This window comes from Nostoc sp. (assembly GCF_036917395.1).
In the GTDB taxonomy this organism is placed as follows: domain Bacteria; phylum Cyanobacteriota; class Cyanobacteriia; order Cyanobacteriales; family Nostocaceae; genus Nostoc.
In genome coordinates, this window is sequence record NZ_JBALDI010000056.1 from 1 (window position 1) to 57,671 (window position 57,671).

Below are 57,671 nucleotides of genomic sequence, written 5' to 3' on the forward strand. Positions count from 1 at the left end.
GATTCGGCGATCGCATTTGTTGATTCGGCGTTCACATTTGTTGATTCGGCGATCGCATTTGTTGATTCGGCGTTCACATTTGTTGATTCGGCGATGCCTGCGGCGGGCTACGCCAACGCATTTGTTGATTGCACCTGAGTCGGAGAGGGACAGGTTTTGCGTAGTAAAACTTTTTAGACGCATTATTTTTGATTGTGGCACTCTCCACTCGAAATAAATATTTTGCTTTTGGGCATAAATAAATTTACTTGCTCTGAAACTCTTTTTGCACCTTGTATATTAAGTAAGTTGGTACAATAAAACCAAACTGTGTGAAGAAAAGTAAACAAGGCTCAAACTCTTTTTCTCCCTGCCCCCGTTCGGCTGCGCTCACGGCAAGCCTGCTCCCCTGTCTCTTCAGTCACGGATAAAATAAAGAAGTAACATAGCTCCTCACACAAGTAGCAATGACTTCAACCCTACGGAAATTTCCTCGTCTTAATACCCCAACGCTGCATCAGTTGCCCAATGGTTTGACAATCATAGCGGAGCAAATGCCAGTTGAAGCTGTAAACCTCAACGTATGGATTAAAGTTGGTTCAGCAGTAGAATCTGATGCCATTAACGGTATGGCTCACTTTTTAGAGCATATGATTTTTAAGGGAACAGAACGACTGGCTAGCGGCGAGTTTGAACGGCGAATTGAAGAACGGGGTGCTGTTACCAATGCCGCTACTAGCCAAGACTATACTCATTACTATATAACCACTGCGCCCAAAGATTTTGCCGAGCTGGCTCCACTACAAATAGATGTAGTATCAAATGCTAGTATTCCTGATGATGCTTTTGAACGGGAGCGATTAGTAGTTTTAGAAGAAATTAGGCGTTCAGAGGATAATCCCCAACGACGGACATTTCGACGGGTGATGGAGACAGCGTATACTGAGCTACCTTATCGCCGGGCAGTATTGGGGCCGGAATCGGTGATTGCCGAACTTAAACCCCAACAGATGCGGGATTTTCATACTAATTGGTATCAACCCCAGTCAATTACTGCTGTAGCTGTGGGTAATTTGCCTGTGGAAGAATTAATTGCAACCGTTGCTGAAGGATTTACAAAAGTCACTAAAACTCAGTACTCCCCACTCCCCACTCCCCACTCCCTACTCAGCACTGAGTTACCATTTACAGAAATTGTCCGTCGAGAATTTGTAGATGATAGTCTCCAGCAAGCAAGGCTAGTGATGGTTTGGCGGGTTCCAGGAATGACTCAGTTAGATCGCACCTATGGACTGGATGTTTTAGCAGGAATTTTGGGACACGGACGGACATCAAGACTGGTGAGGGATTTACGAGAAGAACGGGGATTGGTTTCTTCAATTTCTGTGAGCAATATGAGCAATCAGCTGCAAGGGACATTTTATATTTCAGCTAAATGTGCAGTGGAAAATTTAGCAGAAGTAGAGGATGCGATCGCTCAACACATTCGCAAAGTTCAAACCGAGTTAGTCACAGAATCAGAAATTGCCCGTGTGCGGCGGCGAGTAGCGAACAGATTTATATTTGGCAATGAAACACCAAGCGATCGCTCTGGGTTGTATGGTTACTATCAGTCCTTGCTGGGAGATTTAGAACCCGCCTTTAACTACCCAGATTATATTCAGAGCCAAGATGCAACTGACTTGATGCAAGCAGCCAAAGAGTATCTTTCCCCAAATGCTTATGGTGTAGTTGTCGTCAAGCCGTAAATTAGAAAATAGGGCATTGGGCATTGGGCATTAATCAATAATTCTTCTTCCCCTGCCTCCCCTGCCTCCCCTGCCTCCCCTGCTCCCCCTGCTCCCCCTGCTCCCTCTATCCCCACTCCCCACTCCCCACTCCCTACTCCCCAATTTAATCATGTGGACTCAAATCGATGCTCAAATTAGCCAGGTGACTGGCGAAAAATTTCAGAGTCAGCAACGGCGATCGGTTGGTGGCGGGTGCATCAACCAAGGTTATGCTATCTCCAATGGTGAGATAACCTACTTCCTTAAGATTAACCAACCATCCGAAGTTGCGATGTTTGAGGCTGAGGCATTGGGTTTAAAGGAAATGCTAGCAACAGCTAGTATTCGCGTCCCAAAACCTCTAAGCTGGGGTGTAGCTGGGAATTCTAGTTACATCTTGCTGGAATGGTTAGAACTTGGTAGCGGTAACAGCAATTCGTGGGAAGAGATGGGGCGCAAGTTAGCGGCGATGCATCAAGCTAGCAGTAGTGAAGGTTTTGGTTGGAAAATAAACAATACCATTGGTTCAACGCCCCAAATCAATACTTGGACATCAGACTGGGCAGAATTTTATATTAAACATCGCCTGGGTTATCAATTTCAGTTGGCAAAGCAACGGGGAGGAAATTTCCCTCAACAAGAAAAATTACTAGCAGCTATCCCGGAACTATTGACGCACCAGGTGCAACCTTCTTTAGTACACGGCGATTTATGGGGCGGAAATGCTGGGTGTACAGCTTCAGGAGAACCCGTGATTTTTGATCCAGCAACTTATTTTGGCGATCGCGAAGTTGATATTGCCATGACAGAATTATTTGGTGGATTCCCCGCAGCGTTTTACAAAGGTTACAACGAAGTCTTTCCTTTAGATGCAGGCTATCAGCAGAGAAAAACGCTCTATAACCTGTATCACATTTTGAATCACTTCAATTTATTTGGGGGCGGTTATGGTTCCCAGGCGAACCGGATGATTGACCAGATTTTGCGCTAAGTACAGCATTTCATTAATTCGTAGCAAATTAAATTTAGCAATGCCCTGCAATGCCAATGTGTCGGGATGCATTGTTAATGCATCGGCTTGCATTGTTAATGTGTCGGAATGCATTGTTAATGCGTTGGAATGCATTGTTAATGTGTCGGAATGCATTGTTAATGCGTTGGAATGCATTGTTAATGCATCTCAATACAATGCCAATGCATTCCCTTAGAATGTTAATGCGTTCCCCTGCACTAAAAACGCTACGCTTTTACGCAAAACTGTAGTAAGTACTGAGTTGCAGAAACACAGGAACACCCGATTGCTTGATTTATATGATGTCCGCCAAATTAGCCATAAGAAAAGAACCCCACCCCCAACCCCTAAGAGCAGCCTCTTAGGTTAGCTCAAGCGTAGCTTTGGCTCTTTGGGCTTGGGGGTATTATGGTTAATTGCCCGGACATCATATCACTGCTGCAAATCATCACCTCCCTCACTCTGGAAGAACGCCTTAATAGGTAACAAAAAACAAGAGGATGGTTATTGCTTCGAGACTGATGCTACCTTAAAGCCACAAATTGATTCACCATCACCGCCAATGCCAAGATACCCAAAATCGTCATTAATCCCGCAGGCATAAACTTGCGTGTTTTAGCCAGTCGAAATCCAAAGACGACTACTAAAACAGCAGTAATTAACCCTGCTAAAATCAAACCCCAGGTTTGTCCTTGGAATTGAAAGTAAGCAGCAAGTATTAGTAATAAACCGCTAATGCTACCGCTTAGGAGTGAAACCTTACTTTTAGCCTGAATGTAGCCAATAATGCCACCAACAATCGCTAATATGCCGTAAGCAAGAGCAGCAATCATACTTAAATTCATTGTTAAAACCTATGTAGACTTTGACTTTACTGCCAGGGTCAGCAGACAATTTACCATAGTTATTTAGCTATACCACACAGTTTATTGATGGACAATCAAGCAATGCCAATCACAAATACTTCTTCATATACAAAGGTTCAATATCTTCAGCGCCAAGCAGCCTCACTTTTACTCTACCAGTCTGTTCTGCAAGGCGAAGTGGGGATGGCATTTCTGGAACTGTTGCAAGCTATACGTTACACTGACGCCGATGCACGCGGTTGCCTTCAAGCCTACGGCAGTTACTTCTACGCTTTGGCTGCTAGAAATCAAAACTGGGAAGACTATTTAATCACTCAACTTCTTTTCTCTAAGAATCCTTTTACAAGGCTGGCTGAAGTGCGAGAATTTGAAGATTTGCCCCCAGCTTTAGTAGCAGCAGTTGAGCATGATTTACAAATATTGCAAAGTCTCTATAAATGTAGCAGCGCTTCTTTGAGTGAGTGGATACAAGGCGTAGCTCATATGCCGATTTCACCAGTAGTGTGGTATAAAGAGCAAGAATTGGTAGGAGTAGAGACATTCGTTACATATCTACAAGAGTTAGATAATTGGGGTGATGCTGTAGAAGAGTTAGCAGCTTATTATCGGCAATGTGGCTCTGGTTTATTTGCAGAATATCGCGCTTTACGCTGGCAAGCTGGGCAGTTTATCGGTATTCGGTATTCTGACCCAGTTAAGCTGAGTGCCCTTGTAGGTTACGAGTCTCAAAGAGATGCTTTGCTAAAAAATACAGAGTTTTTATTATCAGGAGAGATGGCACTGCATGTATTACTTTACGGTAGTCGAGGTTCTGGCAAATCTTCTTTGGTGAAATCTTTGTTGAATGAATATAGTAATCGCAGCCTTCGCTTGTTGGAAGTAGCAAAATCTGATTTAAAAGACTTACCAGAAATTGTGGAACATTTACGGGGAGTGTCACAAAAATTTATCATCTTTGTCGATGACCTTTCATTTGAAGAAGATGATGATGCCTTTAAAGCCCTCAAGGTAGTTTTAGAAGGTAATTTAACCGCACGGCCTAAAAATGTAGTTGTGTATGCTACTTCCAACCGCCGTCACCTGATTCGGGAGTTTCATGTGGATAGACCTGCACCCAAGGATAACGAGGAAATCCATGCCTGGGATACGATGCAGGAGAAACTTTCGTTTAGCGATCGCTTTGGTTTAACCTTGACCTTTGAACCAGCCAATCAGAAAACTTATTTAAAGATTGTACAACATCTAGCCGCACAAGCTGAAATTAATATTACTCAAGAAGATTTGGAATTTCAAGCATTACAGTGGGCAACTCGCCATAATGGTCGTTCTGGACGGACAGCACGGCAGTTTGTAGATTTTTTAAAAGCAGATTTAAGACTATTTAATGTAAATAAGGATACATCCAACACTTCTGATTAAAATTAGTTCATTAATGATTGCACTTTTTTGTTACTTACAGAACAATGTTATGTACCAGTAACTAAAACTAGAGATTTCAGAACGACTATGATACCAAATTTGGGAAAAATGTCTTGTTTCAGCAAACAGAACAACAGATTGAAACTCTTTTTTAGTAAGTATTATTCTCTGTGTATTCTAATTACGAATTATGTTAGTGCAGCGGAAAGCCTTCTCTTCTCCCTACAGCCCTTCTCAAGACAAAAGACGCTGTTCACGGGGCATCCTACGGCAGGCGCTAGCCTCTGCCTTTGAGAGAAGGGGAGACGCTGTTCGCGTTCGCTCGTTAGCGAGTCTGTAAGCGTCATTACGAATTATAAATTAGTATGAGAGTTACTTATTCTGATAATTTAACTACGCTAAAAACCAGCAATATGCAATCAGTAATGATCAGCAATCGATTTATCTTAGGGATAGTTGCCTTTAGTGTGAGTTTTGGCCTTAGCCTCGTCCCAAACTGGGATTTTAATAAAGCTCTTCTCACAGGTGTAATTACTGCCGTTATTATCTATGCAGCAGCATTATTTGTAGATAAGCGACGCCGAAATTATGAAATGTTTGTTTTAGGTTCTCTCCGCAAGCGAATTAAAGAAATGGAGGGATTGAAGGCTCGTGTTGTTAGAGAAATTAATCAAATCGAAGGACATCATAATTTATTATATGCTGAGTCACAACATCTGCAAAATCAAGTCACAGAAAGCCGTAACCAAAGGGATAGTATACATCGAGAATTAAGAACATTTGCCGGGCATAAAAAGCAGTTAGAAACTGAAATCAATAACCTGCAAACTGAAATTAATAACTTGCATACAAATCAAGCAGAATTGAACAATGCTTTTTCTATTCTCACAGCAGAGAAGCGCCGTCTAGAGTCAAATTGTAATGGCTCTCGTACTGAAATTACTCAGTTGCAAAGTCAAATTTGCGAACTCAAACAGGAGAAACAAGAAGTTGAAAGTAATTTAACTCTTTTAGGCAGACTCAAACCCCAATTAGAAGAAAAACTATACGAAATGCGAATTGCAATTCAAGAGCTAGAAGTTGAGACAAGCCAAAAAAATCAATTCCTGGTAGCAACAAAAACCGAAACAGAAAATATCCAAGCTATCCTGAATTATTCACAAACCCAACTAGTAGAAAAAAAAGCTGAATTACAGGAATTGCAAGGGCAGGTTTCATTATTACAAGAAGAACGAGACTCATTACAAAATCAAGTATGGGAATTACTCCAACAAATAGAAACATTCAATCAAGAACCTTTGTCTGATAATTCCCAAGATGATCCTGAATTGTTTCCTTTTTCTGAAATAATGGAAAATACAGCAATCACAGATACTTCAGAAATTGAGACATCAGAGAATATATCTGAAGAATGGACTAATTTTTTAGAAAATCTCCCACGCTCTGAACTAGAAGTATTAAAAGCTATAGTCGAACAAGATAATCCCAAGGCTGCTATTAAAAAAATTGCCGAAGCAAACATCACTATGCCGAATCTATTAATCGATTCTATAAATGAACGAGCAAATGATATTATTGGTGAATTAATTATTAATTCAGATTTGGAAATTCCAGAAGTTTACCCTGAGTATATGATGTATGTCAAAAAAATGATTGCAATGTATGAAGACTTTATGGCTAGACATGCTTCGTCCAATTAAATTATTAATTATTGCTGTCGTCAGATTAGTAGTAACGTGAATATGTGCCTTACCTACTTACTGCGTGCTTCTGCGTTTAGAATAAAGTGATGTGTAATATATGGCAAAGCTCAAAATCTCGAAAAAAATCTCCACTGCTTTAATCAATTCCCTTGGTGCGGGGGTAGTACCAAGAATAGGAGTTGAACATATAGCAGTAGGTCGAGAAAAAGAACTAAAAAGCCTATTACAAAATCTCGATGATATTGCAGAAGGTGTAGCAGCATTTCGCTTCATAATTGGTAACTACGGTTCTGGGAAAAGTTTTTTATTGCAACTAATTCGCAACCGTGCTATAGAGCAAGGTTTTGTAGTAGCTGATGGTGATTTATCCTCTGAACGTCGATTAGCAGGAAGCAACCATGAAGGTGTAGCCACCTATCGAGAATTAATGAGCCACCTAGCTACAAAAACTCGTCCTGATGGTGGTGCTTTAGTCTCAATTTTAGAAGGATGGATTAATAAAATTCAACAAGAAGTGGTTAAAGAAAGTGGAATGCGTCCGAATGACGATGGCTTTGATGACCAAGTTGAATCGAAAATTAGGGAAGTAGTTCAGTATATTGAAGACTTAGTTCATGGATTTGATTTTGGTAGCGTTATAATCGCTTATTGGCGTGGCTACCGATTGGATGATGATAATTTAAAAAATGCGGCGATGCGCTGGTTACGTGGAGAATTTACTACTAAAGTTGAAGCAAAAGCAGCTTTAGGAGTGCGCGTCATTATTGATGATGATAGTTGGTATGACTACATCAAACTATTTGCTAAATTTGTAGCTGAGATTGGCTATAAAGGACTGTTAATTATACTTGATGAAGCTGTACATTTATATCAAATATCTAATACAGTCACGCGGGAAAAGAACTATAATAGACTTTTAGCAATGTTTAACGATACCATGCAATGTAAAGCAGAACATCTTGGTATTGTTGTTGGTGGAACAACTAAATTTTTAGAAGATCCCAAACGGGGACTTTTTGCAGACCAAGCTTGGCAAAGACGCACAAAGGAAAGCCGTTTTGTTGCACAATCTGGCGTTCAGGAGTATTTGGGGCCAGTAATTCGATTGAACCCGTTGAGTGAAGTAGAAATTTTGACGCTTTTGCAGCGTTTAACTGAGATTCATGCACTCAATTTTGGATATGAACAGACTTTGACAAATCGTGAGTTGAAGGAGTTTGTGCAAGAAATTATTAATCGCTTGGGTGCAGAAGCATTACTCACACCAGGGGAAATTGTGCGAGATTTTATGAGTGTGCTAAATATTCTTCACCAAAATCCAGGAATTGCGTTTGCTGAATTAATTCATGGTTCTAAATTTAAACCTACTGCTATGGGTAAGGATGCAGATGTGGATGAAGATGGCGCGGCAGAATTTAGTTTGTGATTATTGCTAGCAAAAGCGTCTCCGACAAAAGAAGCAACTGACGCGACACAAAGAGAAGAAAGAGAAGGAAAAGTTTTCTTAATCTAAGCGTATTGTTTCAAATACTAATGAGTAAACCTCTGACAAAAGTCGAAATTTATCATCAAATTCATCTGTTTTGAGGATTAATTAAAATAGCTTTTGGTTGATTAGTATTAAATAGAGAAGCAGACAACAGAATAATCGGTTTGTTTGTTTGGTTTTCTCCATAATGAACCATTCCGGCAGATTCAACTAAAGAATCTCCTACTGTAAGCTGTATAGTTTTCCCTTTTTGAAGAATCAATTCTGTGCCGTTAACTTTCGTTACTTTAGCTTTTCCTTCCACAACAGTATAAGTTAAACTTCCCGCCTCTACTCGTTCAATCTGCATTCCCGGATGAGTATGAGTAGGGAGTTTTGCTCTTGGTGCGATGGTATAGCGTACAAGCTCAAGAATCTGCTTTTGATCTTGAGTAGGATAACCACTCGCTAAAACTTCACGGGTAACAGATTTAGTATAAGTATTGGGTGAGGAGATTTCTTGGCTCTTAACAACTACACTGCCAAAAGCTAAGATAGCTAATGGGAGAATCAGAGACAGTTTTCTCATATTAAAAGTTTTTTATTTGGGCAATACCTTTAATTAAATCATTTTGTGTTTAGTTTGCCTAATAAGCATAAGTAGCTTAACTCACTTTAAAAGACGAGCGAAAATTATTCACCTGCAATCTCTGGAAACAACCTACTTAAGTCCAATAATGCATCTTCAAATCCAGGAATCGCCACTAACTGGTTAGATAAAAAAATCTGCTTGCTAAGATAGCTAAACTTACTTTGAGCATTCTGATATGGCTGGCTATGACGCTCAAGTTGACGAGCCGGCAAATTCACAATCCAATAATCAGAAATTCCGGCTTCTGCATATAAAGACAGCTTGGTTGTTTGGTCATAATCTATGGTTTTATCCGAAATTTCAATTACTAACAAAATATCTTCGGAATAGGGATGATGAGCGAGATAATCTTCATCTCTTCCTCGTGCAATGACAACATCCGGTTCAGGCTCACTCTGATTAGGAAGGGTGATAGGATCTTGTCCACGGATGACTGCTTGATCACCTAAAAGCCGATCCAATTGACGGCACAGGATAGAACTACAAACTGTATGAGGTGTTCCCTTTGCTGTCATTTGAATCAGTTCTCCTCGAATTAACTCAATATGATTGGCCTCTGTCAGAAATCCGAGTTCAATCAATTGATGGTATTCAGCGATCGTAAATCGCTTTGGTATCACAGCATTCATGAGACATTCTTCCTATGGCACTGATTCCAATTTTACTTGTAGATTAAAGTTATTGCGATCGCAATAACTTAAGCTATCGTTACCACAACTGAAGCATTCATCAGTAATCTTAAAGCTGTGGTTATGAATGTTGAAGCTGTCGTTACCACAACTGAAGCATTCATCAGTAATCTTAAAGCTGTGGTTATGAATGCTAAAGCTGTCATTATATATACTTCAACGTTCATAAGTAACCTTAAAGCTGTCGTTACCACAGCTTAAGTTGTGGTTATGAAGATAAATTTTTGCAACAAGTCTATTGTAAAGGAGTAGCGATCGCCTCAAATTGCTGCCAACAAAGGTACAATGCCCGCGGTACGTGAAAACATCCTTTCCATTTGCCACCTTTAAGGTTCAACAATACTTCTCCACGCCGATTGAGATAGCCAAACCACTCACCGTATTCTGAATCAGCAAAGTGTGACCAGGCGTAATCGTGCATTTTTTGATACCATTCCCAACACACCTCACGCCCAGTCAGGCGATAGCCCATCGCTAATGCAACCAAAGACTCTAGGTGAACCCACCACAGCTTTTGATCCCATTCCAATTGTTGTGGGGGATGACCGTCTGCATCCATAAAGTAATACAATCCGCCATACTCACTATCCCAAGCAAAATCCAGGATATTTAGCACCACATCAACGGCTTGGTTAATAGTTTTGGTATCGTTTTTGCGACGGGCGATGTCCATGATGAACCACATAGCTTCGATACCGTGACCTGGGTTAATCAGCCGTCCCTCAAAACAATCTATGTGGGAACCGTCAGGGGTAACGTTTTCGTACATTAGTCCCTGTTCTTGGTCGAGAAAATCGGTCATCACTTCGCGGACTGTCTCAGCTAAGACATTATCTAGTGTTTCCTTTGGCAGCAACCATTCCATTTCTAAAGTCAGGTTGGCTAAAATCATCGGTACAGCCAATGATTTCATGGGGCGTGTGCCAGGATAGGTTTTATTATATTTGCCCTTCGGGTTGTCCTTGCGGCGTAATACGTTGTTATAAGCCTGCATTGCCACATCCTTTGCCCATTCTTCCCCCCCAGCGAGTGCATATTGACTAAATGCCATCGCTGCAAAGCAATCAGAAAAGATATTGTAAGGCTGAACCAGTGGTTTTCCTTCACGGGTGAGGGAAAAATACCAGTTACCATCACTATCTCTGCCATGTTTGGCGAGAAAATTAGCGCCATTGCTGGCGATTTTCAGCCAGTTTTCGCGTTTTTCTAGCTGGTTGCAAAGCATGGAAAAAGTCCACACTTGGCGGTTTTGTAGCCAGATGAATTTGTCTGGATCATAAATTTTGCCGTAGCGATCGAGGCAGGTAAAATAGCCGCCTTGCTGCCAATCAAGGGAGTGTTTTTCCCAAAATGGAAGGACATCGTTGAGGAGGGCGTTTTTGTAAAGTTCAGCGATTGCTTGAAAGTCATGCTCCATAAATTTCCTCCCCTTTTGTGCTAAAGCTAACAGCTTAACAGTTATCACATTTTGGCTCGAATATGGAGCGTAGGCGTAGCCCGTCGTAGACATCGCGTCACTCTCTGACAAGATTTCGTCAGCAGCAGTTATACTGCTATGTTGTATCTTGCATCATTCTCAATAACCGTAGGGGAGCCAGTGCGGTGAGGCAGCCCCCGTCTTGGCGGTTCCCGTCGATAGCGCAGCGTAAAGCCTGCGGCATGGCAACTCTTAGAGACGCTACGCGTAGCTTGCTTCCCCGCAGGGGTACGCTTAGAGCGAGTCAGACGCTCGAAGGGTCTTGAGTAGAGCAGCTGACGTTGGGCATTATAGCGTCCACTTGACAAGTTTTTTAGATATGAGGTAGTTATGAGTCAAATTAAACGAGTTGCGATCGTTGGAGGAAACCACGGTAATGAGTTAACAGGAATACATCTAGTCAAAAGGTTTCAGCAATATCCTAATTTAATCAACAGAGCAAGTTTTGAAACTCTGGCATTACTTGGCAATCTCAAAGCTATTGAAAAAGGCAAACGATACATTGACAAGGATTTAAATCGTTGCTTCACCAATCAAGGTTTACAAAATCAGCAACTTTCAAGTTATGAAGATACGCGGGCAAAAGCAATCCAACAGATACTGCAACCGCAAAATCAGCCCTTTGTAGATGTAATTGTTGATTTGCACAGCACAACTGCCAACATGGGGCTAAGTCTGATTTTTTGTGATCTGCATCCTTTATTACTTCGGTTAGGCGCTTATTTAAGTTTTATCAATCCGATGGTAAAGGTTTTTGTTAATCAACAATCTAGAGAAGCTGGTTTTCTCCGTTCTTTGTGCGAATTAGGTTTTGTTATAGAAGTTGGTGCTGTGGCTCAGAATATTTTAAATGCAGAATTATTTAAACAAACAGAACAGCTTATTTATGCAATTTTAGACTATTTTGAAAGGTGCAACCAAGGTAATATTCCGCAAAGAAACAGTACGCTTACACTCTATCAATACATTGAGACTATCGATTATCCTAGAAGCGATGCCTACGGCGGGGAAATTCAAGCCATGATTCACCCCCAGCTTCAGTTTAGAGATTATGAACCTCTGAATCCAGGCGATCCAATGTTTCTGACTTTTGAAGGAAAAGATATTTTTTATGAGGGAGAGTCTACTGTTTATCCTATTTTTATTAATGAAGCAGCTTACTACGAGAAAGGAATTGCGATGTATTTAACTCAAAAACAACAAGAGATAGTTTAAGAAGCGTTGCATAATAGAAAAAGCCTGTAGTTTAATTTATTCCCCCTTTGAACTAAAATTGCAAATCAGCCAAGGTAGTAAAATCAAGCAATGCATCGCTCAATTCTTCGAGAACAGGTAAAGGTAAACCAGAAATTGAGGAGCGCATTTCCTGAGATAATTCTTCAAGCCGCTTAGTCAATAATGTTTCTTAATCCAACATTTCTAGGTCAATTCCTAAAGCGTTGAGTTGTTCAATAGGGAGCGATCGCAATTTCTCTACAATTCTCTCCCGCTTTTGTCGCTCAATTACAGCCCGTTCCTCACCCGTTAGCAGTAAATTTCCTTGTGCATCCCACCACCGCAGCCAAGGTAACTCTGCATTTTGATACAAACCCTGCCAGATTCCCAACTCTACCCCCATAGGAGCAATTGGGTAATGTCCTCGTTGATTGGGTTTCATCAGTTGATAAGTATTATCGATTAGGTGGTAAACTTCCACCTGCGCTTTTGCTACTTCATAAATCCCATAATAAGGCACTCGAATTGCTTGCTCATAAACCCAAAATTTACCAACATTTCCACCTTCGCCTTGAGATGGCGGTGTGTTATCTCGTTCTTCCGAACCATCTCCAGAGAGAAATTCCAACACAATCAAGGGTGCAACATACTCCTTCCACAGCACATAAGAACGCCGCATTTTACCGTTAAGGGTCGGTGGTACATTGGGTACATAAAACCAGTCTGGTGCCTCAGCGCCCTTCTCAGGAGGATCTGTCAATCGCCAGTAGATGCCAGAATCTTGTCCAATACAATATTGACTATTAGGATGAAGTTCCTCTAAGACAAGTGTAATTGAGTCAGTGAGTAAGATACTTTGGGGATGCTCTTGCCAGTTTTTCACGAATGTACCATCTGAGTCTGGTAACTGGGTGTGATCAGGTAAAGTTAATGCCGATAGGGAAGTCATAGGCTTTAACCAAGATTATATTTGTATTATATTTATTAGGATAATAAATATAATAAGCTTTGTTGTCCTAGAGTACTTGAGACTTAGGAATTTTACACTTATTAAATTTGCAATTAAGTACGTTTTTTACAAATAGAGATACTCCCAAAAACATTGCCTCTTAATTGTTAAGTTGTTCTTTCGTTACTTTGCCTTTGGTGTCAGCTTACTATTATTTGATAAGTTATCAAGCGTGCATCAAGGTCAACAACTATTGTTCCTCCCCGATTTTCCTCTACCTGTCGCCAGACATCATAGCCCATCATAATCGCCTTTTCCCAATCACCCGGCGAACATTGAGAAACTTCTAAATGGGATGTCATATTTTTGATAGTCTTCAATAGTTGGTAATCTAATGTTGAAACGCCTTCTAAGAAACCGTGATTTTTGGCATAGCTAAATACAAGTGCTGATATACCTTCCTCAATAGCTACTGCACGACCGCCGTCTTCAATTTCGTCAATACTATAATTACTTTTACGCTTACATTTAAGAATACTACGAGTGACGACCGACCAACCTAAAACTGCGGCGTAGGAAAAATGGAAAACATCATGAAAACGGTAGCCATCGCTTGTATATGAATTATCGGTTAGGTCATTTCCAATTTGTTGTTTGTTGATAAATGCCTTCATTTTGATTGAGTTATCTTTGCTTACCTCCGTAATTTCTACTTCAAACTTTCGTGGTAAAGTTTCATGTTCAGGGAAGTCATTATCAAATATGTAGGTTGTAGCTTTATCATCTATCTGTGCTGAATCTCTCCATCCCCAACGATCATGGCACTTTTTTAGATTATCTTCTGCAATTTCTTCAAAATTAAGGTTAAATTTGCTTGCCAAGTTGGAAATATACCAAAGCATATCTCCCAATTCTTCTGCGATACCTTCTTTAAATAGTTTGTGTGCATCACCGTCACGTAAATATTTTTTATACTCAGTCATCAATGAGCCAACTTCACCAACTAAACCTAATAGCGGTATGATTAGTTCAGTATCCTCGACAGCAGGAATTTGGTCTGTATTGAGTGCTTGCGTTTGATACTCATAAAAATTCATAATGAAACTGCTCCTATTTCAAATCTGTTGATTAAAGCGATTTTTTCGGGTTAAAATACAAATATGATAAGACTTAAAAAGTATTGCCATTAAAGTTTTGAATTCAGCTATATTTGTAGGGAATAGTTAGGAAAAATAATTAGTTTTGTAGTATTTTCAACTTTAAGATATAGCGGATGATTTGGGTATCCCTTCTTTGTTAGCTTAAGGCAGTGAAGAGTTTTTTTACCAGAAATTAGACTTAGCACTTCTTTGTCACGGTCACAGTTATTTTTGGGGTACTTACTTGCTCCCCATGCCAAAATAATTAAGTCAGCGCGTTCTGTTGCTGATTTAATATAAAAGTTATTTTCTAAACCCACAGGATCATCTACTTGATAAAGTTCACGGGGTTTTGGAGTAATATAAGCAAATAGATTCACCACTTCAAGAGAACCACAACCCCAAAAGTTAGCAAAGTTAATACATTTAGTGAGTGTCCTATCATCTTTGTCAGCATCGGCAGTACTTGGGTTAAGCATCACAAAAGTAACTTGCGGCAAATTCTCAACCCATTTACGCCCTAGCAAATATCGATACTTTTCAGTGCTATCAATCTTGGCATATCCTTTCATTTCGATATGTTTCACTCTAAATTGCTGTTTATTTATGAATAATAGAATGCATCAAAACAGACATAACTGTTGAGATTGTTCTGTATTTACGTTTTGCAAAGCTTTTGATTTTTTCTTCTGAGTCTCTTGCTCATATTTTTTATGTGGTTTTGATATATTATTCGGAATTTCAGATGTTGTATTTACCAGGAAATCTAATTGTAAAGACAATTGCTGATAATTACTATTATTGATTTGTTGAAAATTAGGAATATCTAATCGTGCTAATTTCTGTACTAAATTTTCTTGGATTTTATCGTTAATATGCCATTTAGGCGGATAAAAGTAATCAATTGGTTGAGGTGTTGAAGTAAATTTAGACTTTATCTTTTTACGATTACTTTTCAAATCAGGAAATGCTGCTCGGCAGTATTTATCAGTTTCACAAAAAAGATTTTGACAGTCTATTGCCTGTAGCGGACGACCCCAGAGTGATTGAAAATTTAACCCTAACCGTTGAAACTCTCTCTCTTGATTTTCAGTCATCCAATGAATGATATCAGTAGATGTTTTACTATGTGTATCAATAAAACACTTGTCGATACCACGTTCGGCTCCAGGACCTGGTATAGTAAAACTGTTTTCGTCAAAGTTGATAATTTCACTATAGTTAATATCTGTCGCTAATTGGTAAGCCATAAACTTACCTAGCAATGGATATTCTTGAATTATATGAAAAACGGCTTCAAAATTTTTGGCTTTGACTATGCGATTAACTACCCTATCTTGGACAACCATTTTATCAATTAATGCCAAATGATTTTGGTGTTTTTTATCATAACCAAACTCTTTGCTGGCACAAGACATATATGCACTGGTATAAATGACATATCCAAGATGCATAGCTTCTTGTAATATGTCTGAATATGCATTTGAGTCGAAATTAGACAGTGTAATATAGTCTCCTATTTTGTTTTCTAAATATTTCCAGGTTTCTATTTTATTAAAAATTTTAAATAAGAGAATCCTTAAAATTACCTCTTCTTCGTTATTGCTCCTATTTTCATCGTAAATTACGTTTTTTATCAGATATTGCGAAACGCGATCGCTTGCTCGATATGCATTACAAAATTTATAAGTATTAATAATCGGGTCACTTGTCCAGGGTGGTGGTACGTTGTTAATTTTATTGAAAAATACTTCCTGGCGCATAGCAGCAAATCGCCAATAGGTATCAAAAATTTCTTGTCTTACTTGCATACACAGTTCTCCTGGTTTGTCGTCATCAGTTTTAAACCCTCCTTAATTATGAGGTACTAATCCGAGTTGATTGTCGGTTAAGCTCAAAACTCCGATTGTGATATATCTTGAGAATCGACTAGGTAAAAGGAATTCCAGCAGAAATAATTTTATTCACACAATCCAGGGTAGGCAATTTTGCCCACCCCATACAGATTTTACACAGTTGTCTGAAACTTATTTAAACTACGCACGTTATCGCAACTTATCCAATACACTGAGATCCTCTAAAGTCAAAGTATCACCAGATGCTAAATTCCACACCAACTGCCCATAATACCCGATCGCATTATTGGCAAAGCAAGCATCCTGAAAGCTAATCGTCAGCAAGTCTTCTTAACTTTTAGCACTGAATAATATGATTTTCATGAAACATTAGGCTGATCACCAGTTTTTATCTCTCGCAAGATTCGTTCGACTTGGTTAACTTTTTCAACTCTATTCTGTGCTTTAAAAATATTTAAAGCTTTTTGTAGAGAAGATAGTGCCTCATCTTTTTTATTCGTTTGCCACAATGCCAGTGCAAAATTAGTCAACCCCTCGCCATAATTAGGATTAATTTCTAGAGCTTTTTTATATTCAGTAATGGCTTCTTCCCAGCGACTTTCGCTAGCATAAACAATACCGATCGCATTGTAGGCTAGAGCATATTTTGGTTGGATGCGAATGGCTTCTCTATATGAGCTAATTGCTTCTTCTGATTTCTTTTGCCGAAAAAGCACATTTCCCAGTTGAAAGCGTCCAAAGGCATCGTCTGGGAATTTTTTAATTAACTTGCGTAAATTTTCCTCTGCACCTGTTAAGTCTCCCTGATTAAATGAAGCATTGGCTTGTTGCATCATCTGCGATCGCTCTGATGATCCTTCTGATGATCCTGTACCTGGAGCCTGTGCTAGTTTTTGTGGTTGTCTCTGTGCATACTGTTCAGGGGAATGCAAAGAAACTTTTGCCGGAACGGCTAACACTAATGGTGATATCCCTATTACAGTGATGATACTCAGCGTCATGCCGCTAAGAGGTTGAACAAGTACTGATTTGTGTTGCTTTTTCAGTTTCATTGTCCTCAATGCCTTAATAATGTCCTGATTATCATCATAAATTGAGGTGCGTTAGTAAATGCCTAACGCACCAACAAGCGTGTCAAATTAAACGGGCAGGTTATTCAGCCCATGAGCAACAACAGAGCTAAAACTCCCAACTAATGGAACCGATGATTGTAAAGGGTGCACCTGTTTTAACCCTTGCTCTTGTTCCATTGCTGTCAACGAAATATTCCGTATCAAATAGATTACGGATATTGATAGCAGCCTTTAAAGCATCTCTACGGTAGTAAATCGCCGCATCGGTACGTAAGTAATCGGGGATTTCAAATTCGTTTGCTAAATCTCCCGCCCGCGTATCCACATAAAACAGCCCCAGACCAAATCCCAAACCTTTTAAATCGCCATTTTGGAGTTCATAGGTTGTCCAAAGGCTTGCTTGATTCTTTGGCACATCCTCTAATCTATTGCCAACAGTAGAAGGGTCAGAGTTATCCTCAGTGACTTCTGCATTGGTATGAGCATAGGAAGCGATCGCCTTCCACCCTGGTAAAATCTCACCTGTGATATCCAACTCAATCCCCTGACTTCTTACCTCTCCTATCTGAATGAAGTAATTAGGGTCATCGTTATTGGGATCGTCTGTTGTAATATTTGTCTTGGTGATTTGATAGACTGCCAACGTTGTCGAAAGTCTGTTTTCTAGAAAGTCAGCTTTAATGCCCGCTTCATATTGGGTTCCTTTAGTTGGCTCGAACTGGCTACCATCACCGTTCAATCCTGAGTTAGGGTTAAAAGATTGACTGTAACTGGTGTAGAGAGAAACAGATTTGCTGGGCTGATACACCAACCCGATTCGGGGGCTGAACGCATTATCATTCTGTTCTGGTTGGTCTATGCCATTGTTTTGTGAAATCCAATCAAAACGCCCGCCAATCAGTAACTTCAGGTTATCTTGAAAGCTAATCTGATCCTGAAGGTAGAACCCATAAGATTGAATAATCCCAAAGCCAGTAGAAGTCTCAAGAGTAGTAATTGGAATATTGTAGTTTGGGTTGAAGACATCTAGAGCAGGCACAGAGAGATAAGTAGGATTAAAAATTGTCACATTGCGGTTGCCATCAAAGCCTAATACTAGTTGGTGTAGAATCGAGCCTGTGTTAAACTTACCAACCAAGTCGATCTGTCCAAAATAGTTGTCTACCACGTAGTTACGTCTGGCAGCATATTGCTCTAAGAAACGATCATCCACTAGATCCGTTCCTACCGTATACTCCTCGATAGCGTTAAAAGCAGTTATAGAAAAATTATTACGCAGCTGCCAGTTATCGCTAAATTTGTGGTTTAGCGTATAGCCATATTTTTGAGTGGTATAATGTTGACCATCAAGAGGATAACTTAAGTAACGACTTCGAGGCAGCTTGATGGTATTATCGCTGAAAAGAGTATTGAAACTCTCAGGAATACCATTGAATTTAGTAGATTCATAATATAGATTTAGGTCTGTCCTATTTCCCAATTTCCAAGTGATTGAGGGTGCGATCGTAGTCAAATGTGAGGTGACAAAATCTTGAAACCCGTTTGAACTTTCATAGCTGGCGTTTAAGCGATAGAGCAGGGTTTTCTCGTCATTCAATGGCCCTGAAAAATCAATACTGGACTCATATAAGTCACGGTTTCCTGCCTGAAATTCAAGATTGTAATAGGGTTCACGAAGGGGTTGTTTAGTGATAACGTTGATGATTCCACCGGGTTCTACTGCTCCAAACAAAACCGAGGCAGGCCCTTTCAAAACTTCCACTTGCTCAATCGTTGCACTTGGTGTCAGAGTGCCAGCATCTCGATAGCCATTTCGGAAATTTCCTCTTTGTTCAAATCCTCTGATAATATAGGTTCCTGATGGTGTGTTAAAATTGGTATCTGCACTGACAACACCACTGACCGTTTCCACTGCCTCGGTCACAGTTTTCACATTGCGATCTTCTAGCACCTGTCGCGGTATGACCTGAATCGATTGGGGAATATCGCGTAAAGGGGTGTCTGTCCTTGTTGCAGTCGTAGCATTCTGCACGCGATACCCATCTTGCTCACCCGTCACCACCAACTCAATCGGCTGATCACCCTCAGATGAAGGTTTCTCTGTTTGGGTTTCACTCGTTGGTGGCGTCTGAGGTGACTGCTGCGGTGGTGTGGAGGATGCTGCACTTGCCACAGAAAAGATAAGACCCTCGTCTGGACTGTCATACAACTTGACTTGTGGTAAGGCTATCTCACCCGTCACTGTGACTCGGATGGTATTGGCATCAAAGTTTGTTACCGTTATTTCAGTAACACCTGCTATTGGTTTTTCAGAACGGAATGTGAATGCATCGCCACTGGGTAAACGTAATTGTGCGTTGGGAACATCAACAATAAAGCTATTGCCAGCACTGCGGTTTACTAGTTGCAATTGTTGATCTTTGGCTGTCTGTAAAATCACCTCCACACCTTTGTCACTAGGATTTGCCTTGACTGCAATAACTTCAATGACTGCATTTGCTGGCGGCGTGTTGGGTGTTGGCGACTGAACTAGATCCTGTACACTTCTTGACGGAAACTGGATCTCACTGAGTTGAGGAATTTCTTTTTTTGGTTTAACTTCTGGTTGTTTTGCACCAAATGCAGAAGTTGTCAGGACAACAAAAACTGTACCTATGAACCACAGATGTTTTAGCACTATTATCGGTTTCATCTTCATCCTCACACCTAATGATGCTGCTTGCTTTGTACGGAGTTACAGGTAGTTAGATTCCCGACTTCTTGCACGCACCCAAAGGGTAGAAGTCGGGAATCTTGCAACCCACTTTCCACAGCAAAGACTTAAAGCAATTGAAAATCCATATCAACAAAGATTACAGCAAGTGATAGGTGAAAAACGATCGCATCTGTGCCGAAGCGGATTATTTTCTAGCTCAATCCGGATTTTTTTGGCAAATCTTTGGGACACACTCCAAAATGTCTCTTAAATACTGCTGTAAATCGACTAGGGCTAGCATAGCCAACCAAACTAGCAATCTCCTGCACTTTCATCTGTCCACTGATGAGTAAGTTTTTGGCTTGCTCCATGCGGTATGCTTGCAAATACCCAAACACGGTTGTGTTAAATACTTGCCGAAAGCCGATTTTCAGCTTGTAGTCATTTAAACCCACCATTTTCGCCAGTTCCAGCAACAAAGGTGGGTTGTTCAAATCGCTGATCAGAATCTCCTTGGCTTGGTAAATACGGTCGATGTCATCCTTTTTTAAGAGACAATATTGCCTACGTTCGCGATCGCCTGCGTTGACTTCATTTAACCGCAAAGCCATCAGTTCCAAACATTTGCCCTCCAAATAAATTAGTCTCATCATTCCTCGGTAGGGGCAATTGAACATTTGCTCAAAAATCAGGCGCATTGCTGGTGTTGTTCGCTTCTGATGCCAAAGGTGAGGTATATTTTCGCTATCTGCTTCGGTATATTGCCGTAAAGGGAGGGGCGACGCTTCTAAAAATTCACAACCAAATTGTTGGAAAAATTTCTGTGATATATGCACATCAATTTTAAGTATTTGCTGATGCGATCGCCAAAGAAACTCTTTACTTTCTGGCTGATCAATCTGTGTACAGATGAAATTTTGCCCAGAACAAACCTCTTCTGTCTGATTATTTCCTGTCAGCATAAAGCTTAACTCAAAATCCGGCTCTGGGTGTCCTTCGTAACCACCTGCTTCAACTAATAAGTTCTCATGCAACTTGTAGGAATCAATTAATAGTGATAATCCAGAAGCGAACTCGAACCGTTGGCGATATCCTTGACTTTGCTGCTTCGGGTCTTCCAAGATAAGTTTGCATTCAGTAGTCTGAGGACAAAAATTTGGAGGTTTTCTTGTTGAAGGTAATGTGGAATCAGCTTCTCGGTCAGATAAAAAAAGTGTCATTAAATATTAGTTTCTATTGAAGAGTATAATATTTTATTAAACAATATTTTCAATAGGTTATTAAATAAAGGGTGGGATTTTAAAACCCCCTTTTTAAGGGGGTTGGGGGATCTTTTATGCCTAAATCCTAATAAGGATCGTCAGTTATTTTTCAACCATCTTTAATAAACGCTTGCTTGACTAAATTGTGAATACTATCTCTTGGTGGTATTAATTAATCAAAAGTAAGTTGATACTAGTACAGCACGGCGTAAATAAACCACCCATTCCAAATCAACAAAACCCTTATGGTGTATTCATTTTTAATTTTTAATTCCGCCTTGCGGTACTAGGATGTGTTTGATAGCCATGCATAACGTTCCATATTTCGAGTGTTATAGAAAGGCATCTCCAATATAGGAAATGCCAATCCCTTCGGCTTGGTGCAGTCGCTCATGGGGGAAACCCCCTACAGCCCTTCCCTAACGGGACGCCTTGCGGCGAACGGGCATCCTACGGCAGGCGCTAGCCTCTCCCAATGTTGCTTCACCAAAATCTAAAATTGCTACGTACCTTGCCGTAATTTATCCAATACGCTTTTATCTTCCAATGTCGAAATATCCCCAGATACCTCTTCACCCGCAGCTAGATTCCGCAGCAATCGGCGCATAATCTTACCCGATCGCGTTTTGGGCAAAGCATCGGTAAAGCGAATTTCTCCCGGACGAGCGATCGCACCAATTTGTTTGACAACGTGCTGTTTGAGTTCTTTACTCAGTTCCTCACTTCCCTGATAACTGCCTTCTAGAGTCACAAAAGCAACTATTTCTTCACCCTTAAGTTCATCTGGTTTACCCACTATTGCCGCTTCTGTAACCGCTGGATGAGAAACCAAAGCTGATTCTACTTCCATTGTACCGAGCCGATGTCCTGACACATTCAGTACATCATCCACACGACCAGTTATCCAAAAGTAACCATCCTGATCGCGTCTGGCGCCATCACCAGCAAAGTAAGTATAGTTACCATCTTTGGGCGGGATGTGTTCCCAGTAGGTGCGGCGGAAGCGTTCTGGATCGCCGTAGACTGTCCGCATCATTCCTGGCCAAGGATGCCGCACTGCCAAATAACCGCTTTCGTTATTGGGTACGGTGTTTCCATCCAAATCTACGATATCTGCGATAATTCCTGGGAAGGGAAGAGTTGCTGAACCCGGTTTAGTGGGAATTGCCCCTGGTAGCGGTGTAATCATGATTCCGCCTGTTTCCGTTTGCCACCAGGTATCAACAATTGGACAACGTTCACCACCAATTACTTTGTGATACCACATCCAAGGCTCCGGGTTAATTGGTTCGCCGACGGTTCCTAGCAAACGCAACGAAGACAAATTTCGCGCATTAGGATGTTGTTCTCCCATCTTAATAAATGCTCGAATTGCCGTAGGTGCAGTATAAAAAATATTAACGCCATATTTTTCAATCACATCCCATGTACAACCAGGATTAGAAGCACGGGGCGCACCTTCATACATCAGGCTCGTTGCACCGTTGGAAAGAGGACCGTAGACAATGTAGCTGTGTCCAGTAATCCAACCTACATCGGCAGTACACCAGTATACATCTGTATCTTGCAGGTCGAATATCCACTTGGTGGTCATGTGGGTATACAAATTATAACCAGCAGTTGTATGCACTATGCCCTTCGGTTTGCCGGTGCTGCCTGAAGTGTAGAGGACAAACAGCATATCTTCGCTGTCCATTGGTTCGGCGGGACAATCTGCTGATACTCCTTTTTGCAAATCATGCCACCAATGATCGCGTCCGCCCAACTGCATATAAGTTTCTTGTCCAGTGCGCTTGACAACCAGGACATTTTCTACACTAGGAACAGCACCATCAGCTAAGGCTTTATCTACCTGTTCCTTGAGAGGAACGATCGCATCTTTGCGCCAACCACCATCAGCCGTAATTACCAGTTTAGCTTTAATATCAATTAAGCGATCGCGCAAAGCTTCGGCACTAAAACCACCAAATACCACACTATGGGGTGCGCCAATTCTGGCACAAGCTAACATGGCGATCGCAGCTTCGGGAATCATCGGCATATAAATACCAACGCGATCGCCTTTTTGTACACCCAGTTGCTTCAATACATTAGCGAACTGGCAAACTTCTCGGTGCAGTTGGGCATAGGTGAGGGTACGCGAATCTCCTGGTTCTCCTTCCCAAATCAATGCTGCTTTATTCTTACGCCAAGTAGTGAGATGTCTGTCAAGGCAGTTGTAAGAAATATTAATCTTACCGCCAACGAACCATTTAGCAAAAGGTGGTTGCCAGTCTAATACTGTATCCCATTTTTGGAACCATTCTAATTCTGTTGTAGCCAAATCTGCCCAAAATTGCTGCGGATCGGCTTTGGCTTTTGCATAGAGACGCTGATAATCATCTAGGCTTTTGATATGGGCATTCTGTGAGAATTCTGAGGCAGGATGAAAGAGGCGGTTCTCTTGTGGGATTGATTCTATACTTGGTTGAGACATGATTACATTTGCAAACGGTATTGTTACTGAAAACTATTTTTAGCTTAGTTGTGCTAGACGCTGTTTAGATTTTCGTTAAGCTAGGTAGAAATTGCCGAGTTATTTAGTTTACATTCATTTTCATCTACCAAAAGCAAGCGAGCAAGAAAATTAAAGACGTTTTACAACCTATCTACCGGGAATGTTGCAATATTGTAAGTAGTCTTGACAAACAACGCCTGAAACTATGACGCTTACCGTCGAAGCTAGCAGCCTATCTCTCAACGATGTTCATCGCTTTCTTAAACTAGAAAAGCTTTCAAATGCTTCATTTACAGACTTCTTAAGTCTAGAACCACTCTCTGAGTTTGAACAGCAGGATTTATTGCGAATCAGAAGCGACTTTGAGCGTTATTTAAATGCAGGTAAAATTTCTGAGGGCTTGGTAAAATTTTTAACGATTGCACCCTTGATGCGGTTAGCTGGCTTTTACGATGTGCCGATTCGGTTGACAATGGAAGATAGCATTGCGATCGCAGTCGAAGATGAAGACAGAAGAATTACTGGACGGATGGATATTTTAGCAATCAACAGTCCTCAAAGTAATATTGCGCCGCCTTTTTGGGTTGTAGTGATTGAAACGAAAAACAGTGCGATTGAAGTGGGTGAGGGTTTACCTCAATTACTGACTTATGCTTTTAAAAGTTTAAATCAACAACCATCTGTTTGGGGACTGGTAACTAACGGACTGCGTTATCAATTTTTTCATGTAAGAGATAATCAACAGCCAACTTATCAGTTAATGCCATTATTAAATTTGAATGAATCTCCAGATGCAATAGAGTTATTACAAGTTTTCAAAGCCATTTGCAAGTTACCGAATTTTCAGTAAAATGAGCGTAAATCGCGGGGCGATCGCTGATGTCTGAACCTGCTACCTTAGAATTCATATTTAATGGTATTTCAGAGGATAAAGTTGTATCTCCTTATGGTAATATACTTAATGACGAACTACCCTTAGAAAGTGACCTACACCGAGAGCAAATCGATTTACTGATTCGCATACTCAAATTGTGGTGGTGAGAAAGGTAGCATTTCTATACTTCTGGCAATTTGACGATTTACTACAGTCCTAACCAGAAAAAATCAGAACATTTCCGTGATCCAGACTTTTTTGTAGTTTTGGGAATTCAGAGAAAAGACTGTAAGAGTTGGGTAGTTTGGCAAGAAGACGGCAAACATCCAAACCTGATTGTGGAAATTTTGTCAAATTCAACGGTAGCAGTTGATAAAGGCTTAAAAAACAAGTTTACCAGGATACCTTCCGTATACCAGATTATTTCTGGTTTGACGCTGTAACAATAGAGTTTCAGGGATTTCATCTAGTTAATCGTAAGTATCAAGAGATTCAACCCTCCACTGATGTACGTTTGTGGAGCCAGCAGTTAGAACTTTACTTGGGAGTTTATGAAGGTAAATTAAGATTATTCACTAGTGAAAATCTATTAATATTATCATCTGAAGAACTAGCTGAACAAGAAAGTTTACGTGCCCAACAAGCATAGCAATAAATTGCTCGATTGCGGGAGGTTTTAGGTACATAGGGCATTGAACCAGAGAATATTTAATGACATCAGGAAATTAACTAAAGACATTTTCAAGTTAAGATTTAGTTATTAAGTGTGTAAAAAAAGCGTTATCTTCTGAAAGTAGGGCATCGTTTGCAAGCAAAAGAGATTAAGGATAAGCTAAAGTCCCTTATCGAGCAAGCTTCCTCGATAGATCCTGATTTAGCGAGAAGATTAGATGAAATCAATCGTTGGGTAAAGGATATTAGGCCAGGTTCCCTGACTGCAAAACCTTTTGTGATTGCATTTCTCCTAGAGGTGATTACAGATTCTACAATTTGGCTGATAGTGAAATCCTTACCTTCGGAAGAAGAACAAAAAGCAAAGTTCGATCAAATGACGCCGATTGAGAGATATTGGTATAGTTATCTTTTTCCTAGATGGATTAATGCAAGTGACTCCAAATTTTATATTTGGAAACAAAAATTGATGGGAGGCGAATTTAATCAGGTTGATGATGATATAATTAAATCAATAGCCCAAGATATTGTTCAGCGTGAAGGTAGTTTTTGGCAGCGTTATATTGCCGACCTTTCAATGGCAACAGATTTAATTGTTAGTCGTAACAATCAACCACTGTGCATTCAAGTTACCAGTGTCTCAGAAGAACTTAATTACCAAAAGTATCAAGCTTGGCAAAATACACTGCGATCGTGGGAAATAGAGAGAGGACTGTTCTTAAGTTACAATCCCAAGGACGCTAATTTTGTTAATCAGTTAGTCAACGTGGCACTGTATAACAGTGATTATCTTTCTGGTGGCAAATATTTAAAATTTTCGTGAACTTCCATTTGATGTTCCAGATTTTGATTTCAGCCTACATACCTACCTGCTAATTACAGCTTTTATGCTTAATAAAAGAGAAACTCACAGCTGCAACAATCAAGTAGATGCATTTGCTGAAGCTTTAGCAACAGCGCGACAAATGCAGCAAAACTGGCTAACTTACGGGGTTGATTTTGTCAATTTTTACGTTGAAGATGTAGATGGAGACTGGCTAGAAACCTGGGGACATGACGAAATATTAGGTAATTCTCGATTAGATGCTATTAAAGAATTTTTGGTAAGTGATGAGAGTGTAGCTGTTAAAGTAAGAGAGCATTTAGGAGAGCGATCGCTATTTGATTTTGCAGTAAACTTAGAAGAATCTTGGAGAATTTCTGAAAACAATGACAGGTTATCTGCTGTAAGAAGGTTGTTAGCTGGTGAAGAAAATAGTGTTGATGCAGATGATATTAGGTTAGGGGATTTAGCAAATAATCTGCTGGTAAAGTTGGCAGATATTTTGTAAAATTTTGAGTTGACTTTTCACGGTATCTGGAAAACCTCACTTCTATTTCTCTCTCCTAAAAGGAGAGAGACTTTGAATTTTCCTCCTTACAGCATCGGGAAGGGGGTCAAGTTTTTTGTGGGCTTTTCCAGATGACGTGAAAAGTCAGAGTGGCATATAGGCGATCGCTTTTCCAGATAAGCTTTAATAATCTTTTAGATGTGCAATCTTTATCACTGTTAGTAGTAAGGGTTGCTCCTGAATCTGGTAAATAATGCGGTATTCACCCAAACGAACCTTATACAACCGTTCAGTGTCCTTCAATAGGTGAGCGTCTTCTGGACGTGGGTTTAATCCTAGTTCCTCTAACTTTTGTGCTAGTCGTTGCTGCACCTCTGAGTCCAATTCTGCAATTCTCTGCACAGCCGAAGGTGCTAATGCTACTTGGTAGCTCATATCCCTAGCTCCCTTTTCATGTCTTCAAAGGGTGTTGTTCCCAGCCCTGCAATTTCCTCTAGTACCTTATAAGCATCTCTTGTATCAGCCTCATCTAACCTTGCTTCAATTAGCTCATGCATCTGCTCTGTTGAGGTGATTTCAATCCCTGGCTCTTCTCTAAGTTTTTCTTATAAAGATTAAATATTTTCTTATGAATGTTAAAGCAATTGTTACTCAGGTTGAAACTCTGGTTAATAACGTTGAAAGTTTTCCCTTATTACGTACACTCGACTTTCATTAGAGAAATTGGATTAGCCTTTATCTCTCTGGAATTTAAATATCTGTTATTGTATGCATCATTTAAGATGTCGCTAGATAAGGTAGGATAATTTGGAACCAATCACAGCTAGTGCGATCGCAATAAAACCTTTGTAGCTGTAGGTGTGTTACGGCTTCCATAACGCACCATCTCAGGTTTTCGGTGCTTTACGCTAACACGGTAACAGCGATGACACACTCTACATTTTTTCAACGTCCATAGAGCAGTTTAGCATCAAAAACCACTTTTATCAAAATAGCTTTACCAACAAAAGTTAAATAAGTTTCCCTTTTGGGAATTATAGACCTATTGAAGCTCAGGCAAGTAGGTCAAAAGCATTGATTAGTGAAACTGCGAAACTATTCTATCCCTCAGTGGAAAAATTGGTTAACGAAATAGTGGCGGTTAACCACGCTTGGAAAGTCGCTTGTGAATTATTTGGACAAGATTCAGCCCTATCTATTTCTTCACGAGATTTAAAAACCTGTTTGCAGGTGCGTTTGTTGCGAAGCTATGCACCAGAACAGGTTTATTTAATTGAGGATAAAGAATCAGAAGGTGAACCACTTTACAGCTTACGTCTGCGGGAACCTATAGGAAACCGCCTGGATGCAGAACATCTCCCAATGCGGGTAGCTCAAGAGGTTCTTGCGGATAAAGAATTACAGCAATTTAAAAAGATATAACCAAGATAAACAAGAGGAGTGCAGCGTCAAAATGACAAAAGTTTGGAACATTATTTGGCATAACGAACCTTTTCATTGGGCAATTGCTTTTGTATTAATAGTCGCAATTATTGTCGAGTTTTACACATTATTGCAATATTGGCGCTCAGAGTGTGGCACAACTGAAACCGCAATTAAATTTTTGAGTAATTTGAAAAAGGGTAAAAATGTAAAGCTTTTAGACAATGTTTCCTCCTGGTTAAGAGACCATTTAGGAACCGATGATCTAAGCAGAATTAGTCACCAAGCGCAAAAGGATGGCAAGTTCGTACTGATAAAGTATCCATCTGTCTTAGCCCAGCCCATACCTCGTAGTCCCCTACGTTTCGTGACAACCTTGTGTACTGCGATTGGTCTTTTAGGAACCTTTTATGGTATACAACAGGGACTCCAAGGAATCAATTTATCTACAGAAGATACCAAAGAACTGATAACTGCCAGTAAAGAGCTACTGGTAGGAATGAAAACAGCTTTCTCCACTTCCATGATGGGTCTTGGTTCTGGTAGTGTATTCACCTTAGTTTTATTTGTATGTGATTCGCTACGCCAGATACAGCGTGATAGTTTGCGTCACAAATTAAAGGATATCGCAACCTTAAAAACGGCAGACAATACCAACCATGAAGTAACTGAAGCACTTACTCTTGTAGCAAAAAACTTGACCGGGTTAAAGCAGCTAAATGCGGAAGGCATTGGTCAAGCTGTAGGTAGGAGTATTGCAGAACAATTCGCCGGCTTAAACCAATTGTCAGCCCATGCTATTGGTCAATCTGTAGGTCAGCAGATTAAGCCAGCCTTGGGAGAAATGTTCAAAGAACAGAAAAAACTCCGAGAAATTCAAGAAAACCAGGGACAGAGAGTTTTAGAAGAACTCATCAAAGATTTGCGAATTCAGGTACTCGAACCCATTGCAGTTCGGCTAGATAAAAGTGCAGAGTTAACCCAACAAGCTTCCGAAGCTGTGCTGACTCTGCATAGAGAATTGGGCGGTATCTCTCAAAGTTTGGCAAATTCCATCCTGACAATTGAGAACTTTCAAAAAGAGACTTTGGTAGAACTCCAAGGATTTGCTAATAATTTGGGAGACACTCTCAATCAATTTAAAACAGATACAAGAGATGTTTTACAACTAATAGCTGACGAAATTAATCAATCTGTAAATCATAGTATCGAAGGAATGACAGCCCAGCGAAGTGCTTTTGAAGCCAGTGCAGAAAAAGCTGCTGCTACCTTCAAAGAAATTCGAGAGGAACTGCAAAAATCACTAGAAAAACGCGCAGCAGTAGAACAGCAGATGCTTCAAGGATTTGCTAACAATATGGGACAAACTTTGAGTCAATTCCAAACTGAAACTACGGGAGTTATACAACAAACAGCCCACGAAATTAATCGAGGTGTAGACCAAAGTATCCAAGGAATGACAGCCCAGAGAAGTGCTTTTGAAGCAAGTGCAGTGCAAGCGGCTGCTACCTTCGCAGGAATTCGAGAGGAACTGCAAACTGCGCTACAAGAACGCGCAGCAGTAGAACAGGAGACGCTTCAAGCTACTCGGGCTGGAATTATCCATATTCTCACCCAAGCAAATAGAACCTTTCATGAGCAAACTAATACTCTACAAGCAGTGGGTAATCAAGCTTCTGGATTGATGAATAATGCGAAGGATAATCTTCTAGCTACTTTAGTAAATATTGATACAACACTCATAGCAACTCGCCATACAGTAGAAGATGATTTGACAAGATTTAGAAAAGAATATCAAACAAATTTACAGACATTCTTTCAACAACAAAACAATTTACTTGAGGGGACACTAGGCAGACAACAGGAAGGATTATCTGGGGTTGTGAGCAATCTTGATAAAGTCTTCAGAGAGGAATTTGAAAGACGTAGTAAATTGACTGAAGAAGTAGACAAAAGTATGACTAAAATTCAAGAGTCTGTCGAACAAATTAACAGATTAGTTAGTGCATCTGGATTAAACGAGCCACAACGACTAATTCAACTACAAGAACTGGCTTGTAATATTGGTGAACAAGTGCAAACAGTGGACAATTCATACAGAAATTTGAATCAAAAATTTGACCATAGCCTTCAGTCTTGGCAGGGTCATCTTGAAGGTGCTATGCAAAGAACTGTTGACTTACAGGTAAGCTTTTTCCAACAAGCAGATAAGTCTATGGCTAGAGTTTGCGGAGATGTACTCAAAACAGCAGAAGTGCTGTTAGAAGCAAATAAAAAATATTAAATTATTAATGGAGTAATTAAAATGGCTGATTTTATCAGCGACGAATTTGTTAATACAGAAGTTGCCGACGATGATGATTCTAGTATCTATCTGTCTATTGCCGATATGATGTCTAGTTTACTAATGTTTTTTGCGTTACTATTTATCACTACACTACTCCAGCTTGCACAAAAGGATGCACCAAAACGGGTAGTAATTGGTAATGTTGTAGGACAGATGAAAAGTAATAATATCAATGTTAAAGTCAACCCAGAAACCGGGGATGTCAGTATCCAAGAATCAATTCTTTTTGCCAAGGGAAGTACAGAACTTAAACCAGAAGGTAAAACCTTTCTACGCCGCTTTATTCCTGTTTACAGTGGTGTTATTTTCTCCAAACCAGAATTTGAAAAGGAAATTAGCCGCGTAGTTATAGAAGGTCACACTAGCTCAGATGGAGACGACAAAACCAATCTAAAACTAAGCTTGTTGCGATCAGCATCAGTTTATAAATACATTTTCTATGATATGAATTTCCCTACCAAAGCACCTTTAAGCCAGAAAATATTAGCTGCTGGTCGTGGAGAAATTGAATCTGACAAGAAACGTGATAATCCAGGTGATCGCAAGGTAGTTTTCCGCTTTCAGTTTCGCAGTGATGAGTTAAAGAAAGATATTGTAAAAACCTCTCTTTAAAGGAGCTAAAACATTGAATTTTCAGTTTTCCATTCCTTCCCTACCTGAAACTCCCCAGTGTAGTCCTAATCAACTTATTCAACTTGCAAGTAACTTACCAGATGCAACAATATCAATACCAAGTGTTGATAAAGTATTGGAAGCTATTGAACAGGGTAAAGCTGATCAAGTAAGTAAGTTGGACTGGGTTTATTGCATCCATGCTAAAGCACAGTGGGATCAGCAAAATATTGACCGCTCCAGGAAAACATCAGCAGCCATTTGGAAGATAGCAATTTCTAACTCATGGTTGCAACATCAGCTATTGTGGCGTTTAGCTCTTTATTATGGTGATCGGCAAGAACAGGTGTTAGCACAGTCTTTAACTGAATCTTTTGATATCTTTGCTAATTCAGTTAGTCACCTGCTACCATTTCAAATTATTCGGGCGCTTCGCAGTACACAAGCAGGTAGAGAATTAGCAAGAATTGCTTGTGAAAAGCGTGTTAATCGAACTGGATTGCTAAACAATATCCGAGACATTTTACCTGCTTATATTCCATTGTTTAGCCAATTCATAGAAGACATAACTCCTTATTTTACTACAATTCGCTCTCCAAATCACCAGCAGGTAGAATGGCTGTTAGTTTGTTTGGATGAAATGTCAGATAGTCAGCAAATAAAGGCTGTTAATCATTTACTCACTAATGTTTCCAAGAATATAGCAACTAATCATTCTTTACTGGTTGATTGGTTGCGAAATAACTATAGAAATGGTGAAAATTGGTATAAACTTTCAGATCCAGCAAGACAAAGACTACGAGAGTGGATTGGAGGTATCAATTATACTGATTTCCAAACGTTAGTAAATCTAATATTGAACAGGCTGGATTTACAATACTTCGAGTCAAATCGGCTATGTAGACGCAGAGACTTTTGGGCTGATTATAGTAACCGCTTTGAAAGGCTTCGCATCTTGTTACCTAAGACATCACAAATTGCCATAGGGTATCAAATCCAAGGTGATGTTGATTTACTAGATGATGATGGTAGCGATCCGACAGAGGTCTGTTTATTCGATTTTGGTGAGTGGTTTGTAGTCGAATTCTTTCGTGGAAGAGGTAGTGAGACGCGCCTGTTTCCGAAAAATTCCAGAAATGAGCAAATCCTCTTTGGTGAATCCATTCTTTCAGTCAAGCGGATTCGCTGTCTGGGTGGCGATAAACACGATCATGAATTTCTTTGGCAGATATTTTCCCGCATCTGGCTTGCAAATAATGGAATTTTGCCTAATCCAAATGCCCACTCTTCGAGAAACCCTACAGCAGATCAATTGCAACAGCGAGAAAACAGGCTTGAGCGGTGGAAAAGAGAAATTGAACGTCTAGAACGGGAAGCTAGAGCCTACTGTAACAGCAGTCCATTGCGATCGCATTGAGCAAGATGTTAAAAACATTGGTGTATTGAATAATACGTCAAACACCCTACTGGCACTGCGAGCGCATCCATTTAACCCCCTTCAAAATGCACCTCAACCACGTTAAGCTGAATTAGAGTGGCAATTTATTGCGCTTTTTAATATGCAAATCTCTGTTCCTGTCAAATTTTAATTTTTTCTGCTTGAGAAACCCGGAATGCTAGACCAAATTTTTGATTACCTCAACTTTCATTTCAGCGTTGAAGCCCCAATAGTTCTGCTGATCCTGATATTTTTAGAGGCGGTGTTATCTGCCGACAATGCGATCGCCCTGGCTGCGATCGCTCAAGGGCTGGAAGACAAAGAACTTGAGCGTAAGGCCCTCAACTTTGGTTTAGTCGTTGCCTATGTGCTGCGAATTACCCTGATTCTCACGGCTACTTGGGTACAACAATTCTGGCAATTTGAATTATTGGGTGCTGCTTACCTGCTGTGGTTGGTATTCCAACACTTTACCTCTCAACAAGATGAAGACGAGCAACATCACGAACCGCGTTTTAATTCGTTGTTGCAAGCAATACCAGTGATTGCATTTACAGATTTGGCATTTTCTTTGGATAGCGTGACAACTGCGATCGCAGTTTCTCAAGAAAAATGGCTGGTGCTGACGGGTGCAACAATTGGTATTATTACGCTGCGATTCATGGCGGGATTGTTTATCCGTTGGCTAGACGAATATGAAAACCTAGAAGATGCAGGCTATGTAACTGTAGCGTTGGTAGGCTTGCGCTTGTTATTGAAAGTGGTGAACGATAGTTTAGTTCCACCAGAATGGATAATGATTCCTGCTATCTTCCTAATTTTAGGCTGGGGATTTTCCAAGCGTGTTAACACTGAATTACCCCAAGTAGAACCGGAAAAGAGTGAAGTGTCGAAGTAAAAAGAGCAGGGGGCAGGGGGCAGGGATTCCTAGTCCCCAGTCCCTACTGTCTTACTCCTGCAACCAAGGCGTTAAGTGTGGTTGCCAATTGACTAATTCTTCATCCTTAAACCATAGGGCAATTTCCCGTTGCGCGGTTTCTTGAGCATCAGAACCGTGGATCAAGTTGCGACCAATATTCAAACCAAAATCACCGCGAATCGTTCCTGGCTCTGCTGTTAAAGGGTTCGTTGCACCAATAATTTTTCTGGCAGATCCAACGACGCCATCACCTTCCCATACCATCGCCACTACTGGGCTAGAAGTAATAAATTCGACTAGACCACTAAAAAAGGGACGTTCTCGGTGAACGTCATAGTGTTGTTCCGCCAAATCCCGACTGACTTTCAGGAACTTTAAACCAACTAGGGTAAAACCTTTAGTTTCAAAGCGACGGATAATTTCCCCCACTAATCCCCGCTGTACTCCATCAGGCTTAATTGCTAAGAATGTGCGCTCCATTGCTATCTCCAAAAACTTAATGAATTTTTTATCTGGTCAATTGTCCTTTATTATTTGTCATTTGTTCTTCGTCTTGTGTCTTGAGCCATTCGTTTTGCACTAATGACCAATAACTCTTGATTTTTGACTTTTGACTTCCCCAAAGCGGCTGACCAATCAGAGTTTATCTCAGAATTTATCTTTGGGTGCATATCCGTTCTCAGATGAATGCGCTAAATTGTTAACTCATGGGTAGAAAAACTGAGGTTAGGAAGAAATGGGTGTTGAGCCAACTGCTACATCTGACGAGGTGGTACAAGTACCGGCCAATGGACATAAATCTGAAGTGAAAAATCAGAAACAGAAAAAGCTGTTACCACTTAGTACTACCACAGAAAATTTACCTCGCTCCTGGAAAATTGAGGATAGCGAAGCCTTATACCGGATTGAAGGTTGGGGACAACCTTATTTTTCGATTAATGCCGCTGGACACGTTACTGTTGCACCCAAGGGCGATCGCGGGGGATCTCTTGACTTGTTTGAATTGGTCAACGCCATGAAGCAGCGCAACTTGGGACTTCCCATGTTAATTCGCTTTTCCGATATTTTGGAAGACCGGATTGAGCGGTTGAACGCTTGTTTTGCCAAAGCGATCGCCCGCTACAATTACCCTGGCGTCTACCGGGGCGTGTTTCCCGTCAAATGCAACCAAGAGCGGCATTTGATTGAGGATTTAGTGAAATTTGGCAAGCCTCATCAATTTGGTTTAGAAGCCGGTTCCAAGCCAGAATTAATGATTGCTCTAGCTGTCCTGGATACACCAGGAGCATTGTTAGTTTGCAACGGCTACAAAGACCGAGAATACATCGAAACAGCAATGTTAGCCCAAAGACTAGGGCAAACACCAATCATCGTCCTAGAACAGATTGAAGAGGTTGATTTGGTGATTGATGCCAATCGCCAGTTAGGTATTAAGCCGATATTAGGTGTTCGTGCTAAACTCAGTACCCAAGGTATGGGACGTTGGGGAGCCTCTAGTGGCGATCGCGCTAAATTTGGTTTGACTATGCCTGAGGTAATCGAGGCTGTTGACAAGTTACGGGAAGCTAACTTGCTCGATTCTTTGCAGTTGATGCACTTCCATATCGGCTCACAAATCTCTGCCATTAATGTCATTAAAGATGCCATCCAAGAAGCCAGCCGCATTTATGTGGAATTGGCGATGCTGGGGGCAGATATGAAATACCTTGATGTTGGTGGCGGCTTGGGTGTAGATTATGATGGCTCCCAAACCAACTTCTATGCATCGAAAAATTACAACATGCAGAACTATGCCAACGACATCGTGGCAGAGTTAAAAGATACCTGTGCAGAACGCCAAATTCCCGTACCAACACTGATTAGCGAGAGTGGACGAGCGCTCGCTTCCCATCAGTCGCTGCTGATTTTTGATGTTCTCAGTACTAGCGATGTCCCCCTCGACGCCCCAGAACCTCCACAAGAGGGAGAATCCCCAATTATTAATTATCTTTGGGAAAGCTTCCAATCCATCAACCAAGAGAATTACCAAGAGTTGTACCATGACGCTGCACAATTCAAAGAAGAAGCCATCAGCCGCTTCAACTTAGGAATTTTACGCCTCAGAGAACGAGCCAAGGCCGAACGCCTCTACTGGGCTTGTTGTCAAAAAATTCTCAACATCACTAGACAGCAAGAATACGTACCCGATGAACTGGAAGACCTAGAGCAAATTATGGCTTCCATTTACTACGTCAACATGTCAGTGTTTCAATCGGCACCAGATTGCTGGGCGATCGATCAGCTATTCCCGATCATGCCAATCCACCGCTTGGATGAAGAACCAACGCGGCGAGGAATTTTAGCAGACCTCACCTGCGACAGTGATGGTAAAATCGACCGTTTTATTGACCTGCGCGATGTCAAGTCGGTTTTAGAATTGCACACCCACAAGCCCGGAGAACCCTATTATTTGGGTATGTTCTTGAATGGAGCTTACCAAGAAATCATGGGCAATTTGCACAACTTATTTGGCGATACTAACGCCGTTCACATTCAATTGACGCCCAAAGGCTACCAGATTGAACACGTTGTCAAAGGTGACACCATGAGTGAAGTGGTGAGCTACGTCCAGTATGACTCCGAAGATATGGTGGAAAACATTCGTCAGCGTTGCGAGCAAGCATTAGAAGAAAAGCGCATTACCCTAGCAGAATCTCAGCGACTGCTGCAAACCTACGAGCAGAGTCTCAGAAGATATACGTATTTAAATAGTTAGGAGTGAGGAGAGACGCGATTAATCGCGTCTGTACAGGAGTGAGGAGTTAAGAGTAGCCCTGTCAAAATGACATGATCTCGTTCCCATGCTCTGCATGGGAATGCTCATCTAGAGATGCTTATAGTCCAAGGAGGCAGAGCCTCCCCAAATCCATTCCTATCCAGAGCAATAGGAACGAGAAGTTAATAGTTTTTGGGCGGTCAAAAAAAATACATAGGAGACTTGCAAAACCAAATTGAACTTCATAACAAAGGTTTCAGCATACTTGCGATCACCAAAACGCAGGCTAGAGTTAGGAATAAAGGTTATAACTTATAATTCCTAACTCCTAACTCCTAACTTTAATTTGCGTTTGTCCCCAACAATTCCTCTATCGCTTGTCGTTCAACAGGGGTATGTGATGGCACCGTCTGACGGGCATCGGTAATCAGCCAGTCTAAAGCAGCGGCTTGAACATCGATCGCAGCGCCAGTTTTATCTACGCAATAACGTCCAAACACCAGCTTATCGACTAAGCGGACTCCAGGGCCCAGGCGCGACCATTCAAAAATCACGCTGTTTTCCACTGTTGCACCACTACATATCCAACAATTGGGGCCAATCATTGCTGGGCCGACAATTTTAGCTCCATCTTCTATTCTGGTCATCCCGCCAATGTAAACTGGGCCTGTGATATCCACTTTGTCCCAATTTACGGCAACATTTAAGCCAGTATAGATGCCAGGGGCGACTTCATGACCAGGGATTTGCACATTTTTGATTTCACCCAGCAGTACACCGCGAATCGCCCGCCAGTAATCTGGTACTTTACCAATATCTACCCATTCAAAGTCCATAGGAATGGCGTAGAAGGGAGCTTTGATGTCTACCAATTTAGGAAACAATTGGCTACCAATGTCGTACTCGATATCAGAGGGGATATAGTTAAACACCTCTGGCTCAAAGATGTAAATACCTGTGTTGATGTTGGTGCTGAGAGCTTCTTCAGTTGAAGGTTTTTCTTGGAAAGCTTTAACACGCCCCTCTTCGTCAGTCACAACCACACCGTAGCTAGAAACTTCTTCCTCAGGGACAGATTTTGTAATAATAGTAGCGATCGCCCCTCTAGCTTTATGCCATTTAACCGCCGCAGTTAAATCCAAGTCAATCAAAGCATCACCGCACAAAACCACAAAGGTATCATCAAAAAAGGGTGAGAAGTCTTGGATGCGGCGCATCCCTCCAGCTGAACCAATTGCTTCTCCCTCCAGTTTCCCGTCGTCATCAATTTTCCCTTCAAAGGAATAGGCAATCTGCACCCCAAACCGTTGACCATCACGAAAATAGTTTTCTATTTCCTCAGCCAAATGACTAACGTTGACCATAATCTGGTCAAATCCATGTCGGCGTAACAGTTCCAGCAAAAACTCCATCACTGGCTTTTGCAGGATGGGAATCATCGGTTTGGGAATTGTATAGGTAATCGGACGCACGCGAGTCCCCTTGCCAGCTGCGAGAATCATCGCTTTCATAAAAATTTATTCCTCAACCACAAGCCAGTTTACTTTCATCGAGTGATACTTAATCATCAGTTTTTATTTATGCTCTAAGTCATCCCTCAAAACAGGGATAACAGGAATTACTGGTTATCGCAACCATAGGTATACTTAGATGACAAGCGATCGCTTATCTTTTCAATTTACTCGGATTTTGGGGCTGAATCAAAAATCTGTAAATTATCTCTAGGTCTACTATTTGGCTTTCTTAGTTCATCGGGTGCTCAAAAGGTTTGCAGGAGTTAGCTGAATCTGCAAGTAAGCGAATTTTAATCTCATGGTAAAACTCCTCTTGAAATAGCTCTACTTTCGATTGAGCCGAGAGTAGTAGTAGCGCCCAGAAAACGCTAACTAAATGACTGTGTTTAGACTCATGTCCAGACCCATTTTGGTTGAGAAGCTTTGTGTGAGTCCACAACTCTACAAGTTGTTCTAGATTCAACCAATTTTGTTCTAAATTTAGCTCCCTTGCCGATAAATTCAATACCTGCTCCAGTTCTCTAGCTACTTCCGTCAGATTTTCCTGGTGAGCTAACTCCAGCGCCTCCCGCATACTTTGGACGCTAGGCTGACGTCTCAGACGGATAGGTTTGCTGACTTTTTCTACTAGTTTTAGCTGGTTCGCCATAATCTGCAATTGCTCGATTAACTCTTGCAGAGTCACTCGACGTTTTGGTGGCGGCATTGCCGCTGGACGACGACGCAATTGCCGTTCTAATGGTAAACGATGACCCTGATGTGATATTCCGTCTTCATCTTCCAATAGGGCATCATCTACTACACCATCATGGACATCTGCTACTGTTGACAATTGCATCAATGTATTGGCTTTGAATAATACCAACATTGATGCTGACAAAAAGGCCTGTCCAGATTGAGACAAGTCCGCTTCATAACCTCTTCCTATTGCCTCCGGTGCCATCAGTTCTAAGTAACGGTCAATCACCTCAATCACTTGGACATCCCAAGGGTCAATTTCTCCCTGTTGGGCTTGGTAAATCAGGAGTGTGATTGTTTCTAATAGCTCAGAAGCTTCCATCAACAAGTTCTAAGTTAATTAATGAGAATCAAAATACCGTAAATTCAACAGTAAACTCATTGACTATTGGCAAAGCGTGTACTTTATGAATTCCCTTGCGCTTCTTTTATTTAGGAATTGCCTGCTGGCAGTATCCCCTGAAATTTGCAATCAATCACCATTGTGAATTGTGAGATCAGAATGTGCAACTTTTGACCATACCAATTTTAGATTTTAGATTTTAGATTTTAGATTAAAAAATCTTTTGGTTCATACTGGAGTAACGTCCCGCTATGCGCTTTCATCCCTTGTGGGTGACCAAAGAGGCGGGGGGGCAGGGGGCAGGGGGAGAACCCCATAAATAAATTTAGTTGCTCTGAAAACTTGGACGTATTATTTAGGAGTGCGTTACATCTCGAAATAAATGTTTTTCTTTTGAGCATAAATAAATTTAGGCGATGCACTGAGCAAAGCCGAAGTGGATTTGAAAAGACAGTGATTGCTGGGGAATTCCAGAATCTTTCTCCCCTGCTCCCTGCCTCTTTGCCCCCTGCCATCTTAATCGTGGGGCGAGTCACGAGCAATGATCACAGTTGAGAGAAAGTCACCTGACTTGCCGCTCTTAATCGCATCGAAAGTGCCTTTAATAGTACCAGCAATGGGAACAGCAACAAGCGTCCCCAACAACCCAGCAATCTCAAATCCCATCAAAATAGCCACAAAAATCCAGATAGGATTCAGTCCGATAAAATTGCCGAGTAACCTGGGAGCTAACAAGTTATCTTTAAGCTGCTGCATGATAATTGCCGCTATGGCAACTTGAACTGCCAACCACCAATTTTGCAGCAGTACTAAAATTGTTACCAGACCAATGCCTAGAGACGCCCCGATAAAGGGAATGAGTTCTGAGATACCAATTAATATGGCAAACAACAGGGCAAAGGGCACCTTTATCACTAAGAAAATTGGCGTCAGGGTTAGCACCATGAAAAGTCCTAGCAACAACTGGCTAAGGAAGAAGTTCTGGAAATTTAGGCGCAAGGATGTGTTAAGGGGATCTGCAATATTAGAGGGCAAAAGATTGATCAGACCATACCAGACGCGATCGCCATATAAAAGCATATAAAATGCAAGCACAATGACTAACACTAAGTCAAGCAATCCTGATAGCAGTGTTCCAGCAAATCCCACTGCCCCAGAAGCTAGCTGTTGCACCAGATTCTGAATATTGGCATTGATTTGACTGGTCACAACCCCCAGATCAATTGGCAAACGTCGTTGTTTTGCCAACATCTCAAACTGCTCCAAGTTTGCTTGACTGGCACCTAACCAATCAGGAATGTTATTTAATAGCTGGATTGTTTGGTTAATCACCAACGGCACTAGGGTGACACCCAGAATCCCAAACAGGGCTAACGTTGCAAGTAAAACTATGATCACCGCCTGAGTGCGCGTGATCCGAGCCCGTTCAAAGAACTTAACTGGGTAATTTAGTAGAAAAGCCAGAATCGCCGCAATGCTCAAGACGGTAATCGGATGCTGGAAATAGCGAAAAAGCACCGACAGTAGCCAGATATTGAGAGCGATAATTGGACCGCTTAGACCATAAATTAACAGGCGTTGAAGGGAGGCCGAACGGCGCATCTTATGCAACCTATTTTATATATTTTTTGAGAGAATTTATAAAATTCTTGATGGCACTGATCATCATCATAGATATTTTTAACAAAGACTGATCACAAGGAAACAAATCACAATGGACAAAACCGTAGCCGACCTTCGCAAGGATTACACCTTGGAAGGTTTAAGCGAACTCGAAGTAGACCTCAATCCTTTTATCCAATTTAAAAAATGGTTCGATCAGGCTCTAGCTGGACAACTTCCTGAACCCAATGCGATGACCATTGCTACCGCTACCCCAAACGGTAAGCCCTCGGCCAGAATGGTGCTGCTCAAGGATTTTGATGAACGGGGTTTTGTCTTATTCACCAACTACAACAGTCACAAAGGACAAGAACTGGCAGAAAATCCCCAGGCGGCTTTAGTCTTTTGGTGGGCAGAACTGGAACGTCAAGTCCGAATTTCGGGGTATGTGGAGAAAGTTTCCGAAACTGAGTCTGACCAGTATTTTGACAGTCGCCCTGCCAACAGTCGCCTGGGTGCGTGGATATCTAATCAAAGCGAGGCGATAGAAAGCCGAGAAGTTCTGGAGCGACGCTTGCAGGAGTTTAAGAGCAAATATGAAAATCAGGAGATTCCCCGACCGCCTCATTGGGGAGGCTTACGAGTGATCCCCACAGAAATTGAGTTTTGGCAAGGCCGCCCCAGTCGTCTGCACGATCGCTTACTCTATAGCCGTTTAGATAATGGCACTTGGAATATTAAGCGGTTGTCACCTTGAGGGGATGAGGGGGATGAGGGAGACAATGGAGAATTATACTTCCCCTGCTCCCGAAGCTCCCTTTCCCAGTTATCCTGCTTACCACTGGGCGATCGCATCTTGAATTGCTGCCCGTGCTTCTGATAGAGATTGGGTACGGACATCATCACTATTGTTCATGCTATGAGCGTTAATAAATTGAATGTCTGTAACCCCAATAAACCCGAAAATCGCCCGCAGGTATGGTTCTTGGAAGTTATAGGCAGCAGCAGGGGATGCTGCACTATAGTCAGCGCCGCTAGCTGTAATGATAACTGCCTTTTTACCCTCGACTAATCCTCTAAAACCTTGATCATTTAAAGCAAAAGTCCGGTTAATCCGAACGATTTGGTCAATGTAAGCCTTGAAAGTGGAAGGTATATTAAAGTTATACATTGGCACTCCAAAGACGTAGCGATCAGCAGCGAAAAATTCATCTATTAACTCGTCAGAAATCCTAATTGCCTCAGTTAACTCTGGGGTATGGGTTTCTGGTGGTGAAAATGCAGCTGCAATCCAAGGTTCATCAACGTGAGGAACTGGGTAATGCCCTAAATCTCGATAAGCGATCGCATCTTCAGGATGCGCCGCCCTCCAACGACTGACGAATTCCTTAGATAGTTCTCTTGAGTGCGATCGTTCAGCACGGGGGCTGGAATCAATATGTAAAATGTTTACCACGAAATATCTCCTGATTAGCTAGGATTTACTGCTTTTACTTTTTGAGTCTAAATTTCAAAGCATAACATCAGATACTAAAAGTAACTAGTTACTAAAGTAAAGTAGTTACTATAAAGTAACTGTTGGACAATTTTGGCTAACTTATCGATGTCTGTCTCTAAAAATCCTGATGCTTGCCCAGTCAATATTCTGATGTCCTTACTATCAGGAACCTGGACAATGTATATACTGTGGGTGTTGTGTAATCGTGGGCCTACTCGCTTTGGTGCATTGAAGCATCTAGTCGAGGGCATCTCCACCAAAGTTCTGACGGAAAGACTGAGAATGCTTGAGGCAGCAGAAATTATTTATCGCCACTATGAACCAACTGTTCCACCACAAGTAACTTACGGTCTGACAGAACGTGGTCAAGAATTAATTGATGTGCTTCATCAACTCAATGCACTAGCTGAACGCTGGTATGGCAGCGAACAACGAGAACATAGCAATATTCAAAGGGAACGTTCCATCCACACCGAAAATTCTTCCATGTCAAACTGAGAAAGTTTTTGAATACCAGCTTTTTCGAGGCTCTTGTCTTGTGTACTTCCGCACCAGATTACGCAAATTATGAAGTCCACTTTACAAAAAGCTGGGAAAATGTAAAAAAGCCGATGCATTCTCCATCGGCTTCGCTGACAATATTAAACAGATGAATAGTCTACTGTTCCTGGATCGCTGTTGCTTTAGCAGGAAACTGCATTCTGGGATCTGGCATGAAATTGTATCTCAAGTACAATCCTCCCCAGACGAACAGGGTAATTAACAACGCCCCAATACCAAGGGGGCTGGGAAGCCAGAAAACAGTTTCTATGTGATTTAACTCACCAGGTTGGAGTTTCCACACCAGTTGATTGCCATTCTTTTTCGGCTCAATCGCAGTTTTAGTTAGTTGAATATTTTTGGCCCCCCAAGGAGTCTTCAAACTAAATTCCAAGTCGAGAATTGAACCAGCATTAGCCAAGACGTTACCTTTGCTGGCAATTAGAGATAGTGATCGCAAATCCAAATCGTAAATCAACCGATTTCGGACTAAAAGTAAAAAATTGTTCTCCTCCAAGAGGACGTTTGATTCAATTTTCGGCAGTTCTGAGTCAGATTTACTCTGCACAGACTCAGATGATTGATTAACACGGGAGTTAAAAAATTGGTTGAACTTCTCTTGCAATTCCCTACCACTGCTAAAAGGAATTGTGACGATGATTTCTTCAGTGGAAACTCGCTGTGCTTTACCCTCAAGTTTACGGGCGCGGCGCTCTATGGTATTTAACCATTCATATACATAATCGCCACTAAAACTGGTTAGCCGTTCTCCCAACTTAATATGCTGTACTAGTTCACCACTATTTGAGTTGTCAAAGTTAAGCCCCACATCGTATTTCACACAGCCAGACAGTAGCAGGGATGTTAATAGCACTAGCCACAGAATAGGATTTCGGATGCGAAAAACGCGGTTGATTCGATTTCGACCATTTAGTGCTAAGAGAAATTTCATCTTTGCCAACACAAAACTAAATGGTCTGATTAACCACAAGAAAATCTTCCCGAAAATTGAAGAATTCATAACTATAAGTCTCCCCAAAAGTCAAAGTTTTTAACCAATCTTGACTTGTTCGTATGGTTTGAGATTCCTGGAACACCATTTTGGTAAAGAATTTTAATCCAAAATCTAAAATCCAAAATCCAAAATTGTTATTAGCCAGGGGTTCCTGAAAAACTCAACCAAACCAAGTACGAGATGGTTAAACCAATGGCAATTAGCGCCACCCAGATAAAGCGATTATCTCTGGTATTGACCTGACTGAGGTCAACAAATTCTGGCTCCGTAGGTTTAGGCTTCTGCTGCACAGAAGATTTAGTAGGTTTAGCAGCAATAGAAATTTTGAGTTCATTATCGGGTAATGTGCCCAAATCGGGGATTTGAGTCATCCATTCGCTCGGTCTTTTCAGCTTTGGTGCTTTTAAGATGTAAAGCATCTGTCGCGCTTGTTTGCTGATTTCAAAAAAGGGATGGCGTTTGAGTCTTTCGCAAAGAGCGATCGCATCATCCGTGCGTCCAGCCGCTTCATAAGCTGTCACTAGATGAATTTCTACTTCGCCCCCAAGGCGAGAATTACCAGCTAACAGGGCGCTGGCCTTTTCTAAATTTTCTACGGCTTCGCGGTATTGCCCATTTTCAAAGGCAACTTTCCCCGTCTGGTAGCGGGTTTTAGCAATTTCTAAACTTTCTGCACTCACGTCTTCTATAAAAAATCAGCACTGTTTTAATTTTGCCAATGCCAGCAATCTTTTTGGAATCTTTTCAAAAGCTGGCAATCTGAAAGTGGATAAACTTCTAAAATTTTAACTAAGTAGCTGTGACTATTTTCTGATTAAAAATTCCGGTATCAAATACAGGTGAGCAAAATATGTTGAAAATCAAGCATTCACAACTGAATTGGCTCTTAGCAGGCATGACTTTAGCAGTTATGGGTGTAAGCATTGCTCCAGCTTCTGCCCAGCGTGTGAGAGTGATTGATGGTGGTTATGGAGTCAGGCAATCGCCTGCTGTCGGTTCCTTTATTTATGGTAGTCCGATTCCCACACCTATGCCTGTAGACCCAGCAACGGGACTAATGCCACAACGCAATAATTACCCCGATTCTTATTATCCCCATGTAAGGCAGCCCGATTTTTATTATCCCCATGTAAGGCAGCCTGATTCTTATTATCCCCAGGTAAGGCAGCCCGATTCTTACTTTCCCCAGGTAAGGCAGCCTGATTCTTACTTTCCCCAGGTAAGGCAGCCTGATTCTTACTTTCCCCAGGTAAGGCAGCCCGATTCTTACTTTCCCCAGGTAAGGCAGCCCGATTCTTACTTTCCCCAGGTAAGGCAGCCCGATTCTTACTTTCCCAGGTAAGGCAGAACGTGAGATAATTCCACCCTAATTAATCCAACTTTGATTAATCCGACAATTTGAGACTCAACTGTAGTTAATCCGGTGATTATAAATAATTCATGGCATCGTACACCATTTAGCAGTGGGCGATCGCGGGTTATTATTACCTATCCCCGCTAGGGAAGTGGGGGAGCAGGGAGCAGGGGGCAGGGGAGGCAGGGGGAGCAGAGGGAGCAGGGGAGGTAGAGTATTAAAGACTTGCTCACGAGTATCAAAGACTCGTCTACGAGTATCAAAGACTTGCCTGCGAGCAAAAAATGAATTTTAATTTACACAAAATTACAGTTACAAATCATTCTCCCCTGCTCCTCTTCCTCTACGATGTAAACTGCGAACCGAGAATCATCGTCCCAATCCCAACATCAGTAAAGATTTCTAGTAATAGGGCGTGGGGAATGCGACCATCGATGATATGTGCTGCACGGACTCCTTGAGCAAGCGATCGCACACAGCAATTCACTTTAGGAATCATCCCACCGCTGACTATACCATTGACAATCAACTCGCGGGCTTCACGAATATCTACTTTTGGAATCAAAGTAGATTGGTCTTTGTAATCTTTTAAAATTCCACTGGTGTCAGTAAGTAAAATTAACTTTTCTGCTCCTAGTGCAGCAGCGATTTCTCCAGCTACAGTATCGGCGTTAATGTTATAAGCTTGCCCTGTCTCGTCTGCGGCGACGCTGGACACTACCGGAATATAACCATTGCTAGCGAGGGTGTCCAAAATCTTGATATTCACATTGCTGACTTCCCCCACAAAACCGATGCCTTCTTGACCTTGGGAACGGGCTGTAAATAAATTACCGTCTTTACCGCAAAGTCCTACAGCTAATCCACCAGCTTGGTTAATCAGGGAGACAATTTCTTTATTAACTCGACCAACTAAAACCATTTCCACCACATCCATTGTGGCGGCATCAGTGACTCGCAGACCATTCTTAAATTGTGGTTCTATTCCCAGCTTATCTAACCAACTGTTAATTTCTGGGCCACCGCCGTGGACTACAATCGGACGCAAGCCCACGCAGGATAAGAATACAATGTCGCGCATAACTTTGTGTTTGAGTGTGCTGTCTTTCATGGCTGCGCCACCATATTTGACAACAACAGTGCGACCGGCGAATTGTTGAATATAAGGTAGTGCTTCGCTTAGTACACGCACACGAGTGGCTTCAGCTTGCCTGATGTATTCCGAATCGTTGACCGTCATGAGGAGCCTAACAGAGAGAGTTAAAACCTATTTCAGTCAGTGTAGAAGACTTTGTAACTAGTCACAATCTTTGATGCCAAATTCTTCACCACGTACACCCATCGAGTACAACACTAATGGCAACTAATGCCGAGTTAAGAGTAACCAAGACTGCATAAGCCAAAGTTGAAAAGGGTGATATCGGAACGTGCTTTTAATGTCTAGTTGGCATCTCGTGCAATGCCATTTAGAAGAAGTTAAAAAGCTTCGTTCCATCGGGCAAAGTAGTGTTACAGAAAATAGCTCCCTCAATCCTTGGGTTCTCGATCCCACCAGGGAGGTAAATTTCGGATTGGCTCAGATCAACATTGGTTAAGTTAGCTCCCTTGAGCGAATAACAGGTATTAGGCGATCGCTCCTTCAAGCCTCTAGAATTAAAATCATTCGGCTGAAGCTAGGGAATGAAAATGACCACGCTGCTAATTCAAACTGAAAGCACACCCCTAACGGTAAATTTCCCCTCCCTTGTGCAGATGACAAATGAGCAGTTCTACGAATTTTGCCAAGCCAATGGAGATTTGCGAATCGAGCGCACTGCCAATGGGGAAGTCATCATTATGCCACCAGCTTTTTCAGATACGGGCAACCGTAACTTTAACATTGCTGCACAGCTTGGTTATTGGACTGAACAAGATGGCACTGGCATAGGCTTTGACTCCAGTACAGGTTTTACGCTACCCAATGGAGCGATGCGTTCCCCTGATGCTTCTTGGATTGAACTGGAGCGCTGGAACGCCTTAACAGATGCACAAAAAGCCTCATTTGCACCAATTTGTCCCAGCTTTGTGATTGAGTTACGTTCCTTGAGCGACCGCCTGATCAAATTACAAGACAAAATGCAGGAGTACATCGATAACGGTGCATCATTAGGCTGGTTAATTGATCGGCAGAATCGAAAAGTCTACATTTACCGGACTAATCGAGAACTTGAAATTTTGGAAAATCCGGAAGCAGTTAGTGGTAATCCAGAATTACCAGGGTTTATCCTACGGATGGTCAAAATTTGGTAAATTGAGTCTTCCTAATGAGAAACTTGTGTTTTGAGAACGCTAGGAATTGCCTCAAGTACTCGCTTGGCAACGTCTTCGGATGTATCTCCCTCTCGCTCAATGATGTGCAAATCGGCTTGAGAGTAAAGTGGTGTTCGTTGTTCGAGGAGCGATCGCAATTTCCCTTTAGGATCAATATCTTGCAGCAGTGGTCTTGTACTATCCTCAGCTAAACGGCTGTAAATTAGCTCCACCGGCGCATCTAGCCAAACTATCAAACCGTGGTGCAAGTAGCCCCAATTTTCTCGCCGCAGTACAATGCCCCCACCAGTTGCTATAGTCAACTTTGTAAAAGCACAAACTTGTGAAAGTACGTCGCTTTCTAACTGGCGAAACCCTGCTTCACCAACTTGTGCAAATAACTGATTGATAGATTTACCTGTTGCTTGGGCAATGACATTATCGGTATCTACAAACCCATAACCCAGTTCCTTTGCCAGTAAGCGCCCTACTGTCGTCTTACCAACGCCCATGATCCCAATTAAGTACAGGTTAACTCCTTGTAATAAGCTGCTCACCAGTTGCTTCGCTCCAATTATGAGTTCTGTTAGCGGATAGCTAGGGTTTAGCCCGTGCTGAGTCATAGTTTCCAATTATAAACTCAACGACTCATACCTGCGTATTCAAGCGATGTCTGGGTTGGGCTACGCCAACACAATTTTCCGCAGGACTACAACCACAAAGTAAACCTCTGATAAATTTATTTTCAACGGGTGTCAAGGCTTTTTCCTTTGTAAATACCAAATTTACGTATAACTTTTCTAATTTCCAATTGTTTTTAAATTCTACAAATTCATCTTCTATTTAAGATGGCTCAACTGCCGTGATTACCGTTATTAATGTATTTAAAGTAACTTCTGCAATAGATTAACGATTCTTCTGTGAAATTACCATAAATAATAAACGATGAATTTCTCAGGAATGTAGTAACCTTCCTGAAGTAACTTGATAATTGCTGCATGGCGCTCACTATACTTAACGAAAAAAATAATATACCTTGTTTGAAACTTTATTCAAACAATTCCTGTCTATCTAAATAATCGAGACTTTGACTCTGGTGTGTAATTATTAAGTGTACTTAATACTGTGTTCCAAATAGCACAAATTATTTATTCTAAAAGTTCAGTTATAACAAGCCTTACTCAATTAAATGTTCCTGATAAAGGTGTAAATGATGACTTATTTACCGCGATCGTCTAAAAAAGCTTTGCAAAGAAGTTGAAGTTTTGGTACAAAGACTACTGCATATTTCACCCCAATAAGCCTGAATGAATAAATATAGTATGAATGAGGTGTCAACTATGACTCGAATTCGTGACGTTGTACAGAAAGCTTTAGCAACTGGCTATTTGACAGTAGAAGCTGAAAATCAACTCCGACAACTGTTGACTAGCCGATATGACTTGGAAGATTTAAATGCTTTCATGACTTTACAGGAAGCTGCCATGATTGGTAAGGTCAAGCAGGAGTCTAGAGAGCGGTGTGGCATCAAGTAGAGACGTAGCCTGCTACATTTCATCGACGGGAGCGCTTATCATCATCCTCAAAATCATCATCATCATCAAAAAATTCCCAATCATCATCATCGGCTTGATTGGTAGTCGGTGGCTGATAAGGGGGGATAATTACCCGGTAATCAGCATCGTAAATTGATTCAGTTTTTCCCGCAGCTGTATTTTTTGGCTCACTGTAGCTGTAGGAGTAAACTGAACCAGACTGAGAACTGCTTTTGGCTTCTGATTGACGTTCGTAGGTTTTAGAGTCTCTAGGCTGTTGAGCTTGAGGATTAGGGGTAGGCGCTTTCTCTGACTTTTCATCAAAGTTCCAATCATCATCTTTAGTGCCATTTGTTTCCCAATCATCAAATACATCACTAGTAGGCTGTTCTTTTTTACTAGCTGGTGGTGGAGGACTGACAGGGCGAGATGTCGGTTCTTCTCTTTGGGTTGCCTTAGCACGAGGCGAAGTTGCGCTTCGGCGGTCTGGAGTTTGGCGTTGTCCTCCCATAAAATAATTGGATAATTTAAACAAGGTAGCAATCAATATAGATGTGAAAGCACCAGTGGCAGTACTGAACAAAATCCATATCGCTAGTGGTAATGGTTGAGTTCGCACGCCCAAAAATACTAGCGATAGGGGAGGTGACCAATTTTGGACTAACAACAGCGTTAGTACTCCCAGTACCGCGACCAATAGAATTAAGCGAATTACAGCCATAGCAATTTTGTCAGTTGTCAGTGGTTAGTTGTCAGTTATCAGTTGTCGGTTATCATTCTGATTATTCTAGGACTTATACAAAATCATCAAAAAACGTAGACGCGGAGCGGCTTGCCGCAGGCTACCGCAAAGGACGCAAAAGACGCTAAGGAACAAGAGTTTCAGAGAGTTCTTGTTTAAGTCCCATATTCTTCATTAATTACTATTTACTGATTACTGACACTATGATCCATCTCTATCATTACCGCTCGGACAAAGAAATTTCTAAAAAGTTATCCTCATATTGTCAACACTAGACAACTACGTTTGTAATCTTAGACCAAATTGCTAAAACTACTGGGATAAATAGCAATCCCACTATCCCTTCATCAGCTTTAGGTATTATGCGACCCATATTTATACTTCCATTGGTATCGGCGTTAATTATCCTGCCAATGGAAGTTTTATATAAACCGCGCTTAATTCGCTTGCCCTTTTAGGACTATTATGAAATTTCCGATGAGGGCATTAGCGACGACCTTGCCACCGCTGAATTGGGATGCAGTCAATATCTAGTTGATCTAAAGCCCGGGCAACTACAAAATCAACTAAATCCTCGATGGTTTGGGGATTATGATACCAGGCGGGAATAGCGGGGACAATTCTCACTCCAACTTCTGCTAGAGAGGTTAAGTTACGCAGGTGGATGAGGCTAAAAGGCGTTTCCCGAGGCACAATGACCAGCTTTCGTCCTTCTTTGAGTTGGACATCCGCTGCCCGTTCTAGTAAATCGGAACTTAAGCCAACCGCTAGCTTTGCCACTGTGCTCATGCTGCATGGAATAATTATCATCCCTAGAGTGGCAAAGGAACCACTGGCAATCCCGGCTCCAACATCACCCCAAGGATGGCAGCGGAGTTTACCCGAAAGTGAAACTCCAGCTTGCTCTCGCCAGAATTGTTCTTGCGCGGTTGGTTCTGGTGGCATCCGAATTTCCTGTTCTGACTGCCAAACCATGTAAGTAGATTTAGAGGCAACCAATTCAATGCTGTAATCCGCTTCTAGCAAAAATTTGATTGCGCGAACAGCGTAAATCAGACCAGATGCGCCCGATACGCCTAAAATTAGAGGATTAGTGTTGTTTGACACGTAAATTTTAGTTGATTTTACTCATCTTCAGAGTAAGGGTCTAGGTCATCAGGCTCAATGTCATTTGGTAAGTAGAGGTCTGAAAGATCGTCATTGGAACCATTGCCAGTTAAACCTTTGGCTACACCATCGCTGCCGACTGTTACCAAATCAATTTGCTGACGGTAGTAATCGACACTCTTAACTTGCACGGCGACGCGATCGCCTAATCTATAGGAAGCGCGATTTTTGCGACCAAACAGTGCCTGTTGTCTAGCACGATATTCATACCAATCGTCTTTGAGAGAACTGACGTGTACTAATCCTTCTACCCTCAAAGGCACACCAGGATTACTGCTGGACTCTACCTCGGCTGCTGGGACTTCAATTTCTACAAAGAAACCGTAGGATTGAACACCAGTAATTACGCCTTGAAACACCTGACCGATTCGCTGCTTCATCAGTTGGGCTTTTTGCAGTCCGGCTAAATCGGCTTCAGCTTCTTGGACTTCTTTTTCTCGGTCGTTGATTTGGACAATTACCCTAGTTAAATCGCTTTGCAGTTCTTGTTGCAATTCTGGGGGTAAAACGTTCCAGTTAATTTCCTCATGGCTTACGGAGTGGCGGAGGTTAACGCGTTCTCTAACACGGGTATTGCGGCGATCGCGTCCGTTTTCGAGTAGCGTGTAATACACTCTCTGCATGAGCAAATCTGGGTAACGCCGCAAAGGGGCACTAAAGTGGATATATTGCGGTAGTGCCAGACCAAAGTGAGATCCTTTGGTGGTGCTGTATGCAGATGGCTTGAGGGTATCTTGCAATAAGTAAGTAAGAACTTGCTCAGAGGGAGATTCAGCAAAAGCTGTGGTCAAATGTTGATAATCTAAGGGTTGGATATCGACTTCTGGATCTAGTGTTAGGTCAACGCCTAAATTGACTGCCAATTTCAGCATTTCCTGGACATCTTCGACATCGGGTGTGCCTTGGACTCGCCAGATAGCCGGAACACCAAGGGCATTTAAGTGAGTTGCAACCAGTTGATTAACTAACAGTACCAACTCCGTGAGTAGCGATCGCACTGGTAAATCATTCACCACCACAGTGCCGAGAATCCCCTCATCATAGTAGGCGTTTTGGCTGGGTGGCAGATTCAACTGGAGGCTGCCACGAGTCAACCTTATCTGTTTCACCGCTGTTTGCAAGGCTTGGAGGTCTTGCAGGATCTGAGAAACCTGTGGAGATTGATCTTCAGCTTCACCTGTAAGAATTGCCTGGGCTTGTTTTGTACTCAGTGCTGTTTCTATATTGATTACACTGGGTTGAATTTCCCACTCCAACACTTGGCCTGATTGGGGATCAATTGTAATTAAAAAAGAGATGGTTAAGCGATCGCTCCCAGGTACTAAAGAACAGCGTTCAGCCACAGCTGGTGGCAAAATTGGCAGCACTAATTCTCCTAGATACACTGATTTGCCCCGTTTGAGTGCTTCTCTATCTAGGGCTTCGTCAGGTTGGACATAGTGACAAACATCCGTGATATGAACGCCCAAAAGCCAATTTCCGGCTAAGTTTTTTTCTAAACTAAAAGCGTTTTCTATAATTTTGGTGTCGCCATTTAGCCCTTCAATGGTGAGAGTAAACAAATTACGCAAATCCAGCCGATTTTTCAGGTCTGCTTTGAGCAGCTTTTTGGGCAACTTGGCGGCTGCATCTAGCACATTATCCGGGAAAGTGCGGGAAAGGTCGTGTTTGCATGTTACCAAATCTATATCAGCAGCAGCTTCGGCATCGCTGCCGAGGATTTGCACCACTCGACCTAGTGGGGGATATTGTGCTAACGGGTAACGCAAGACTTCCACATGAACAAGGTGATCGATCGCTTCTTCCAACTTCGCCTCATTAGGTTGGATCTTTAGTTCAAACAGCAATCGATCATCTAAAGGCACAGCCCGGAAACCGCTATCCACCTGCTTAATTCGTGCCAGTAATGTGTGGTTAGAACGTTCTAGAATCAGCTTCACCTCCCCTTCAGGAGAGCGACGGCGACTGCCTTCTTTGAGAACTCTTACCAAAACGCGATCGCCATTCCAAGCATTACTCAGATGACTTTCGCGGATGTAAATATCCTCAGATCCTTCCACATCTTGAATAGCAAAGCAAAAGCCTTTACTAGAACAACGAAGTTTTGCCTCGATTATTCCCTCTTCTGAGACACGGCGATACTTACCCCGTTCTTTTACTAAAATACCGATTTTTTCGAGAACATCTAAAGCAATGTGAAGTTTTTGTAAGCTTTTTTCATCTTCACAGCCAAGTTTCTTTTCTAAAACCTTACGAGCTACCAATTTATCATCAGTGAAATTGGCAAGGAGTGTAGCGATTGAAAATTCCATGCAGTGAACCGACCTTTGGTCAAAACATCATTTTTTGTTTAATCTGGTTCTTTTCTGTATACCCTCACGGCTTACAGAAACAAGCTGGAAACGAATTGCCCTGAGGCAAAGCTTCCTAAGTTCTAAGGAAAGGAAGCCCAACCCAGCCTTGCAAGAAACTACTCCCGCAGTTGCGAGCAAAGGAAGCCTACCCACGGACAACTCTGGGCGTCTACGAACTTCTCACTGCACAATGCTCTCAGAGTTCGCCTGCGTTCAAGTCTCTTCACCTAACCAAACTTAAGATTGCACGCCTGATTAAGATTTAGCCCCGCTCAATAATTACGCGACGGGTTTTTGAGAAGCTGGGTTTAGAGAATCCATACTGCCCAAAAGCGCTATGCAGGGGAAACTACAGGTGTTTGATTGTCTAGAGTGAAGGTAATTTTACGCCATTAGACTCTGATTTGAACTAGGAGGAACTGCCGATGAACCCAATTTTCCCACATGTAGAATCGGTAACAATTAGGTAATCAGCTTAATTAGCAGTGAGGGCGAACCTTATCTTCATTATTGTAGATTTAGAGCGCACTTCCAGAAAATAGTTCTAGATATCGAGTTGGGTTATCAGTATAGCATTGTAGACAAGACTACCGAGGTAAGTTAGCACTAGTCAAAAATTTCGTCAAAAAAGAGCTACTGCTACAATTAGGACACGAGATAAAGCGAAAATATCACCTTGATCGCTCAAAGCCGGAATTTTCACTCAGAATGAGGGATTGAAAAAGGTAAAAATTTTATTGTGATCACAGCAATCAGTCGTTAGCAGACATTTTGCTTTCAATGCTACTCGCACGCGATATTATTGATAGGCATCCTGAGTATCGAGTGGATGTAAATTAAAGTAAGGGTAGTTTACATTGCTTGAGCATACAGGCAGTATCGACCCCGTTATTAAAAAGATTTAGATTGGTAGCAGTATTATGTTGGCTCAATTCCAGAGCTTGTATCCCAAGGGCAGTCTTATTTCTGAATTAGTGCAAATTTTTCAAGGAAAATATATTGTCCGGGCAAGCGTGCAAATTGAAGGCGTAACCCGTGCTACGGGTATGGCAGCAGCAGAAACAGTAGAAGCAGCAGAAGACCAAGCCAGAACGAGGGCGCTGATAGTTTTGGGTATTACAAATGCGCCACCCGAATCAGTGGCATTTACCTCAAATCCAATTTCCCCAGCGCAGCTAAACCCTTCCTTGAACACCAAAGATGGATTGAATGAGGCTGCTGCCTATTCTTCTGCAAAAGATGAGGATTTTGTTAGTAGTCAGTGGTCAATGGTCAGCGACAAAGAAATATCTATCCCGCCTTCTAGAGTCCGCAATATCAAACCAGAAGTAGTAACAAGCAGTAACGAACAGTACGGCTACAGCGATGCTGCGCCCCTATCAAACGATACCTATAACCAGGATTTAGGTCAAAACTTTCCTGTGACTGCCAACCGGGAGCTAGAATTTGATCCTCCAGTTGAAAACTTGGAAATAACTTTTGATAACCAGGTGGAAAATCAGACCTTTCCAGCAATTTCTGTCAATAATGTCACACCATTTACACCTCGGAGTTATAGCCCTCAAGAGGATGTCGCCACCCCGTCAGTGACAGGAAAGAGAAAGAAGAAAGCTGAACCTGTGGATTTATCGGATGTAATTGCTAAAACAGATGTCGAACTTCAGCGTTTAGGCTGGACACCAGAACAGGGACGCGAGCATCTAATTGATACCTACGGCAAGCGAGGGCGGACTTTGCTAACTGAAGAAGAATTGCACGGATTCCTCAAATACCTCCAATCTCAGCCAGACCCATTAGCGGGATTTTGATTAGTCAATAGTCATTTGTCTTTTGTAATTGGTAAGGGTCAATCAGAAAAGACATAGGCTATTGAAATACTAATGAAGCTATAGAACCCGTGGATTTATCTGATGTAATTGCTCAAACAGATGTCAAAATGCAGCGGCTAGGCTGGACATCAGAACAGCGACGGGAACATCTTAGAAAAAACTTATGGGAAGCGATCGCGTTTTTTGCTGACCGATGAGGAATTGCACGAATTCCTCCAATACCTGCAATTTCAGCCAGACCCAATAGTAGGATTTTGATTTCCAACTTCTAAATCAAGTTTTGAACTTCTAAATCGAGTTTTGAACTTCTAAATCGAGTTTTGAACTTCTAAATCGAGTTTTGAACTTCTAAATCTAAGTTTTGAACTTCTAAATCGAGTTTTGAACTTCTAAATCGAGTTTTGAACTTCTAAATCGAGTTTTGAACTTCTAAATCGAGTTTTGAACTTCTAAATCAGGTTTTGAAGTCAAATAACCCCTCTTCATAACTGAAGAGGGGTTATTTTCGGGTTTAAGGGAATTAAAAGTGGTAAATCACCATTTGCAAATCGTGACTATTAATTAAGAACAGCAACTGCTGGACGGCTACCGGCGGCGTGACGGTCAATAACTTGGTCAATCAAGCCATATTCCCTGGCTTCCTCTGGTGACATGAAGAAGTCACGTTCAGTATCTTCAGCAATCCGCTCAATTGGTTGACCTGTATGTTCAGCTAAATAGTTGTTTAGCCGCTGCTTGTGGTATAGAATCTCCCGCGCCTGAATTTCAATATCAGTCGCCTGTCCTTGAGCGCCACCTAGAGGTTGATGAATCATAATCCGAGAATGGGGTAAACTCATTCGCTTACCCTTAGCACCACCGCTGAGGAGGAAAGCGCCCATACTCGCCGCCAATCCGGTACAAATTGTACAGACATCAGGACGAATGTGTTTCATAGTGTCAAAAATGCCCATGCCAGCCGTCACCGAACCACCGGGAGAATTGATATACATATAAATATCTTTCTCCGGGTCTTCAGCATCCAAATACAGCAGTTGGGCAACAATCAAGTTAGCAATGCTGTTGTCAACTTGTTGTCCCAAAAAGATGATGCGCTCACGCAACAGCCGTGAGTAGATGTCAAAGGCGCGTTCACCTCGACCCGATTGTTCAATAACGATAGGAATCATGGAAGCGTGTTTGTGGCTACTTTAAATACATTTTATCGGTGACGGCACGAAACTGGGGTTTATCTCTACTGTTCCCAGGCAGATAAATTAAACCTTTCTCGTTTTTCTTTACCCAAAAAGAGGGCAAAAGGTGCTTATCTTATAGATTTAACCCCCAAGGGCACTTTTTAGCGGCAAAAGGTGTCTAAGAGAATATCTCCATTTAGGGAAAAATAAATCAAAAAACTCCAATTATCGCCAACCTCATATTTCGGCTTTTGCTGGACTACCTTGGTGATGTGGTAATTAAACCGATAACCGAAATCCGACTTGCTTAAGGAATTATGTTAAATATCCAGTAAAATTTTAAACATTTTCTTAGGATTTACCTCAGCAATTATTAAGTTATTTTTGTTAAATTCGGTAAATCGGTAGTACGAGGTGTATTTAGAATAACCAGTCTTACTTGAAATGCTATCCACACAGAGAGAGACGTGCCATGCTGGAAAAACTTGTACAAGCCGCCATCATCACCTTCTTGCTCCACCTGATAGTAGGACTTAGCCCAAATACTCTGATTCAGACAAAGACAGCATCACCTATGCCAGAAACGCCACCAAATATTGTTAGCTTGCTATTGCGACCTTTTCAGTAAGAATGTTTCACAAATTGTACAGGTGTCGGCGATATCAAAGACATGCACTACTACCTGTTACTCAAGGGCTAACATTCCTGGGAACAGGCTAGACTGAGCAAAGAAGGCAACTTACTTGCTATTTGATCATGACTAATCGCCTTGCTGAAGCTAAGAGCCTCTATCTCCGCAAACACGCCGAAAACCCGATTGATTGGTGGTCTTGGTGTGACGAAGCACTTGCAACTGCAAGGGCGCAAAATAAACCGATTTTTCTCTCCATTGGCTACTCTAGTTGCCACTGGTGTACTGTTATGGAAGGCGAGGCTTTTTCTGATACTGCGATCGCCCAGTACATGAATGCTAATTATCTTCCGATCAAAGTAGACAGGGAAGAAAGACCTGACCTCGATAGCATCTATATGCAGGCTTTGCAGATGATGAGCGGTCAAGGGGGTTGGCCTTTGAATATTTTTCTTTCCCCAGAAGATTTAGTGCCGTTTTACGCTGGTACTTATTTCCCTGTAGACCCGCGCTATGGTCGTCCTGGATTTTTGCAGGTGTTGCAATCGCTTCGCCGTTATTATGATACAGAAAAAGAAGACTTACAGCAACGCAAAGCCCTAATTATTGAGTCTTTGCTCACGTCTGCGGTGTTACAATCCGGTACAACAACCGAGCTTGAAGACCGGGAATTACTCCGTCAAGGTTGGGAAACCAGCACAGGTGTAATTACTACTAGGCAATCTGGCAATAGCTTTCCGATGATTCCCTATACAGAATTAGCATTGCGGGGAACTCGATTTAATTTTGAATCTCAATATGACGGCAACCAAGTTTCTACCCAGCGGGGACTAAACTTAGCGCTGGGAGGCATTTATGACCATGTGGGTGGTGGTTTTCATCGCTATACTGTTGACCCTACTTGGACAGTACCCCACTTTGAAAAGATGCTCTACGACAATGGACAGATTATGGAGTATCTGGCTTCTTTGTGGAGTGCAGGAATACAAGAACCAGCTTTTGAAAGGGCGGTTGCTGGTACTGTACAATGGCTGAAGCGAGAAATGACCGCGCCTGAAGGTTACTTCTATGCTGCTCAAGATGCCGACAGCTTCACTGAACCCACGGCAGTAGAACCAGAAGAAGGAGCCTTTTATGTCTGGAGTTACAGCGAACTACAACAACTGTTAACACCTGAAGAACTCAGGGAATTACAACAACAGTTTACGGTGACCCCTAACGGTAACTTTGAAGGACGTAATGTCCTACAAAGAAG

The 57,671-nt window shown here is 41.7% G+C and carries 54 protein-coding genes and 2 pseudogenes (1 of these 56 running past the window's edge); 26 read left to right on the plus strand and 30 right to left on the minus strand.

What is annotated here, in order from left to right; genetic code table 11:
* Window positions 1-446: 446 nt before the first annotated feature.
* On the plus strand, window positions 447-1,727 hold the full coding sequence (locus tag V7K46_RS19080; RefSeq protein WP_335115791.1) for a M16 family metallopeptidase: 1,281 nt from the start codon (window positions 447-449) through the stop codon (window positions 1,725-1,727).
* 151 nt (window positions 1,728-1,878) lie between these two features.
* Complete coding sequence (locus tag V7K46_RS19085) at window positions 1,879-2,739, plus strand: fructosamine kinase family protein (RefSeq protein ID WP_335115793.1); 861 nt, start codon at window positions 1,879-1,881, stop codon at window positions 2,737-2,739.
* Window positions 2,740-3,284: 545 nt separating this feature from the next.
* Here the strand turns inward: V7K46_RS19085 and V7K46_RS19090 are convergent.
* Window positions 3,285-3,605, minus strand: coding sequence for a TMEM14 family protein (locus tag V7K46_RS19090; RefSeq protein WP_335115795.1), 321 nt, complete (start codon window positions 3,603-3,605; stop codon window positions 3,285-3,287).
* A gap of 87 nt (window positions 3,606-3,692) precedes the next feature.
* Here V7K46_RS19090 and V7K46_RS19095 point away from each other — a divergent pair, with 87 nt between their 5' ends.
* The 3 genes from V7K46_RS19095 (at window position 3,693) to V7K46_RS19105 (ending at window position 8,174) form a co-directional block, all read left to right on the plus strand.
* Window positions 3,693-5,045: an ATP-binding protein gene (locus tag V7K46_RS19095; protein WP_335115797.1), complete on the plus strand. Its 1,353-nt coding sequence runs from the start codon at window positions 3,693-3,695 to the stop codon at window positions 5,043-5,045.
* A gap of 413 nt (window positions 5,046-5,458) precedes the next feature.
* Window positions 5,459-6,745, plus strand: coding sequence for a tellurite resistance TerB C-terminal domain-containing protein (locus V7K46_RS19100; RefSeq protein ID WP_335115799.1), 1,287 nt, complete (start codon window positions 5,459-5,461; stop codon window positions 6,743-6,745).
* 100 nt (window positions 6,746-6,845) lie between these two features.
* Entirely contained in the window at window positions 6,846-8,174 is a 1,329-nt protein-coding gene (locus tag V7K46_RS19105) for an ATP-binding protein (protein WP_335115801.1), read from the plus strand.
* A gap of 148 nt (window positions 8,175-8,322) precedes the next feature.
* Here the strand turns inward: V7K46_RS19105 and V7K46_RS19110 are convergent, their stop codons facing one another.
* From V7K46_RS19110 to V7K46_RS19125, 4 genes are all read right to left on the minus strand, one after another.
* The gene (locus tag V7K46_RS19110; RefSeq protein WP_335115803.1) at window positions 8,323-8,805 is read right to left on the minus strand and encodes a cupin domain-containing protein; all 483 of its coding nucleotides are present in this window, start codon (window positions 8,803-8,805) and stop codon (window positions 8,323-8,325) included.
* Between the two features lie 104 nt (window positions 8,806-8,909).
* Window positions 8,910-9,497, minus strand: coding sequence for a Uma2 family endonuclease (locus V7K46_RS19115; RefSeq protein WP_335115805.1), 588 nt, complete (start codon window positions 9,495-9,497; stop codon window positions 8,910-8,912).
* A gap of 295 nt (window positions 9,498-9,792) precedes the next feature.
* Complete coding sequence (locus tag V7K46_RS19120; RefSeq protein WP_335115984.1) at window positions 9,793-10,974, minus strand: AGE family epimerase/isomerase; 1,182 nt, start codon at window positions 10,972-10,974, stop codon at window positions 9,793-9,795.
* A 128-nt stretch (window positions 10,975-11,102) separates the two neighbouring features.
* Window positions 11,103-11,342 (minus strand): hypothetical protein, encoded by a 240-nt coding sequence (locus tag V7K46_RS19125; RefSeq protein ID WP_335115807.1) that lies wholly within the window; start codon window positions 11,340-11,342, stop codon window positions 11,103-11,105.
* Window positions 11,343-11,364: 22 nt separating this feature from the next.
* On the opposite strand from V7K46_RS19125, the gene V7K46_RS19130 reads away from it, so the two are divergent.
* Window positions 11,365-12,249 carry an aspartoacylase gene (locus V7K46_RS19130; protein WP_335115809.1) on the plus strand — a complete coding sequence of 295 codons (885 nt, stop codon included), beginning with the start codon at window positions 11,365-11,367 and terminating at the stop codon, window positions 12,247-12,249.
* A gap of 52 nt (window positions 12,250-12,301) precedes the next feature.
* Here the strand turns inward: V7K46_RS19130 and V7K46_RS19135 are convergent.
* From V7K46_RS19135 to acs, 10 genes and pseudogenes are all read right to left on the minus strand, one after another.
* Window positions 12,302-12,433, minus strand: a pseudogene (locus V7K46_RS19135) (DUF4351 domain-containing protein); the annotation flags it as partial.
* Window positions 12,434-12,439: 6 nt separating this feature from the next.
* Window positions 12,440-13,198 (minus strand): Uma2 family endonuclease, encoded by a 759-nt coding sequence (locus V7K46_RS19140; RefSeq protein ID WP_335115811.1) that lies wholly within the window; start codon window positions 13,196-13,198, stop codon window positions 12,440-12,442.
* A 200-nt stretch (window positions 13,199-13,398) separates the two neighbouring features.
* Window positions 13,399-14,295 (minus strand): nucleoside triphosphate pyrophosphohydrolase family protein, encoded by an 897-nt coding sequence (locus V7K46_RS19145; protein ID WP_335115813.1) that lies wholly within the window; start codon window positions 14,293-14,295, stop codon window positions 13,399-13,401.
* Window positions 14,296-14,402: 107 nt separating this feature from the next.
* Window positions 14,403-14,924 (minus strand): DUF1643 domain-containing protein, encoded by a 522-nt coding sequence (locus tag V7K46_RS19150; RefSeq protein ID WP_335115815.1) that lies wholly within the window; start codon window positions 14,922-14,924, stop codon window positions 14,403-14,405.
* 36 nt (window positions 14,925-14,960) lie between these two features.
* Complete coding sequence (locus V7K46_RS19155; RefSeq protein WP_335115817.1) at window positions 14,961-16,148, minus strand: nucleotide kinase domain-containing protein; 1,188 nt, start codon at window positions 16,146-16,148, stop codon at window positions 14,961-14,963.
* 234 nt (window positions 16,149-16,382) lie between these two features.
* Complete coding sequence (locus V7K46_RS19160) at window positions 16,383-16,517, minus strand: hypothetical protein (RefSeq protein WP_335115819.1); 135 nt, start codon at window positions 16,515-16,517, stop codon at window positions 16,383-16,385.
* A gap of 35 nt (window positions 16,518-16,552) precedes the next feature.
* Window positions 16,553-17,245: a tetratricopeptide repeat protein gene (locus V7K46_RS19165; RefSeq protein ID WP_335115821.1), complete on the minus strand. Its 693-nt coding sequence runs from the start codon at window positions 17,243-17,245 to the stop codon at window positions 16,553-16,555.
* A gap of 127 nt (window positions 17,246-17,372) precedes the next feature.
* Window positions 17,373-19,958 carry a TonB-dependent siderophore receptor gene (locus V7K46_RS19170; protein ID WP_335115823.1) on the minus strand — a complete coding sequence of 862 codons (2,586 nt, stop codon included), beginning with the start codon at window positions 19,956-19,958 and terminating at the stop codon, window positions 17,373-17,375.
* Between the two features lie 215 nt (window positions 19,959-20,173).
* Complete coding sequence (locus V7K46_RS19175) at window positions 20,174-21,181, minus strand: helix-turn-helix transcriptional regulator (RefSeq protein ID WP_335115825.1); 1,008 nt, start codon at window positions 21,179-21,181, stop codon at window positions 20,174-20,176.
* A 544-nt stretch (window positions 21,182-21,725) separates the two neighbouring features.
* Complete coding sequence (gene acs, locus V7K46_RS19180) at window positions 21,726-23,699, minus strand: acetate--CoA ligase (RefSeq protein WP_335115828.1); 1,974 nt, start codon at window positions 23,697-23,699, stop codon at window positions 21,726-21,728.
* A 226-nt stretch (window positions 23,700-23,925) separates the two neighbouring features.
* Here acs and V7K46_RS19185 point away from each other — a divergent pair, with 226 nt between their 5' ends.
* The 4 genes and pseudogenes from V7K46_RS19185 (at window position 23,926) to V7K46_RS19205 (ending at window position 26,597) form a co-directional block, all read left to right on the plus strand.
* A complete protein-coding gene (locus tag V7K46_RS19185) occupies window positions 23,926-24,570 on the plus strand; it encodes a restriction endonuclease subunit R (protein WP_335115830.1) in 645 nt (214 codons plus the stop codon).
* Window positions 24,571-24,599: 29 nt separating this feature from the next.
* Window positions 24,600-25,243 (plus strand): annotated as a pseudogene (locus tag V7K46_RS32110) (Uma2 family endonuclease).
* 156 nt (window positions 25,244-25,399) lie between these two features.
* A complete protein-coding gene (locus tag V7K46_RS19200) occupies window positions 25,400-26,089 on the plus strand; it encodes a hypothetical protein (RefSeq protein ID WP_298915666.1) in 690 nt (229 codons plus the stop codon).
* 64 nt (window positions 26,090-26,153) lie between these two features.
* Window positions 26,154-26,597 carry a hypothetical protein gene (locus V7K46_RS19205; protein ID WP_335115836.1) on the plus strand — a complete coding sequence of 148 codons (444 nt, stop codon included), beginning with the start codon at window positions 26,154-26,156 and terminating at the stop codon, window positions 26,595-26,597.
* 183 nt (window positions 26,598-26,780) lie between these two features.
* On the opposite strand, the gene V7K46_RS19210 is transcribed toward V7K46_RS19205, so the two are convergent.
* Both V7K46_RS19210 and V7K46_RS19215 read right to left on the minus strand, forming a co-directional pair.
* Window positions 26,781-27,032, minus strand: a complete 252-nt coding sequence (locus V7K46_RS19210; protein WP_335115838.1) for a type II toxin-antitoxin system RelE family toxin — start codon at window positions 27,030-27,032, stop codon at window positions 26,781-26,783.
* Complete coding sequence (locus V7K46_RS19215; RefSeq protein ID WP_335115840.1) at window positions 27,029-27,154, minus strand: hypothetical protein; 126 nt, start codon at window positions 27,152-27,154, stop codon at window positions 27,029-27,031. The genes V7K46_RS19210 and V7K46_RS19215 overlap by 4 nt, the downstream gene beginning before the upstream one ends.
* Window positions 27,155-27,707: 553 nt before the next feature.
* Here V7K46_RS19215 and V7K46_RS19220 point away from each other — a divergent pair.
* The 5 genes from V7K46_RS19220 to V7K46_RS19240 all read left to right on the plus strand — a co-directional run bounded on the left by V7K46_RS19220 (window position 27,708) and on the right by V7K46_RS19240 (window position 33,314).
* Window positions 27,708-28,019, plus strand: a complete 312-nt coding sequence (locus V7K46_RS19220; RefSeq protein WP_335115986.1) for a hypothetical protein — start codon at window positions 27,708-27,710, stop codon at window positions 28,017-28,019.
* A 31-nt stretch (window positions 28,020-28,050) separates the two neighbouring features.
* Window positions 28,051-30,303, plus strand: coding sequence for a hypothetical protein (locus V7K46_RS19225; protein WP_335115842.1), 2,253 nt, complete (start codon window positions 28,051-28,053; stop codon window positions 30,301-30,303).
* Window positions 30,304-30,324: 21 nt separating this feature from the next.
* The gene (locus tag V7K46_RS19230; protein ID WP_335115844.1) at window positions 30,325-30,978 is read left to right on the plus strand and encodes an OmpA/MotB family protein; all 654 of its coding nucleotides are present in this window, start codon (window positions 30,325-30,327) and stop codon (window positions 30,976-30,978) included.
* Window positions 30,979-30,991: 13 nt separating this feature from the next.
* Entirely contained in the window at window positions 30,992-32,395 is a 1,404-nt protein-coding gene (locus V7K46_RS19235; protein WP_335115846.1) for an EH signature domain-containing protein, read from the plus strand.
* A 196-nt stretch (window positions 32,396-32,591) separates the two neighbouring features.
* Window positions 32,592-33,314, plus strand: coding sequence for a TerC family protein (locus tag V7K46_RS19240; RefSeq protein WP_335115848.1), 723 nt, complete (start codon window positions 32,592-32,594; stop codon window positions 33,312-33,314).
* Window positions 33,315-33,365: 51 nt separating this feature from the next.
* Here V7K46_RS19240 and ndk read toward each other — a convergent pair whose 3' ends face one another.
* Window positions 33,366-33,815 carry a nucleoside-diphosphate kinase gene (gene ndk / locus V7K46_RS19245; RefSeq protein WP_298907693.1) on the minus strand — a complete coding sequence of 150 codons (450 nt, stop codon included), beginning with the start codon at window positions 33,813-33,815 and terminating at the stop codon, window positions 33,366-33,368.
* A gap of 256 nt (window positions 33,816-34,071) precedes the next feature.
* Between ndk and speA the strand changes: the two genes are divergently transcribed.
* Window positions 34,072-36,090: a biosynthetic arginine decarboxylase gene (gene speA, locus V7K46_RS19250; protein ID WP_335115850.1), complete on the plus strand. Its 2,019-nt coding sequence runs from the start codon at window positions 34,072-34,074 to the stop codon at window positions 36,088-36,090.
* Window positions 36,091-36,431: 341 nt separating this feature from the next.
* On the opposite strand, the gene V7K46_RS19255 is transcribed toward speA, so the two are convergent.
* The 3 genes from V7K46_RS19255 to V7K46_RS19265 all read right to left on the minus strand — a co-directional run bounded on the left by V7K46_RS19255 (window position 36,432) and on the right by V7K46_RS19265 (window position 40,287).
* Complete coding sequence (locus V7K46_RS19255) at window positions 36,432-37,601, minus strand: NDP-sugar synthase (protein WP_335115852.1); 1,170 nt, start codon at window positions 37,599-37,601, stop codon at window positions 36,432-36,434.
* Between the two features lie 232 nt (window positions 37,602-37,833).
* The gene (locus V7K46_RS19260) at window positions 37,834-38,664 is read right to left on the minus strand and encodes a ScpA family protein (protein WP_335115855.1); all 831 of its coding nucleotides are present in this window, start codon (window positions 38,662-38,664) and stop codon (window positions 37,834-37,836) included.
* Between the two features lie 537 nt (window positions 38,665-39,201).
* Window positions 39,202-40,287: an AI-2E family transporter gene (locus V7K46_RS19265; RefSeq protein ID WP_335115857.1), complete on the minus strand. Its 1,086-nt coding sequence runs from the start codon at window positions 40,285-40,287 to the stop codon at window positions 39,202-39,204.
* A gap of 112 nt (window positions 40,288-40,399) precedes the next feature.
* Here V7K46_RS19265 and pdxH point away from each other — a divergent pair, with 112 nt between their 5' ends.
* Window positions 40,400-41,044 (plus strand): pyridoxamine 5'-phosphate oxidase, encoded by a 645-nt coding sequence (pdxH, locus tag V7K46_RS19270; RefSeq protein WP_335115859.1) that lies wholly within the window; start codon window positions 40,400-40,402, stop codon window positions 41,042-41,044.
* Between the two features lie 78 nt (window positions 41,045-41,122).
* Here pdxH and V7K46_RS19275 read toward each other — a convergent pair whose 3' ends face one another.
* Window positions 41,123-41,743, minus strand: coding sequence for an FMN-dependent NADH-azoreductase (locus V7K46_RS19275; protein WP_335115861.1), 621 nt, complete (start codon window positions 41,741-41,743; stop codon window positions 41,123-41,125).
* A gap of 147 nt (window positions 41,744-41,890) precedes the next feature.
* Here V7K46_RS19275 and V7K46_RS19280 point away from each other — a divergent pair, with 147 nt between their 5' ends.
* The gene (locus V7K46_RS19280; protein WP_335115863.1) at window positions 41,891-42,283 is read left to right on the plus strand and encodes a winged helix-turn-helix transcriptional regulator; all 393 of its coding nucleotides are present in this window, start codon (window positions 41,891-41,893) and stop codon (window positions 42,281-42,283) included.
* Between the two features lie 160 nt (window positions 42,284-42,443).
* On the opposite strand, the gene V7K46_RS19285 is transcribed toward V7K46_RS19280, so the two are convergent.
* Window positions 42,444-43,346: a DUF3153 domain-containing protein gene (locus V7K46_RS19285; RefSeq protein ID WP_335115865.1), complete on the minus strand. Its 903-nt coding sequence runs from the start codon at window positions 43,344-43,346 to the stop codon at window positions 42,444-42,446.
* Between the two features lie 131 nt (window positions 43,347-43,477).
* Window positions 43,478-44,020 (minus strand): tetratricopeptide repeat protein, encoded by a 543-nt coding sequence (locus V7K46_RS19290; RefSeq protein WP_298907724.1) that lies wholly within the window; start codon window positions 44,018-44,020, stop codon window positions 43,478-43,480.
* Window positions 44,021-44,190: 170 nt separating this feature from the next.
* Between V7K46_RS19290 and V7K46_RS19295 the strand changes: the two genes are divergently transcribed.
* Window positions 44,191-44,682, plus strand: a complete 492-nt coding sequence (locus tag V7K46_RS19295; protein WP_335115868.1) for a hypothetical protein — start codon at window positions 44,191-44,193, stop codon at window positions 44,680-44,682.
* 355 nt (window positions 44,683-45,037) lie between these two features.
* On the opposite strand, the gene argB is transcribed toward V7K46_RS19295, so the two are convergent.
* The gene (gene argB, locus V7K46_RS19300) at window positions 45,038-45,934 is read right to left on the minus strand and encodes an acetylglutamate kinase (protein WP_298921083.1); all 897 of its coding nucleotides are present in this window, start codon (window positions 45,932-45,934) and stop codon (window positions 45,038-45,040) included.
* Between the two features lie 196 nt (window positions 45,935-46,130).
* Here argB and V7K46_RS19305 point away from each other — a divergent pair, with 196 nt between their 5' ends.
* Together V7K46_RS19305 and V7K46_RS19310 are read left to right on the plus strand one after the other, a co-directional pair.
* Window positions 46,131-46,289: a hypothetical protein gene (locus V7K46_RS19305; protein WP_335115870.1), complete on the plus strand. Its 159-nt coding sequence runs from the start codon at window positions 46,131-46,133 to the stop codon at window positions 46,287-46,289.
* A 91-nt stretch (window positions 46,290-46,380) separates the two neighbouring features.
* Entirely contained in the window at window positions 46,381-46,983 is a 603-nt protein-coding gene (locus V7K46_RS19310; protein WP_335115872.1) for a Uma2 family endonuclease, read from the plus strand.
* 11 nt (window positions 46,984-46,994) lie between these two features.
* On the opposite strand, the gene V7K46_RS19315 is transcribed toward V7K46_RS19310, so the two are convergent.
* Window positions 46,995-47,540 (minus strand): shikimate kinase, encoded by a 546-nt coding sequence (locus V7K46_RS19315; RefSeq protein ID WP_335115988.1) that lies wholly within the window; start codon window positions 47,538-47,540, stop codon window positions 46,995-46,997.
* A gap of 783 nt (window positions 47,541-48,323) precedes the next feature.
* Here V7K46_RS19315 and V7K46_RS19320 point away from each other — a divergent pair.
* Complete coding sequence (locus V7K46_RS19320; protein WP_335115874.1) at window positions 48,324-48,518, plus strand: hypothetical protein; 195 nt, start codon at window positions 48,324-48,326, stop codon at window positions 48,516-48,518.
* A 19-nt stretch (window positions 48,519-48,537) separates the two neighbouring features.
* On the opposite strand, the gene V7K46_RS19325 is transcribed toward V7K46_RS19320, so the two are convergent.
* From V7K46_RS19325 to V7K46_RS19335, 3 genes are all read right to left on the minus strand, one after another.
* The gene (locus V7K46_RS19325) at window positions 48,538-49,239 is read right to left on the minus strand and encodes a LapA family protein (RefSeq protein WP_335115876.1); all 702 of its coding nucleotides are present in this window, start codon (window positions 49,237-49,239) and stop codon (window positions 48,538-48,540) included.
* Window positions 49,240-49,746: 507 nt separating this feature from the next.
* Window positions 49,747-50,367 (minus strand): flavin prenyltransferase UbiX, encoded by a 621-nt coding sequence (locus V7K46_RS19330; protein WP_335115878.1) that lies wholly within the window; start codon window positions 50,365-50,367, stop codon window positions 49,747-49,749.
* A 17-nt stretch (window positions 50,368-50,384) separates the two neighbouring features.
* Window positions 50,385-52,739, minus strand: coding sequence for a ribonuclease R family protein (locus V7K46_RS19335; protein WP_335115880.1), 2,355 nt, complete (start codon window positions 52,737-52,739; stop codon window positions 50,385-50,387).
* 962 nt (window positions 52,740-53,701) lie between these two features.
* On the opposite strand from V7K46_RS19335, the gene V7K46_RS19340 reads away from it, so the two are divergent.
* Window positions 53,702-54,589: a hypothetical protein gene (locus tag V7K46_RS19340; protein ID WP_335115882.1), complete on the plus strand. Its 888-nt coding sequence runs from the start codon at window positions 53,702-53,704 to the stop codon at window positions 54,587-54,589.
* An 89-nt stretch (window positions 54,590-54,678) separates the two neighbouring features.
* A complete protein-coding gene (locus V7K46_RS19345) occupies window positions 54,679-54,807 on the plus strand; it encodes a hypothetical protein (RefSeq protein ID WP_442939853.1) in 129 nt (42 codons plus the stop codon).
* 360 nt (window positions 54,808-55,167) lie between these two features.
* Here the strand turns inward: V7K46_RS19345 and clpP are convergent, their stop codons facing one another.
* Window positions 55,168-55,779 carry an ATP-dependent Clp endopeptidase proteolytic subunit ClpP gene (gene clpP / locus V7K46_RS19350; RefSeq protein ID WP_335115884.1) on the minus strand — a complete coding sequence of 204 codons (612 nt, stop codon included), beginning with the start codon at window positions 55,777-55,779 and terminating at the stop codon, window positions 55,168-55,170.
* A 478-nt stretch (window positions 55,780-56,257) separates the two neighbouring features.
* Between clpP and V7K46_RS19355 the strand changes: the two genes are divergently transcribed.
* Both V7K46_RS19355 and V7K46_RS19360 read left to right on the plus strand, forming a co-directional pair.
* Window positions 56,258-56,413 (plus strand): hypothetical protein, encoded by a 156-nt coding sequence (locus V7K46_RS19355; RefSeq protein WP_273768851.1) that lies wholly within the window; start codon window positions 56,258-56,260, stop codon window positions 56,411-56,413.
* Between the two features lie 128 nt (window positions 56,414-56,541).
* Window positions 56,542-57,671, plus strand: the 5' portion of a protein-coding gene (locus V7K46_RS19360) for a thioredoxin domain-containing protein (RefSeq protein WP_335115886.1). Its footprint extends 928 nt past the window's final position; 1,130 of the gene's 2,058 nt are visible here — the first part of the coding sequence; it begins with the start codon at window positions 56,542-56,544; its stop codon lies beyond the right edge, outside the window.

What these genes read in the sequence shown, in the direction of transcription:
- V7K46_RS19230 (WP_335115844.1), top strand. Translation starts at nt 30,325, where the DNA reads ATGGCTGATTTTATCAGCGACGAATTTGTTAATACAGAAGTTGCCGAC.
- V7K46_RS19205 (WP_335115836.1), top strand. Translation starts at nt 26,154, where the DNA reads ATGCTTAATAAAAGAGAAACTCACAGCTGCAACAATCAAGTAGATGCA.
- argB (WP_298921083.1), bottom strand. Translation starts at nt 45,934, where the DNA reads ATGACGGTCAACGATTCGGAATACATCAGGCAAGCTGAAGCCACTCGT.
- V7K46_RS19240 (WP_335115848.1), top strand. Translation starts at nt 32,592, where the DNA reads ATGCTAGACCAAATTTTTGATTACCTCAACTTTCATTTCAGCGTTGAA.
- V7K46_RS19310 (WP_335115872.1), top strand. Translation starts at nt 46,381, where the DNA reads ATGACCACGCTGCTAATTCAAACTGAAAGCACACCCCTAACGGTAAAT.
- acs (WP_335115828.1), bottom strand. Translation starts at nt 23,699, where the DNA reads ATGTCTCAACCAAGTATAGAATCAATCCCACAAGAGAACCGCCTCTTT.
- V7K46_RS19305 (WP_335115870.1), top strand. Translation starts at nt 46,131, where the DNA reads ATGTCTAGTTGGCATCTCGTGCAATGCCATTTAGAAGAAGTTAAAAAG.
- V7K46_RS19110 (WP_335115803.1), bottom strand. Translation starts at nt 8,805, where the DNA reads ATGAGAAAACTGTCTCTGATTCTCCCATTAGCTATCTTAGCTTTTGGC.
- V7K46_RS19340 (WP_335115882.1), top strand. Translation starts at nt 53,702, where the DNA reads ATGTTGGCTCAATTCCAGAGCTTGTATCCCAAGGGCAGTCTTATTTCT.
- V7K46_RS19115 (WP_335115805.1), bottom strand. Translation starts at nt 9,497, where the DNA reads ATGAATGCTGTGATACCAAAGCGATTTACGATCGCTGAATACCATCAA.
- speA (WP_335115850.1), top strand. Translation starts at nt 34,072, where the DNA reads ATGGGTGTTGAGCCAACTGCTACATCTGACGAGGTGGTACAAGTACCG.
- clpP (WP_335115884.1), bottom strand. Translation starts at nt 55,779, where the DNA reads ATGATTCCTATCGTTATTGAACAATCGGGTCGAGGTGAACGCGCCTTT.
- V7K46_RS19165 (WP_335115821.1), bottom strand. Translation starts at nt 17,245, where the DNA reads ATGAAACTGAAAAAGCAACACAAATCAGTACTTGTTCAACCTCTTAGC.
- V7K46_RS19355 (WP_273768851.1), top strand. Translation starts at nt 56,258, where the DNA reads ATGCTGGAAAAACTTGTACAAGCCGCCATCATCACCTTCTTGCTCCAC.
- V7K46_RS19225 (WP_335115842.1), top strand. Translation starts at nt 28,051, where the DNA reads ATGACAAAAGTTTGGAACATTATTTGGCATAACGAACCTTTTCATTGG.
- V7K46_RS19095 (WP_335115797.1), top strand. Translation starts at nt 3,693, where the DNA reads ATGGACAATCAAGCAATGCCAATCACAAATACTTCTTCATATACAAAG.
- ndk (WP_298907693.1), bottom strand. Translation starts at nt 33,815, where the DNA reads ATGGAGCGCACATTCTTAGCAATTAAGCCTGATGGAGTACAGCGGGGA.
- V7K46_RS19260 (WP_335115855.1), bottom strand. Translation starts at nt 38,664, where the DNA reads ATGGAAGCTTCTGAGCTATTAGAAACAATCACACTCCTGATTTACCAA.
- V7K46_RS19170 (WP_335115823.1), bottom strand. Translation starts at nt 19,958, where the DNA reads ATGAAACCGATAATAGTGCTAAAACATCTGTGGTTCATAGGTACAGTT.
- V7K46_RS19080 (WP_335115791.1), top strand. Translation starts at nt 447, where the DNA reads ATGACTTCAACCCTACGGAAATTTCCTCGTCTTAATACCCCAACGCTG.
- V7K46_RS19090 (WP_335115795.1), bottom strand. Translation starts at nt 3,605, where the DNA reads ATGAATTTAAGTATGATTGCTGCTCTTGCTTACGGCATATTAGCGATT.
- V7K46_RS19255 (WP_335115852.1), bottom strand. Translation starts at nt 37,601, where the DNA reads ATGAAAGCGATGATTCTCGCAGCTGGCAAGGGGACTCGCGTGCGTCCG.
- V7K46_RS19175 (WP_335115825.1), bottom strand. Translation starts at nt 21,181, where the DNA reads ATGACACTTTTTTTATCTGACCGAGAAGCTGATTCCACATTACCTTCA.
- V7K46_RS19210 (WP_335115838.1), bottom strand. Translation starts at nt 27,032, where the DNA reads ATGAGCTACCAAGTAGCATTAGCACCTTCGGCTGTGCAGAGAATTGCA.
- V7K46_RS19140 (WP_335115811.1), bottom strand. Translation starts at nt 13,198, where the DNA reads ATGACTTCCCTATCGGCATTAACTTTACCTGATCACACCCAGTTACCA.
- V7K46_RS19100 (WP_335115799.1), top strand. Translation starts at nt 5,459, where the DNA reads ATGCAATCAGTAATGATCAGCAATCGATTTATCTTAGGGATAGTTGCC.
- V7K46_RS19325 (WP_335115876.1), bottom strand. Translation starts at nt 49,239, where the DNA reads ATGGCTGTAATTCGCTTAATTCTATTGGTCGCGGTACTGGGAGTACTA.
- V7K46_RS19285 (WP_335115865.1), bottom strand. Translation starts at nt 43,346, where the DNA reads ATGAATTCTTCAATTTTCGGGAAGATTTTCTTGTGGTTAATCAGACCA.
- pdxH (WP_335115859.1), top strand. Translation starts at nt 40,400, where the DNA reads ATGGACAAAACCGTAGCCGACCTTCGCAAGGATTACACCTTGGAAGGT.
- V7K46_RS19105 (WP_335115801.1), top strand. Translation starts at nt 6,846, where the DNA reads ATGGCAAAGCTCAAAATCTCGAAAAAAATCTCCACTGCTTTAATCAAT.
- V7K46_RS19145 (WP_335115813.1), bottom strand. Translation starts at nt 14,295, where the DNA reads ATGAATTTTTATGAGTATCAAACGCAAGCACTCAATACAGACCAAATT.
- V7K46_RS19215 (WP_335115840.1), bottom strand. Translation starts at nt 27,154, where the DNA reads ATGCATGAGCTAATTGAAGCAAGGTTAGATGAGGCTGATACAAGAGAT.
- V7K46_RS19335 (WP_335115880.1), bottom strand. Translation starts at nt 52,739, where the DNA reads ATGGAATTTTCAATCGCTACACTCCTTGCCAATTTCACTGATGATAAA.
- V7K46_RS19265 (WP_335115857.1), bottom strand. Translation starts at nt 40,287, where the DNA reads ATGCGCCGTTCGGCCTCCCTTCAACGCCTGTTAATTTATGGTCTAAGC.
- V7K46_RS19120 (WP_335115984.1), bottom strand. Translation starts at nt 10,974, where the DNA reads ATGGAGCATGACTTTCAAGCAATCGCTGAACTTTACAAAAACGCCCTC.
- V7K46_RS19280 (WP_335115863.1), top strand. Translation starts at nt 41,891, where the DNA reads ATGTCTGTCTCTAAAAATCCTGATGCTTGCCCAGTCAATATTCTGATG.
- V7K46_RS19085 (WP_335115793.1), top strand. Translation starts at nt 1,879, where the DNA reads ATGTGGACTCAAATCGATGCTCAAATTAGCCAGGTGACTGGCGAAAAA.
- V7K46_RS19130 (WP_335115809.1), top strand. Translation starts at nt 11,365, where the DNA reads ATGAGTCAAATTAAACGAGTTGCGATCGTTGGAGGAAACCACGGTAAT.
- V7K46_RS19155 (WP_335115817.1), bottom strand. Translation starts at nt 16,148, where the DNA reads ATGCAAGTAAGACAAGAAATTTTTGATACCTATTGGCGATTTGCTGCT.
- V7K46_RS19320 (WP_335115874.1), top strand. Translation starts at nt 48,324, where the DNA reads ATGACTCGAATTCGTGACGTTGTACAGAAAGCTTTAGCAACTGGCTAT.
- V7K46_RS19185 (WP_335115830.1), top strand. Translation starts at nt 23,926, where the DNA reads ATGACGCTTACCGTCGAAGCTAGCAGCCTATCTCTCAACGATGTTCAT.
- V7K46_RS19295 (WP_335115868.1), top strand. Translation starts at nt 44,191, where the DNA reads ATGTTGAAAATCAAGCATTCACAACTGAATTGGCTCTTAGCAGGCATG.